Here is a 57671-nt window from a genome sequence, read left to right as displayed (position 1 = left end):
AGTTACATGGCTCATCAAGGGCGGCCGGTTGAGGGACATCTGGGCAAAGAACGGGGATTGTTCCTGATCGAGGCTGAACGCCGGGATGAGAAATTCCCGATCTATGAGGACATTAATGGCACACACATTATGAGCTCAGAGGATATATGTATCCTCGAAGATCTTCATCTGTTGATGGAGGCGGGTGTACACAGTTTCAAAATTGAAGGTATGTTAAAATCACTCACCTACAATGAAGCTGTTGTACGTGCATATCGGACAGCGATTGACAGTTATATAGCCGATGCTGATGCATATGCGTTCTCTGAAGAGTGGCTCGCTGAGGTGCGGAAGTTACAGGATCCTGAACGTGAATTGTCTTTTGGATTTTTCTATAAAGAACAAGTGTATTAATAGACGAGGTGAACAGAATGGAAACAGTGGCGGTACAGCGGAAGTTCTCGGGGAAACGTAACCGTCTGGACAAACCGGAGCTGCTAGCTCCGGCGGGTAATCTGGAAAAACTGAAATTTGCAATCCATTACGGTGCAGATGCCGTATATATCGGTGGACAAGCCTATGGACTGCGTTCCAACGCGGATAACTTCAGCTTTGAAGAGATGCGTGAAGGTGTGGAGTTTGCCAAAAAGTATGGAGCCAAAGTGTTCGTAGCGACGAACATCTATGCACATAATGAGGATGTTGAGGGTATCGAAACGTACCTGCAAAACCTCTATAATGCGGGAATCTCTGCAATCATCGTAGCTGATCCGGCTATTATTGAAGTAGCGCTTCGTGCTGTGCCAGGCCTTGAGGTACATCTAAGTACTCAACAATCCACACTCAACTGGCAAGCCGTGAAGTTCTGGAAAGATGAAGGACTTCCACGTGTTGTTCTTGGACGTGAGACCAGCTTTGAAGAGATTGAAGAGATCAAGGCCAATGTGGATATCGAAATTGAAGCCTTTATTCACGGGGCGATGTGTTCCTCGTATTCCGGACGTTGTGTTCTCTCCAACCATTTTACGGATCGGGACTCCAACCGGGGCGGCTGTTGCCAGTCTTGCCGCTGGAAGTATGATCTGTTCGAGGATGCGAGAGAAGATACGGTGTGGGTCAGCGAAGAGGACATGCAGATGAAGGCCCCTGCGCCATTCAAACTAGGTGAGAACCAGCTTCCCCTGTTCGAGGAACAGGATAATTCATTCTCCATGGGATCAAAGGATCTGTGCATGATTGGCCATATTCCCGAGTTGATTGATGTGGGTGTGGACAGTTTCAAGATCGAAGGACGTATGAAATCGATCCACTACGTGGCAACCGTGGTTAACGTATACCGTCAAGCCATTGACGCCTATATGGCAGACCCGGAAAATTATGTTCTGAAACCTGAATGGGTTGAAGAAATGAACAAAGCGGCGAATCGCCCGCTGAATACCGGATTTTTCTATGATACACCAGACCATGAAGATCATATCTATGAACCGGAAGAAAAGGCTGTACCTTTTGATTTCGCTGGATTGGTCATGGGGTATGATGCTGAAACAGGAATGGCAACCATTCAACAGCGCAATCATTTCAAACCAGGACAGGAAATTGAATTTTTCGGCCCGGGAGGTCACTTTTTCAAACAGGTCGTCGGTGAAATACAGGATGAAGAAGGCAATGTTCTAGATGCTGCTCGTCACCCGTTGCAACTGATTAAAATGAAGGTAGATCAACCGGTTTCGTACTTCGATATGATGAGAAAAAAGAAGTAGGCTCAAATACCTACAATGTGTCAATATTGTATTATGATTTAACAAAATAGTGTTATGAAATTTACATGGGGACCTCCGTTTATCGGCAGATGGGGGTCTTTTTTTTATAGAAAAATAGGAATAAAGTTGTAAAATATTTCTGGGAAGTGAAAGGGGAACGAAGAAAGCTGTCGAATACTACATATTTATAGGGGAGAGAAAGAAAAATCTAACAAGTAAATTACTGGCAGGTGAATGGGATTGGTTCAAAAGAAGCAGGAAGACAGTGGGGAGCAAGTGACAAAAGCCGAGCAGGTTAATCCTGAGAAGGTTCAGAAAGTGAAGAAAGAAAAAGTAGTTAAAAGCAAAACGACAGGTAATGGCAAAAGATTGTTTAAGATTGACCGCAGCAAGCTCAAGCTGGGCTGGATCAAGACTGATTGGGTGAAGAAACAATTTAAAAACCGGGATTGGAAAAACCTTGGAGGGTCTTCTTTCCAACAGATTAAGAAGGCAAATCCGGTTAAATCCGTAGGGGTTAAACTGTTTTTAATCTTTTTTGCGGGAATTATGATTTTTGTAGTAAGTTTAGGTCTATTATCCTATTCGAAGGCCAAAGGTACGATAGAGAAAAATGCCTCGCGTGCCAATCAGGAGACCATTGATCAGACCAAACAAAAAATGGACATTATTTTGGAGAGATTTGTGGATACATCCACACAGATTTTCTTTGATCCGGAAATGCAGTCCTTGCTACAAAAAATGTCAGATACGAATTTGACTGCGTATGATACATTCGTGAACTCAAGTTCCATCAACAAGCAACTGTCCAATGTTGCATTTACAAATAAATCTATGGAAGCGATTTATTTGGTACCTACGGACGATACAAAGTCCATTATGGGTACCGGCAGCAACAGTTCATCCATGGGCAGCATTCGCCAGGAAGCATGGTACAGTGAGTTAATTGAGGCGGGCGGTTATCGCTGGCTTCCAACAGAGGTCAAAGAAGATGGCTCAACGCCAACGTTTAAAATTGCACGTTCCATGAAAAACTTGCAGGGGACGACTCAGTCGTATGTTCTGGTTATTGAACTGAAACTGGAAGTTTTGGAGGAACAATTGAAATCGCTTGATCTGGGGCCAGGAGCTATTCTTCAACTAATTGCTCCGGATAATAAAGTGGTTGCATCCTCCATCTCGGATCGTACAGGACAAGAAACAGAGCTTGCATTTGTCAAAGAGTTGACCGAACCAGCAGGTAGTACGAATACGGAGTATTCGGTAGATGGCAAATCTACGGAAATGCTGGCTGTATACAGTACGATGGATACAGCCAATTGGAAACTGGTTGGTATGATACCTACCTCTGTTTTGGTTCAGGACGCAAAAGGCATTCTGACTCTGACCCTGTGGATGGCGCTGATTGATGCGGGGATTGCAGTATTGATCGGGATCTGGATGGTGCGTATGATCGCTCGTCCACTTGGCAAATTGAAAGACCTGATGCAGGAAGGTGCAAAAGGTAATCTTAAAGTTCGTACACCATATAGCTCCCAGGATGAAATTGGTCAGCTCTCGACCGCCTTCAATCTGATGATGGAGCAGATCACTAAGCTGGTTGAACAAACCAATCGTTCTGCGCAGGAAGTATTGGATACGGCCTCTGAGCTGAGCAGTGCATCCAAGAAAACGGCTGTGTCTGCTTCGGAGATTGCCGTAGCGACAGAAGAGATCGCGGGCGGTGCAGGCAGTTTGGCAACTGAAGCGGAACGTGGCAATGAATTAACTGATAATATCTCTCGTCAGATGCAGAGTGTAATCGCTGCTAATGAACAGATGGGTGATTCTGCTCGTCATGTAGAGAAGTCCAGTCAGACAGGAACACAACATCTGAATCAGTTGATGACCAAAACCCAGAAGACAGAAGAAATGATTGGTGCACTGGTGAATAAGGTTGATTCGTTGAAAGAGAGTACGTCTTCTGTTCTGAAAGTGCTTGAAGTGCTGCAAAACATAACGAAACAGACAAATATCCTTTCCCTGAATGCAACCATTGAAGCAGCACGTGCCGGTGCAGCCGGACGCGGATTCATGGTGGTTGCTGATGAGGTTCGTCAGCTCGCGGCTCAATCCAGACAATCCATTGAGATGGTTGGAGAGATTACAGACAAAATCATGACTGAAATGAATGAGACCGTGGATGCTTTGTCGGCAGCCTATCCGTTATTCAAAGAACAGATGGATGCGGTTAAAGACACCAACGTCATCTTTGCTTCCGTACAGGAACAGATGGGTGCCTTTGTGGAACGTCTGGGCATGGTGACAGGTTCTATTGGAGATTTGAACAAATCTCAAGGTACGTTGTCTGAAGCCATGAGCAATGTCAGCGCTGTAGCTGAAGAATCTTCTGCAACGTCCCAAGAAGTAGCTTCCTTGAGCAGTGAACAGCAAAATATCAGTAACCAGCTGGTCAATCTGTCTGGCAAACTGGAGAATGTTTCTACTGAACTGAAAGAAACTTTGTCACGCTTTACGGTGTAACAAGCCAAGGTTGAAATGAGGAGAACCTGTCCCGCACATGGGACAGGTTTTCTTTTTGTTTACCGGATAATTCCAAGCCATATCAGCAATAATATGTCAAAACGACAAAAGGTGAGATTGGGATGCATCTCCTTGCGAAACGGCGAATCTATATAACTTGTATTCTTCTAACTCTTGTCTTTGGATTGCTTATATTACGATTGGGATGGGTTCAGATCGTTCAGGTGAATCAGACGATGCCTGGATTTCACCGAACGGTACGTGAAATGTCTGTATTGCAGCGTGAACGCGGGGTGATACTTGACCCGGGGCGGGGACAATTTACGGATTACAAGGGTGAGGCGTTGACCGGTAAGCTGCAATGGGGACTGGTTCTTTTTCCAAAGGCAAGTCCATTAGAGAAATTACGCAAGGATGGGGCATTAGAAGGCTCCGAGATGATAAAGTTGGCAGCTATATTACATACCGATCCGGATCAATTGAAGAAGGAATGGAATCAGGAAAGTATACCTCATTTTTGGACAGCAGGTACACATCAGCCTGTTCATTTGACCGCTGCTCAGGTGGAGCGCCTACGTAGTTTGCACCTGCAAGGAGCGGGCATCTATCCGATGATGACAAGGTACCTTCAGGGGCATACAGGAATGCAGTGGATGGGTTATCTGGCTGAACAGCCTGAGTCCTCCAAAGTTCTAACAGGGCATCAGGATGAAATAAAACAGCCATTTGCCATGAAATCAGGGGCAGCTGGACTGGAAAGGACATTTGAACCGCTGTTAAGGGGAATTGGCCCTACGCTTGTATCACGCATGGTCTCGGGTGGTGGGGAGATTATCCCTGGTATTCAGCCGCACGTCATTGCACCAGCCAATAGCCATTATCCTTTACGTGTGGAAACCACTGTGGATGCTGAGTTACAGCGTGGGTTGGAGGAGTTGACGCAAGAATCTGGATTACAAGAAGGGGCCATTGTTGTGTTAGATGCCGCTAACGCAGATGTTCGCGCCATGATCTCCCGTCCTTTCTATCAGCCACAACATGTGGACCCTAAAGAATCGGCCTGGGGGAATCGTGCAGTACAGGGAGCCGTACCGGGTTCCATTTTCAAAATTGTCACTGCGGCTGCTGCTTTGGAGTATCATGCGGTTTCTAACGGAGAAGAATTCCATTGTGGTGGTGAGTACGGAAGATATGGGTTGTCTTGCTGGAAGGAGCATGGTCATGGAGACTTGAATCTGGAGCAAGGATTCGCTGAGTCTTGCAACATCGTATTCGCAGAAACGGCGCGCAGGCTGAGTATGGAACAACTGGAGAACACGGCTGATCGTCTGGGACTCGCGCGTCCGATTGGCTGGGAAGGGAAGCAGATGGCAGGAATGCCTGTGTTACGACACTTTGATCATGAGGATCACGGGCGTGTGAGAACAGAGGCTGTTTCTTCTGCTGATGAAGGTGCAAAAATACAGACAGCAATTGGTCAGCGAGATGTCTTGGTCACACCGCTGCAAGCTGCCAATCTGATCGTTACACTGTTACATGATGGAAAGGTTAGTGCCCCACGTCTCGTTAAGCGCATCCGATATGCGGATGGTGGCACCATGCTGGAAATGCCCTTGCATGATTCACCTTCAGCATCAGGACAGATTGCTCCCGCAACAGCGCATAAACTGTTATCCTGGATGAATAAGGTAGTTCGTGAGGGAACAGGAAAATCCCTGCAGCGTGCGCGGTGGCATGTTGCAGGGAAGTCAGGTACAGCTCAGGTACAGAAACATGGAGAGAAGCGCAACAATCAATGGTTCATTGGTTATGGACCGGTAGAACAACCCCAATATGCTGTAGCTGTTCTTGTTCAAAATGTCTCTCCTGACAGCCAACATCAGGCGACGGCTCTCTTCAGGAAGGTGATGGACTATTTGGCGGAGTCCTCATGATCCTTCGCAGGAATGGGACGGTGTACAGTAGACTCGGCAGAATTCGCTGAGGCCTTACTAACGGGTGGGTCCATGACCAATGGAGAGGATTCAAATTCATCTTTTGGCAGGTGAATCCACTTTTGCAAGTATCCTTGTTGTAACAGTTCTTTCAGAAGGATCAGAAGCACTGGAGATAACACTACACCAGCCAGGCCAAAGATCGAAAGGGAGATCAGCATAAACGAAAGCATCAAGTACGCCGAAGATACACCAATCGAGTTACCCGATATTTTTGGTTCCAGCAACTGCCGTGTCAGCATCGTTACTGCCAGAATCACAATCAGGCCAATCGCCAGGCTACTATTGCCAATAATGAATAAGTAGACGATCCATGGAATAAATACAACAGGAACGCCAAGCAAGGGTACCAGATCAAAAACCGCACAGACTGCTGCAATGGTAAAGGCATTAGAGGTTCCCAAAATCAACAAACCTGCATAAATCAATACAAACGTAATGAGCATCATGATCATCTGTGCCTTCAGATACGAGCGGATTGTCTTGAACACGTGATTACGCATGAATTCAATAGCTAACTTTAATGTTTTGGGCGTTTTCGCACGGGCGAACTTGCGCCAGGACTCAATCTCGATACTGAGGAAAAATGCCAGAATAATCGCAATTCCGAAGTTCGTAATAAACGAAGAGAATGAACTGAGGAAACCTACGACGAATTGCGCTCCGCTAGTTACCCATTTGGACAGGAACCCGGTCAGTGTTGCAAAATAATCATTCGCTTTTTCCATAACTCCATCAGGGAGAGCGTCTGACTTGTCCTGAATGAATAACACCAGATTGGTGAATTCACGTTGTATCATTTCAATGTATACGGGGAAATTATCTTGAAGATTGGAAATTTGTGAAATGATAATCAAGCCTACCCCAAAAAAGGCAGCGACAATTAATGCAAGAAACAACAAGACGGAGATGGCGGCTCCAAGTGTCTTGGGCAATCCTTTGCGATGTAAAAATTTGGCCAGCGGTTCAATCATCCAATACACAATGAATGATAGAAAGACCGGTGCAGCCACATGGTATAATTGACTGAAACCGTACATGATCACATACACGGTTAATACGAGCAATGCGATGTCAAAGACAGTTCGCCCGTATTTTTTGTAAAGCGGTAGCATGGACATGGCTCCTTTGATGGCAATAATTAGATTGTATTTATTGTACACGATAGCTATCTTTTTGGGAAAACAGGATTCAAGAAAAGTCTGAACTATGATAAAATTAAAGGCGGTTTATTTTAGATAGTGCCATAGTGCACCGTAATTCAGCAGGAGAAGTGGGGAGCTTGCAACATGACAACGATACTTCATAGTATTTTACTGTGGTTATTGTATCTTTCATCTTTTTACGCCTTTATTCCAAGTTTGATCAGTAGGCTTTTTGGTTTTCGTGTATTTCGACGGGGAAGAAGTGATACACAATTTGCATTAACGTTTGACGATGGACCAGATCCACATTATACGCCAAGACTGCTCGATCTGCTTCGTCAGCATCAAGCAAAAGCCACATTTTTTGTCGTTGGAGAACATGCAGCGAGTCATCCTGAACTCATACAGCGCATACATGAGGAAGGTCATCTTATTGGCATTCATAATTATATTCACAAGACGAACTGGCTCATGCGGCCACGTACCGTTCGAGATCAGATTCAGCGAACAGGTCAGATTATTCATGAAGTAACCGGCGTGAAGACTTGTTATTATCGTCCACCGTGGGGGATTATGAATTTGTTTGATTTTTTCAGCAAGAAAGAACGAAAAATTGTACTGTGGTCCTCCATGTTTGAAGACTGGAGAAGCCGAGTAGGTGCCCAGAGATTGACTGAACGGATGCTTAAGGAACTGAGAGGCGGAGAGGTCATGCTGCTGCATGATCGAGGAACGACCCTTGGTGCTGATGCACACGCGCCGGAGCAGATGCTTCAGGCGCTGGAAGTCGTATTACAGGAAGCTGAACGGCTAGGCCTGCAAAGCGTACGCGTTGATACGTTGATGGGAGGTATCATAGTGAGCGAATCTCAGAACAAAACGCAATTACAGACACCATTGAAGCTATGGAAACGAATCGTTGTTGCCTTATGGTTGGGCTGGGAGAAGTTGTTCCACTGGGTATACCATCTACGGACGGCTTCGCCAGAGGACCCAATGCTGCACTTCAGATCACGTGTATATCACGGAGCACGGGTGGAGATGAATGATGGCCATGTCATTCAAAATGGAGATCCGGTGATAGAACTACATTTTGACAATCAGAAGTTGTTTGAACTTGGAGTGACGTCACGTTCCAGTATGCATTTGGCTATTCGCATGATTCGGACCATGGAACAGCAATTGCCGGATTTGGCACGCATGGTGGCACTCGAACCTGAGTTACGCTCTGCCAAGGCCCTATACGGTGTGAGTATGATTAACAGAGGCCCAGAAAAATTCGGATTTACCATACAAGAATTGCCTCCTGGACCGTTCAGTGCTGCATCCAAAGTATACTTGAAGCTGCTGTTAAGTGTAATCCACCCGGCAGGAACCAAACGTTTGAAACAGCGTACTGAACAACTGGTACCCAAGATGATTGCCATGCCGCTGGATCTATTATTGGAACGTTACGGTCAACATACGATGCAGGTAGCAGCAACGGTAGAAGAATCCAGAGATGAATCGTTGTTAATTGAACAAGATATACTGCCAGAGCGGAACTAAACGGACTGATCACACCAACCAGCAAAAGAAAAGGGTTGCCCTTCGCCAGATTTGGCAGAAGAGCAACCCTTTATTTATTAGTGAATTAGATACTCAGTACGCCACCGTTGCTTGCATTGGTAACCAGTTTGGAATAACGAGCCAGGTAACCGGTTTTTACTTTCGGTTCAAAGCCTTTCCAACCTGCGCGACGACGTTCAAACTCTTCGTCACTGATGTGCAATTCGATGATACGGTTGTTCAGATCCAGCTCGATGATGTCTCCTTCTTCAACAAAGGCGATTGGACCACCCTCAGCTGCTTCCGGAGAGATATGTCCGATACTGATTCCGCGGGATGCGCCAGAGAAGCGTCCATCGGTGATCAGACCAACTTTGGCACCCAATCCCATACCTACGATCTGGGAAGTAGGAGCCAGCATCTCAGGCATACCTGGTCCGCCTTTTGGTCCTTCATAACGGATAACAACAACATGTCCTTCTTTTACTTTGCCGTTAGCAATACCTTCGAGCGCTTGCTCCTGGGAGTCAAAGCAGATGGCAGGACCTTTGTGGTATCCGCCAACCGAAGCATCAACTGCACCAACTTTGATGATAGCGCCTTGTGGTGCAAGGTTACCAAACAATACAGCCAGGCCGCCTTTTTCGGAATGCGGGTTATCCAGGTGGTGAATGACATTTGTATCCTGAATTTCTTTTCCTTCAACGTTCTCACGGATTGTTTTACCTGTTACTGTAATGCAGTCACCGTGAATTGCGCCTGGTTTCTTGAGCAATTCGTTCAGCACTGCGCTTACTCCGCCTGCATTATGAACGTCTTCGATGTGAAGATCGGAAGCAGGTGCAAGTTTCGCCAGATGCGGAACGCGGTTCGCTACTTCATTAATACGTTCGATTGGATACTCGATACCTGCTTCATGAGCCAGTGCCAACGTGTGCAGTACTGTATTCGTAGATCCACCCATCGCCATATCCAGTGCAAACGCATTATCGATCGCTTCTACAGTTACGATATCACGTGGTTTCAAGTCCATTTTGATGAGTTCCATCAATTGGGTAGCGGATTGTTTAACAAACTCACGACGCTCAGGAGCAACGGCAAGGATGGTTCCGTTACCTGGCATAGCCAGTCCCATCGCTTCTGCCAGACAGTTCATGGAGTTTGCCGTAAACATACCGGAACATGATCCACATGTTGGACAGCCGAACTGTTCAAGTTCAAGCAAGCTCTTATCATCGATTTTACCTGCTTGGTAAGCACCTACACCTTCAAATACGGAAGTCAGGGAAAGAGCTTTACCATTGCTGTCACGACCAGCTTTCATTGGTCCACCACTTACGAACAGGGTAGGGATGTTTACGCGAAGCGCACCCATCATCATGCCTGGTGTAATTTTGTCACAGTTCGGGATACATACCATGCCGTCGAACCAGTGTGCAGATACAACGGTTTCCACGGAATCCGCGATAATGTCACGGCTTGGCAGCGAGTAACGCATACCAATGTGTCCCATGGCAATACCATCATCTACTCCGATGGTGTTGAATTCGAATGGAACGCCACCGGCTTCACGAATAGCATCCTTTACAATTTTACCGAATTCCTGAAGGTGGACGTGGCCGGGCACGATATCGATGTATGAGTTACATACGGCAATAAACGGCTTGCCGAAATCCTCTTCTTTAACGCCCGCTGCGCGGAGCAAACTCCGGTGTGGTGCACGGTCAAAACCTTTTTTGATCATATCGGAACGCATCTTCTTGGCTGACATGGTGTATTCCCCCCAAATATATAATATTGAGCAACATGAATGGAAAAGTAAATGGCAGTGCATCTGTCGTTTAATTTCATCCGTACTCTAAAAAAAAGGACCGGCATGCCGGTGTCGAGCTCCCCGTAGTTTGTGAAATTCTTTGCTGCTTTAAACCCGTGAACACCCGGTTTTTCTATTGAGTCTATCACAACCGTCGTCATATTTCTACAAACAATAGAAAGAAGCCTCAAACCATTTTCATGGAATTAGACTTCTTGATTTGCGGGAAAGCTATGATCATGTTTCGATGTGGCGAGCGGAATTCATTAGTTGCTTCCGCCTTTGCGTCCAATCTCACGATAGAATTCCTTATTATGAGTTTCGGAGGTTGCTTCTCCGCCCTTGCGACCAATCTGCTTGTAAAAGTCAGTATCATGGGCATCTGAAGTCGCTTCGCCACCCTTTTTTCCAATCATCTGGTAGAAGCTTCGATCATGGTTCTTGGAAGTCGCTTTGCCACCTAATCTGCCAGCTTCCTCACGGCTCATCTTGTGTTCTGACGTCGGTTGACGTGCCATTACAAATCACTCCTTACAACGATAAGTTGTTTTTTGTAGCGCGTATCCCTAATTTACCACCTTATTTCCAGCCTGAAACAATTCACTAGGATAGAATCGATGGTGAAGAGATCCGTCAGAGCATTAGGCCGACCGTTTAAACACTTCATGTCGATTGAAAGAAAATCGGGATATATTCGGTTCAATTACGGGTTTGAACGTGTGACGTACAGCCGGCAGAGCCAGTGTGACTGCAAAGAGTACGGCAATGACCAGTATGACTGGAATATACGCCGAGCTTCCCATATAACTGTAGACTCCGGACCAGATCGCGAGACGAACGAGAAACCCATGCAGCAGGAACACATAGAGTGTGCGTCGTCCAAGGTCCGTCAGTCTGGAAGTCAAGGAAGGTACCCAAGCCAAGAACAGTGCTGCCGATGCGATTTCCAGCAAGTAGACACCCACCCGGAAGATACCGGCATACCATTCGTGGTGACCCAGTTCGGCGTACGTCATGCTGCCGAGTAACCATCCGGATGAAATGTTCAAACCACCATACCCGATCCATACCAACAGTGCAGCAGAGAGGATGGCTGCGGTTTTTCGCCCCCAACCGGATAATAAACGTGAACGGATGGTTGCTCCATAGTCATAACCGATGACAAAAAACGGCAGAAATACAAACGTACGGCTGAAGCTGAGCCAGAACCCGTCGATGGGCAAATACCCGGCAATTACACCGAGCGCAATTGATCCAATCAGCCGATATATCGGTTTCCAGGAAATCGTCAGACGAAGCAACAGTCGCCAACAGAAATGACTCGCGAGAAACCATAACAGCAAGTAAGGTGCAAAGAAGGATAGCCGCATATGGGGTGTGTGGAATACGGTAAAGTCCATCAATGCGTATAAGGACTGAAACAGTACATACTGTAGTGCAATCTGCTTCAGAACGTTTCGTCCAGATGCACCTTGGAGTGAGTGTGTCGCAAAATACCCGGTTACCCATACAAAGAGTGGCATGTGAAACGTATATATCCACAGGAACAGAGCTTCCGCTCCTGCAAAACGTGTAATGAGTGGTTCAAGTGCATTACCAGCTAGGACACAGACGATAAGCATAAAGCGCAGATTGTAAAAGAAAGATTCCTGATCATCCCGGATCAGTGTCTTATTTTTCATGGTGTAGCCCCCTTATAGACCCTGTTTGCAAGGTCATTTGCATCTGTAATAAGGGTAATATGGATGTTCGTTATCTATTGTGATTTAATTCACATTAGTAAGCGTTATCTTTTATCAAAGCTGTGACAACAAAATGAACGCAACGGGATTGACAACGGTTGCATAGAGGATGACAATAGAAAAAGAAGATGAGGGAATGTAACTATAAGGAGGGAAGAAATCATGTCAACGAGTCCCTATCCAAGCCCGGAAATTATTACGTTTGGGGAGAGTATGGGTTTGCTGACTGCCAAGGATACAAGAGGGCTGGAATATGCAGCCACACTGGACAAGTCTTTCGGGGGTGCTGAGAGCAATCTGGCTATTGGTGTATCCCGCCTGGGGCATACCAGTGGTTGGTTTGGACGCTTGGGCAATGATCCGATGGGCAGTATGATTCTGAAAGCCATTCGCGGTGAAGGCGTAGATGTATCCCGAGTACGTTTAAGTGATCACGAGCCCACTGGTTTGATGATTCGTGAGAACGCTTCCGGGAAAGCTTCGGTGCATTATTATAGGAAGCTATCTGCTGCAAGTGCGATCACACCTGATGATCTGGATCCCGACTATATTGCCGGGGCGAAGATATTGCACGTTACGGGGATAACGGCAGCGATAAGCCCGTCCGGACTTGCTACGGTAGAAGCTGCCATACATATTGCCAAACAGGCAGGGGTGAAAGTAAGCTTTGATCCAAATCTGCGTCTCAAACTATGGTCTGCGGATGAGGCCCGTCCGGTTATACTGCGTTTAGCTGAACTGGCGGACTACTTTTTACCGGGTCTGGACGAGATGAAACTTCTATATAACGAAGAAAATGATCAAAAAGTACTTGAGCGTTTATCTGCCATGAATGCTGTGTGCATCGTGAAGGGTGGCCCTGATTTGACCTATGTATTGGCGAATGGTACCCTAACGGAAGTTCCGTACTTTAAGGCGGATTATGTTCTGGATACGGTAGGAGCAGGAGATGGTTTCTGTGCGGGATTTTTATCGGGTTTATTAAAAGGATACTCCCCGCAGGAAGCAACCCGTCTCGGCAATTTGACCGGCTCCATGGTTATACAGGCTGTTGGCGATTGGGAGGCGCTCCCGACGTGGGGGCAGGTCGAGGCCAAGCTGAACAACGTTGCCCATGTTGAGCGCTAGTCGCTCTAAATCATATATGGCTCATCTTCGTTCTTAAATGTAAGGCTTGTATACACAACCACCACATTGACAAGGGAGAGAATGAAATGAAGAAGCTTCAGCTGTTGCAAAAGATTACGGACAATGGGGTTGTGGCAGTTCTGCGTGCAGATTCTGCGGATCAAGTCATTGCCATGGCCGAGCAAGCGATTGCGGGTGGCATTAAAGTTATCGAGATTACGATGACAGTACCCAGTGCCCTCAAAGCCATTGAAAAATTAAGCCGTGTATACCATTGGAACACACAAGATCCAGAGAAATTCGCGATTATTGGTGCGGGAACGGTGCTTGAACCACAAACGGCAAGAGCGGCCATCATGTCGGGTGCCGAGTTTGTAGTCGGACCTTCCCTGAACCCGGATACCGTGCAGATCTGCAACCTGTATCGAATTCCAATTCTGCCTGGTGTGATGACGATTGCTGATGTTCAACGCGCATTGGAACTTGGCGTGGACATTGTGAAGTTGTTCCCGGGTAATCTGTATGATCCTTCGATTATCAAAACGATGAAGGGCCCTATGCCGCAGGCGAATTTTATGCCAACTGGCGGGGTATCCTTGTCTAATCTGGGGGATTGGATCAAGGGTGGAGCAGTGGCTGTAGGGATCGGTTCCGACTTGACATCGGAAGCTGTGAAGACGGGTGACCTGAGTCATGTCCGTCGCAAAGCGGAACAATATATGGATGCTTACCGCAAGGCCAAGGCTGAATAATATTTTTCAATTCGTAGAAGGGGAGCCTGATAAACAAAGGCTCCCAATTCTGTGAGCCGCGGCACCTGCGGAAGTGAAGAAAGGTGATTAACGTTGAGAAATCGGTATAATACAGGGCGCAAGAAGAGGGGCATCGGGAAATTCCTGCTCGTACTTCTGGCGCTCATTGTCATTGGATGTGGATTTGTTGCGTGGAAATTATTCACACCATACGGTCCACAGGAAACAGCCCAAACGGCTATGGAAACAGCCAATCCGGTGACGGTGAGTGAACAAGAGAACTGGATTGATTTTGTGCCAGACAAACCGACGGGGAAAAGTGTACTTTTCTATCCTGGTGGACTGGTAAAACCGGAAAGTTATGCACCACTTGCGCATGAGCTGGCTGCTGCGGGTCATCACACGATTATTGCCAAGATGCCAGTTAACCTGGCAGTGCTTAAGCCAAACTTGGCAGATGAGATTCTGGCCGCATATCCAGAAGAACAATTCGTTATGGGTGGACACTCTCTCGGCGGGTCCATGGCTGCACGTTATGTAGCCGCACATCCTGATGCACTTCACGGGATCTTCTTCTTGGCATCTTACCCGGATGAAAAAGGAAGCGTAAAGTCACTTGGAATACCTGCTTTATCTATTCTGGGTACTAAAGATGAGGTCGTGAATGCTACGAAGTATCAGAGTGGACGGATGTATCTTCCAGAAGACACGGTATATTACACCATTGAAGGTGGTAACCACGCCCAGTTCGGTGATTATGGTCATCAAAAAGGAGATGGCGAGCCGGAAGTGAGTGGGGAAGAACAGCTGAATCAGACGGTCAAGACTGTACTCGCTTGGTTAAGTACCATGAAGTAGGTTTTGATTATTCTGCATTAAGGGTTGAATGCATTTATAGCATAACTTAATGGAGGTGATATGGATGACCATGCTTCAAGTGAATGGAGTGCAGATCCCATGTAAAGGGATCCTGTTCGATAAAGATGGAACACTGCTGGAATTCCTTCAGCTATGGGGGCCGTGGGCAGAGACGTTGCTGAGTCAGTTACAAGCACGTATGAATGAGCTTGGAGCTTCATTTACGGTTGAACGGGAGCACGTCTTAGGCACCATTCATAATGCAGAAGGTCACATTGTCGGCTATGATCCGCAAGGTCCACTTGCCATTGCGACTGTGGATGAGTGCACGGGATTGCTTGCCGGGCAACTATATGCAGCAGGCATACCATGGAATGAAGCGATCACAACGATACGCCAATTTTCAAGTGTAGCCATGAGATCGGTAAGAGAGCGCAAATCGGCTGAACCGATGCCAGGATTACTTGCTTTCTTACAAAGTTGCAGGGCAGCAGACATACCTCTGGCAGTCGTCACTTCAGACAGTACAGCGGCAGCAGAAACACATCTGGGTTGGATGGGGATACGTTCCTTTTTCACCTCCATTGTGGGCTGTGATCGGGTGACCCAGGGCAAACCGGATGGAGAAGCAGCACTCTTGGCTTGCCGTGAATTACATATCGATCCTGCGGAGGCCGTTGTAATTGGAGACAGCAATGGGGATATGCAGATGGGGCGGCACGCAGAGGTATCCTATACCCTGGGTTACTGTCCGCAGTTAGATCAAGGATCTCACCTGGTTGATGCCCATGCCATTATTCGTCATTATAATGAGATAAGCGTTATTTTATAAGTCACCCTGGTCAGATTGAACGATATAAAAGGAGGAGAGAGGATGAACGCAACAGAACAACTGGCTGCCTGGATTCAGGAGAGCTCCCGGATTGTTTTTTTCGGAGGGGCCGGGACTTCAACGGAAAGCGGGATTCCCGACTTCCGCTCGGCTGCGGGTCTGTATCAGACGGAGCAGCATTCGCCTTATCCACCGGAAGAGTTATTAAGCCGACATTTTTTTGATCAACATGCCGATATTTTTTATGATTTTTATCGTGGCAAAATGCTTCATCCAGATGCGGAACCGAATGGGTGTCATCGACTATTGGCCCGTCTGGAGCAGGAAGGAAAACTTCAGGCAGTGATCACGCAAAATATCGACGGACTACATCAGAAGGCAGGCAGCAGCAATGTTTTTGAACTTCACGGTTCAATTCATCGTAATGCCTGCATGGATTGCAAGCGGTATTATACGCTAAATGATATTATACAGTCCAAAGATACCGTGCCTCGCTGTACCACATGTGGTGGTGTGATCAAACCGGATGTGGTGCTGTACGAAGAGGAGCTGGATCAGACGACATTGTATCGTTCCATTGATGCACTGTCTTCTGCAGATCTGTTACTCGTGGGAGGCACGTCACTGACGGTATATCCGGCGGCCCAGTTAATTACGTATTTTCAGGGAAAACATACCGTTCTGCTCAACGCTACACCTACCGCTTACGACCGCAGGGCTGATTTGCTGATTACAGAGCCGATTGGCGAGGTAATGAATATTGTGGACCAGCTTCTTGGTTGAACGTATGTACTGAATAACCGCATTCTCCGGTATAGACCGGGTACAAGAGGCGGAACCTGGGGAAAGAAGGGATTCATAATGGTCTACGTAGCAAGCGATACTCGCTATGAAACGATGAAATATAACCGCGTTGGACGTTCAGGTTTGAAACTGCCAGCGATTTCACTGGGGCTGTGGCATAATTTTGGCGGTATCAATAACGCTGAGAATGGTCGTAATATGATTACCCGATCATTTGATCTGGGTATTACACATTTTGATCTTGCCAACAACTATGGCCCACCGGCAGGTTCGGCAGAGCAGTTATTTGGACAGGTACTGGCCCAGGATCTGAAACCTTATCGTGATGAACTGGTGATCTCCACCAAAGCGGGGTATTATATGTGGCCCGGACCGTATGGCGAGTGGGGTTCACGCAAAAATCTGGTATCCAGTCTGAATCAGAGCTTGAAGCGTATGGGCCTGGATTATGTGGATATTTTCTATTCACATCGTTATGATCCCGAAACACCTTTGGAAGAAACGATGATGGCACTGGATCATATTGTTCGCTCGGGCAAAGCCCTTTATGTGGGGATATCCAACTATCCCGCAGAGCAGACAAGACAGGCTGCCGAAATTCTGAAAGGTCTGGGTACGCCTCTGTTAATCCATCAACCGAAATACTCGCTGCTGGACCGCTGGATTGAAGATGGTTTGCAGGACGTGCTGGATGAGTATGGAACAGGCAGTATTGCATTCTGTCCATTGGCACAAGGTGTGCTCACGAACAAATACTTGAATGGTATCCCGGAAGACTCACGTGCCAAAGGACCGTCGGTATTCCTGAATGAAAACAACATCTCTCCAGAGACGCTCCGCAAAGTGCGTGCGCTGAACCAGATTGCAGCAGCCCGTGGTCAGAGTTTGGCCCAATTTTCACTCTCATGGGTGCTGCGTAATGGCAGGGTAACTTCCGCGCTTATTGGCGCAAGTCGTCCTTCCCAGATTGAAGAGAATGTGGCTGCACTCAGCCAATTGGATTTCTCTACAGAGGAATTGGAACGGATTGAATCCATCCTGTCTCCAGAGCCTGATGACAAATAAATAAAGTGTAAAAGGTGCATCTTAGCCATAATGGCGGAATGCACCTTTTTTTGTCGTACGTGTTCCGTCCGTTGTGTTGCTCACCGTTTGATTTGTTGAGCATTCTGCTGTAACCCCTGATGTAGTGGACGGGACAGTATTTTCTCTCGATACAAGCTAGGCGCTTCACCGTGAAATCGTTTGAACTGTTTGGAGAAATATAGTGCGTCTGGCAGTCCAACCGATGCAGATACCTGTTCGATGGACAGATCCGGGCGTTCTCTCAGGAGTTGGCGCGACTTGTCGATCCGTAGTTTTAGCAGATAGGTGACTGGGGAAAGTCCAGTTTCCTGTTTGAAAATACGGGATAAATACGCGCGGTTGTATCCAAGACTCGCAGACATTTGTTCAATGGAGACAGGGTAGGCATATTGGGTAGACATATATTGAATCATCTGTTTCACCGTACGTCGGATGGAGGATTCACCGGGAATTAAGGTTTGACCCTGCGAAAGGTGATTCTGTGCTTCAGCTAGAATCATATATAACGTACCCAGTGATGTGAAATGGGAGCTTTCTTTGCGCTCGGCAAAAGCATCCTGCATCACGGATAGCCAATCGGATATTCCACAGGATGGTCCAGCATGAAAAACGGACTTCTCCGGGCGGAACCCGGCTTCCTCGGTATGTTGGGCAGCCTGGCTGCCTGTGAAGGCAATCCAGCGATATTGCCATGGGTTGCGGGCGTGAGACTGGTAACTTACCAGTTGCCCGGGATGAATGAGGAAACAATCACCTGCGGATAACTCGTAGGTGTGCAGTTCGGTACGGAACGTACCCGCCCCTTTTTCTACATAATGCAGCAGATAATAATCAAACAATTTAGGCCCGAGGGCGTGACCCGGAAGGGTCTGGCTTGCTCCGGCAAACAGGACATGCAGTGCGCCTTGTTCATAATAGACCGGATTGGAGGCAACCGAATAACTGAGTGCTCCGCTTTTACCGGAAGGTGATTCCTGTATTTTTTCGTTAGAAGATGCAAGGGATTCTTTCTTGGGGTTGGATTGATCTGACATGGTCGTTTCCTTCTTTCCGGGATGCTCCGATCATTATACGCCTTAAGGTCACATTTATCCATATGAAACACACATGGTTGCATTACAAGAGGCACCGCTTTCTTATATAATAACATTAAGAAAACCACAACAACGAGGCGAGGTGCACCAGCAGTGAACGTAACTGAATTGAAACAAAAGTTTATTGAGAAGTACGGAGAGAGTGGAGCGGACATCCGTGTATTTCATGCCCCTGGGCGTGTGAATCTGATCGGTGAGCACATTGATTATAACGGTGGATACGTGCTTCCGGCAGCACTTGAATTCGGAACAACATTGATCATTCGTGAGCGTGAGGACAACAAGTTGCAATTGGCTTCCACGAACATGTCTTATGAAGGGGGACTAGACACTTCCTCCATAGGTAAGGAAAAAACCGGAGAATGGACCGACTATCCTGTTGGTGTCATGGTTGAATTGCAGGGCAAAGGCGTGAATGTAACAAAAGGGTATGACTTCCTGTATCACGGGGAGATTCCGAATGGGGCAGGACTTTCATCGTCTGCATCACTGGAGGTGCTCACCGGATTTGCGATTCAGTCTCTGGAGGGCGTAGCGGATATTGATACGGTTCAACTGGCGCTTTTGTCCCAGAAAGCGGAAAATGAGTTCGTAGGTGTCAACTGTGGAATCATGGATCAGTTCGCTGTCGCAAACGGTGCACAAGATCACGCGATCCTGCTGATGTGTGACACACTGGAATACGAAAAGGTTCCTTTCCGTACAGGTGCCTACAAACTGGTCATCGGTAACACAAACAAACGCCGCGGGCTGGTGGATTCGGCTTACAATGAACGTCGCTCCCAATGCGAGCAGGCACTTGCCATCTTGAAGGAACAGCTGCCTGCACTGAATTATCTGGCTCAATTGACGCCAGAGCAGTTCGTAACACTACAGGATCAGATCAAGGATGAGAAAGTAAGGCAGCGTGCGCAGCATGTCGTGGAAGAGAACGCACGTGTTCTCGCATCAGTCGAAGCATTGCAGGGTAACGATCTGGAAACCTTCGGCAAGCTGATGAACGCTTCTCATGAATCACTTCGTGACTTGTACGAAGTAAGCTGTGATGAGCTGGATGTTATGGTTGAAGAAGCTCAGCGGATTCCAGGCACGCTTGGTGCCCGGATGACTGGCGCAGGATTTGGCGGTTGTACCGTATCACTTGTGCATGAAGATGATGTCGAGCGTTTTGTAAGTGAAGTGGGCGCTGCATATGAAGCGCGTACCCGTCTCAAAGGTGATTTCTATGTATGCGGTGTAGGTGACGGTGTTAAAGAATTGAAGGAGGCGAAGTAAAATGGCAATTTTGGTGACAGGTGGAGCAGGGTATATTGGTTCTCATACGGTAGCAGCATTGTTGGAACGTGGAGAAGAGGTTGTTGTACTGGATAACTTGCAGACAGGGCATCGTGAAGCGTTGCTCGGCGGTAAGTTGTATGAAGGGGATCTGCGTGACAAAGAAATTCTGGCGAAGCTGTTCGCTGAGAATTCAATCGATGCAGTCATTCACTTTGCAGCCAACTCACTCGTAGGCGAGAGTATGAAAGACCCGGTTAAATATTATGACAACAACGTGTTTGGTACACTCTGTCTGTTGGAAGCGATGAATGCAGCGAACGTACGCCGCATCGTCTTCTCCTCTACAGCAGCTACCTACGGTGAGCCTGAGAAAGTGCCAATCGAAGAGAGCGATCGTACAGAACCAACCAACGTATACGGTGAAACAAAGCTGATGATGGAACGCATGATGTCATGGTTCGATAAAGTTCAGGATATCAAATACGTTTCCCTGCGTTACTTCAATGCAGCTGGTGCACATGACAGCGGTAAAATTGGTGAAGATCACCAACCAGAGAGTCACTTGATTCCACTTGTACTGCAAACAGCATTGAAACAACGCCCGCACATCGCCGTGTTTGGTGACGACTATGCAACAGAAGATGGCACATGTATCCGTGACTATATCCACGTGAGCGACTTGGCTGATGCACATCTGCGTGCAGTAGATTATCTTCGTAAAGGTGAGAACAGTAATGTGTTCAATCTTGGTAACGGTACAGGATTCTCAGTGAAACAAGTGATCGAAACAGCCAAAAAAGTGACTGGCCTGGATATCCCGGTTGTACAGGAGCCACGTCGTGCAGGTGATCCGGCTGTGCTGGTAGCTTCATCTGCAAAAGCAAGATCTGTCCTGGGTTGGAATCCAAAATGGACCAATCTGGAAGATGTCATTCAAAGCGCTTGGAGCTGGCACCAATCACGTCCTGACGGCTACGGAAAAAACTAGGAGGCGAACACCTTATGTCACAGACTCATATTGCAGCAGGTGCCACAGAGCGGACACCGGAGCAGCAGGAAGCACTGCATGCCATTGAACGTCTGGTTGCATTTGCCTTGCAGAAACAATTAATCGAGGAAGCGGATTGGGATTACAGCCGCAACCTCTTGCTGGAACAATTCGGATTCTCAGAGCCTTATGCCGGAGCGTTGGACACGACAGTGCCCGATGGCCCACAGGCGATGCTGGATACGTTGATCGATTATGGATTCACTATTGGACTCATTCCTGAAAATAGCGATACATTCCGTGATTTGCTGGATGCCAAAATCATGGGCCATTTGATGGCACGCCCATCTGAAGTGGTACGCACATTCCGCCACACGGAGCAGACGGAAGGCATTGAGGCGGCCACATCTCAATTCTATGACTTGTCGATTAACTCCAACTACATTCGGATGGATCGGATCTCGAAGAACGTCTACTGGACACAGGACACGGCCTATGGAGACATGGAGATTACTATCAACCTGTCAAAACCGGAGAAAAGTCCAAAGGAAATTGCCATGGCGAAATTGCTTCCGCCTCCGGTATATCCAAAATGCCAACTGTGTCGTGAAAATGTAGGTTACGCTGGTCGGGTGAATCACCCGGCCCGCCAGAATCTGAGAGTTATTCCGTTGGAGCTTAACAACGAGCCTTGGTTGTTCCAATACTCGCCGTATGTGTACTATAACGAGCACTGCATCATTTTCCATCATGATCATGTGCCGATGAAATTAACCAAAGATACACTGCGCAGACTGCTTGCCTTTGTCGGGGAGTACCCACACTACTTTATCGGATCTAACGCGGATCTGCCGATTGTAGGTGGGTCGATTCTGACACATGACCATTTCCAGGGTGGACGTCATACATTCGCTATTCAAAATGCACAGCCAGAGGCGGTCTTCCGCCATGCGGATGCACCTGGACTTACATTGAGTCTTGTGAAATGGCCAATGTCTGTGATGCGTCTGGCTTCACACGATCCTGCAGAGTTGCTAGAAGCGGGTAACGCCGTATATGAAGCGTGGAAGGTCTACAGTGATTCTGCTGTGGATATCGAAGCATTCAGTGAAGTAGACGGGGAACAAGTACCACACAATACGGTAACACCAATCGTTCGTCGTAGTGCAGACGGTGGGTATGAGATGGATCTCGTCTTGCGTAACAACCGCACAAATGATGTGCATCCAGAAGGCATTTTCCATCCGCACCGTGAAATGCACCATCTGAAGAAAGAAAACATTGGTCTGATCGAAGTGATGGGGCTTGCCATCCTGCCAGGTCGTTTGAAAGAAGAACTGGACAGTATCGCGGATATCCTCGCTGGAGATGCCAAACTCGCTGAATCCGCCAAAGCTTCTGATCATGTGTTGAACAAACACCTGGGCTGGGCGGAAGAATTGATTGAACGGTTTGGTCCTAACCTGGACAAAGAACAAGCCGTTGCCATTGTACAACAGGAAGTTGGCTTGAAATTCGCCGAGATTCTGGAACATGCAGGGGTCTACAAATATGATGAAGCAGGACGTCAAGCTTTCCGTCGTTTTGTAAGCAGCATGGGATACACTGAATAGACATGTATAACGATGAACACCAGCCCATAATACAAGGGCTGGTGTTTTTTTGAATATGATTTTTAACGGAGTTGTGAGCCAGTCGTTTGTTCTGTTGGAATTGAACGATAGATCAGGGCAGCTAACTCTGCTCGGGTTAGGGAGTCATCCGGCCTGAACTGTCCGTGATATCCAACAACCATTCGAGTCTGGGCCAGTGTGGCTATGTAGTCGTGAGCCCAGTGGGAGGAGGGGACATCCTCAAAATAACTCGTTTGGATCAGCGGCAGGTCCAGCGCGAGCACCAGAATTTTTGCTGCCTCGGCCCGTGTAAGTACCGCATCCGGATGGAAGAAATCATTTAAGCCGTTTGAAATATGGAATCCATCAATAAGGCCGACCTCCTGTAGTCGAGATATAGCATCAAAGTAGGGATGTGTGGGCTCTACATCTTCAAAGGGAGCAGCCTTTCGGATTATGGGTAGCTCAAACGCTCCGTTGATTATACCAGCCATGTGTTTACGCAAGATTGGCTGATTAGGCCTGAATGTGGCATCGGGATATCCCGTTATCAGACCACGTGCAGCGATACTTTCAATCATCAAGCGTGCCCAATGGGTTGAAATATCACTGAATACAACTGGGGTCAATGATGTTATTGGCACTTTAGGTTCAGGTTCAACTTTAAGTTTAGGTTCGGTTTTAAATTCCGTTTCTGTATCAGGTTCCTGGGGAGATGTGGAAGTAGGAGAACTGCTGGTCCAGAAAGAAGAAAAACTGCCACCATGGTTTTTAGAGCTAGCAGTCTTTACCCATTTGGCATATAGCGTTATGTCCCGACTTACGGTATCTCGGTCAAAATTCCAGGGAAGAGATAATGCCGAATCTATGTACCATCCATCAAATGAAAACCCGCTTTTGCTGGGCTGAGTGGGAGGTGCTATTGCTTGATTATTCCTAGTAATAGTAGAGGAAACGGGGCTTCCGCCTTGAGAATCAAAAGAGACGGTCAAAGCGGAAATGGGATCTTCCTTATTCGTATATTTGGACGCAGTTGTCACTGAACTCGTCCACTTGGCGTACAGTGTGATGTCCCCAGTCACGGTATCTCTGGCAAAATCCCAGGGAAGGGAGTATACCGAATCTATGTACCAGCCTTCAAACAAAAACTCGTCCTTGGTAGGCTGAGTGGGAGTAACAATGGTTTGCCCATAAGTGGCTTGAGTGACTGCAACCGGGCTCCCTCCAATGGAGTCAAAGGAGACGACCACATTCAGTTTTTGAAAGGGAATGTTATCCCAGTAAGCGAAATCTTGAGCCTCTGAAGGATCAAAACCCGTAATAATAAGGGATGAGTTACCATCAAACGCTAAGAAACCAATTGACAAGACACTAGCTGGAATGAAGACAGTCGCCAACCGATTGTCCGCAAATGCCATCGCCCCGATAGAGGAGACACTATCCGGAATGACAACAGAAGTCAGTTGATTGTCCATAAATGTAGCATGTCCAATGGAAGAGACACGATTTGGAATAACAATGGAAGTCAGCTGGTTAGATGCAAAAGCCCAGTTCCCAATAGTTGAGACATTCTCTGGGATAACGACAGTAGTCAGTTTATTGTTTGTAAATGCACTATTTCCGATCGACATAACAGTCTCGGGAATAACGACAGAGGCCAGTTGGTTGTTAGTGAATGTGGAGTTCCCAATCGTGGATACACTGTCCGGAATGACGACAGAGGTCAGCCGGTTGTATGCAAATGCCAAGTCTCCAATAGTCGTGACAGTCTCTGGAATGACGATAGAAGTCAGTTGATTTATTTCAAATGCCCTTTCTCCAATAGTGGAGACGGTATGCGGAATAACTACAGAAGTCAAATGATCGCTGTAAAATGCTTTTTCACCAATAGAAGTAACTGGTTGACCGCCAATGGTTTCGGGAATAATGACATCTTTCGAAGTGCCCACATAGTCGTTTATTGTGATTCCATGAGCATTAGCGCTCGTTATGAAGTCTTTTTCTTTATTCGGCTCAGCATACATAACCATCTGTCCCCAGGGTGCGAGGAACATTAGCAGAGCAAAGACGAAGATGCTTGCTTTTTTCAATCCAATAACCTCCTTATATTTATATTAAGAATTTTGAAGTTCTTTTGGTTACAGTACAACTGTTAGATGAGATTAACAATACTGAATCTCCAATAGGTGACCCGAGGGGACATGGGGGCCCGGTATTTGAATGACGGCACTCATACTCGTTCTCAGAAATGGAAGATGTCAGTTCCCGCATGTATAATGGTGGAAAGCCATTGAAAACATAACTCAATGAAGAAACGGGGACGAATAATTGGAAAAGAAGGCATTGAATATTCCGTTGATTACAGATGCTGAGGAACTGCAAGGCATGGTGGGTGAACCGCATGAACATGTGCGTAACAAGGCAATTTCATTTGTGGATTCACATGTTCAGAACTTTATATCCATGTCACCATTATTTTTCCTCTCCACCTCCGATCGTGATGGAAAAAGTGATGTGTCACCTCGGGGTGATGGAGCAGGATTTGTGAAAGTCTATGATACATATCGGCTCGTTTATCCCGAACGCCCAGGCAATCGGCGGATAGACTCGTTGTTGAACATGTTGTCGAACCCTGGTATTGGTATGCTCTTTTTGATTCCGGGTATGAATGAAGTGCTGCGTATTAATGGCACAGCATCCATTACTAAGGATGAGGAATTCATCGCCAGTATGGGCTGGAGTGGTAAAACCATAGGTGCGGCTGTTATTGTAGATGTGGAAGAGTGTTTTATCCATTGTCCGCGGGCATTCAAACAGGCTGGATTATGGGACACAGAAACATGGGTGGATGCTGAGAATTTGCCTTCATCAAGCGAGATGTTTCGAGCTCATTTGGAGATTAACGGGTTGTTATAAAGTGAGTGACTATCGATTTGTTTTTCTATAAACAGGGTACTATAATTGGAGTTGCACAAAAATACTAAACTCCATTGGAGGCGACAATAGATATGAGATCTTTCCAATTCTATAATCCAACCCGGCTGATTTTCGGCAAAGGACAACTGGAAGCATTAAAGACAGAAGTGCCGAAATACGGTAAACGGGTTCTGCTTGTATATGGTGGCGGCAGTATCAAACGCAGTGGTCTGTACGATCAAGTGATCGGTTTGCTTAAGGAAGCTGGAGCAGAAGTGACTGAACTGGCAGGTGTGGAACCTAACCCACGTCTTTCTACGGTGCATAAAGGGGTAGACCTCTGTAAAACAAATAACATCGACCTGATCCTCGCTGTAGGTGGCGGCAGTGTACTGGACTGCTCCAAAGCTATCGCTGTAGGTGCCAAATATGATGGCGATATGTGGGATTTTGCTCAGCGCAAAGCCGTGGCACAGGACGCTCTTCCACTCGGTACCGTATTGACCATGGCGGCAACTGGTTCGGAAATGAACTCCGGTTCGGTTATTACGAATCAGGATACACAAGAAAAATTGGGCTGGGGTAGCGCATACTCATTCCCTGCATTCTCTATCCTGGATCCAGTGAATACATACACTGTTCCACTGGACCAAACGGTATACGGCATGGTGGATATGATGTCCCACGTATTGGAGCATTACTTCCATCTGGATGCCAATACACCGGTTCAACTCGGTTTCTGTGAGACGATTCTGCGTACTGTCATGGAAGCAGCGCCTCGTCTGGTTGAAGACCTGGAGAACTATGAACTGCGCGAAACGGTTTTGTATTGCGGAACAATGGCACTGAATGGCGTGCTGAATATGGGTCTCGCAGGAGATTGGGCAACACATAATATTGAACATGCGGTATCCGCAGTGTATGATATCCCACACGGCGGTGGACTTGCAATCTTGTTCCCACACTGGATGAAACATAACCTGGATGTCAATGTGGACCGTTTCAAACGCCTGGCGATCAATGTATTTGAAGTGAATCCAGAAGGCAAGTCTGACAGACAGATTGCCGAAGAAGGTATCGATGCGCTCAGCAAATTCTGGACATCCATTGGTGCCCCTAACCGTTTGGCTGATTACGATATCGATGATAGCCAGATCGACGTAATGGCAGACAAAGCGATGCTGTTTGGACCATTCGGTAATTTCAAGAAACTGCAACGGGAAGATGTTGTATCCATCTACAAGGCTTCTCTGTAATTCTATAATCACTGCAAAGTGAAAGGACACATCAAGTTGTCCAATAACCGCAAGTCTCCTTCATGGGGGCTTGCGGTTTTTTCATGTATTCGGGCTGTACACGTGAATGATGGAGGAACATGAAGCAAGGAGAACAGAATGTCGTGATAATACCCATTATCGGGTTCAGAATACATTTGAGGAAAGATTTTGAAACATTTTGAAGTTAGTTACGTATTTATTTACATGTGGAATGCCCAGTTAGGATGAATTTGCGGCAGAGAGAGGAGGAACAGGGGATGGAGACAATTTATTGGGGGTGTCTGATCGGAGGAGCAATATTTGCGGTTGTCAGCCTTGTGCTGGGTGACTTGATTGACGGCTTGCTGGACGGAGCCTTCGAAATGCCAGGTCTTGATTTTTTCAAACCCGTTGTGTTAGCTGGTTCCATTACAACCTTCGGTGGGGCAGGCATTATGCTGACACGTTATAGTTCATTAAGTGCGATGTCGGGTCTAATATTATCCCTGCTTATAGGTATTGCTGCAGCCATGCTGGTATTCTTCGCATATATCAAACCGATGCGTAACAGCGATGTCTCGATTGCATTTTCAATGAAAGAGTTATCTGGGAAAATTGGGGAAATTACCATTCCGGTGCCGGAAAAAGGTTTTGGCGAAGTGATGATTCGTTTTGCTTCCGGCAGTACGATTCAAACGGCATCCAGCTTTGAACACCTCCCCATTGCGGCGGGAGCACGTGTAGTTGTGGTGGATGTTGTAGATGGTGTACTGCGTGTGTCGGAATGGGATGAAAATGTACTTAAAGATTTATAAAGTATTCTTATCACCTAAGTAGTTTAAGCACTCATCATGAATGAATAAGGGGAGAGATGTGGAATGGATAATTTGAATTTGAATTGGGATGTATTGCTGATTCCTATAGTTGTAGTCGGTGTCATTCTAATTTTAGGTTTGGCTTTCTGGGCGAGATACAAAACGGTTGGACCGGATGAGGCGATGATCGTTACGGGATCATTCTTGGGTAGCAAAAATATCTCCGATGATGATTCTGGCCGAAAAATTAAGATTGTTCGTGGTGGCGGTGCATTTATCCTGCCGATATTCCAGCAATCCGAGTTTATCTCCTTATTATCCCACAAGCTGGATGTCTCCACACCTGAAGTGTACACGGAGCAAGGGGTTCCGGTTATTGCTGACGGTGTAGCTATTATCAAGGTTGGAGGCGCTGTAGAAGACGTTGCTACGGCAGCTGAGCAATTCATTGGTAAACCTGTAGAAGCGCTGAGAAGCGAAGCACAGGAGGTACTGGAGGGGCATTTGCGGGCCATCCTCGGTACAATGACGGTGGAAGAAGTATATCGGAACCGGGATCGGTTTGCGCAAGAGGTTCAAGGCGTAGCAGCTAGAGATCTGAAGAAAATGGGCCTTCAAATTGTTTCATTTACCATCAAGGATGTGCGTGACAAACAGGGTTACCTGGATGCTCTCGGTAAACCGAGAATTGCGGCAGTGAAGCGGGATGCAGAGATAGCTGAAGCGGAAGCGATGCGTGATGCACGTATTCAGAAGGCCAATGCGGAAGAGCAGGGTCAAAAAGCAGAGTTGCTGCGTGATACCAATATCGCTGAGGCAGCCAAAGAGAAAGAACTGAAAGTAGCCACGTTTAAGCGGGATCAGGATACAGCCAAAGCGGAAGCCGACCAGGCGTACCATATCCATGAAGCTCGTGCGAGACAGACCGTGGTGGAAGAAGAAATGAAGGTTGAACTCGTTCGTAAAGAACGTGAGATTGACCTCCAGGAAAAAGAAATCGTCGTACGTGAGAAGCAATACGATGCCGAAGTGAAGAAAAAGGCAGAAGCGGATCGTTATGCGGTAGAGCAGGCTGCCGAAGCGGATAAAGCCAAAAGAATGCGTGAAGCCGATGCAGTACAGTATTCCATCGAAACACATGCCAAAGCAACAGCTGAGCAGAAGCGACTTGAAGGTCAGGCCATGGCGGATGCGGAACTTGCCAAAGGTACAGCAGATGCAGAAGTTATTCGTTTGCGTGGTCTTGCAGAAGCAGAAGCAAAAGAAAAACTGGCCGAAGCGTTCCAGAAGTTTGGCGAAGCAGCTGTACTCGATATCATTGTCAAAATGCTGCCTGAACTGGCTGGCAAAATTGCAGAGCCAATTGCATCCATTGATAAACTGACGGTGGTAGATACAGGTAAAGGTGAAGGTGCAGCACGAGTGAGTAACTATGTTACTGAACTTATGGCGACCGCTCCAGAGATGCTCAAAAGTGTATCCGGCATCGATGTAGAGCAGCTGATTAAAGGCCTTACGAAGTCTAAAACACCTGCGCCAGTTAACATTCAACAGAGCGAGGCTGTTACAACTCCTTCTATAATCGACAAGATTGTGGAAAGAGCTGGAGTTGACGAGTAAGAAGCACTTCCAATCTTGCATGGTTGCTCTATTGACCTTAAGGCGAATTTTTGTTACTTTTTAAGCGAGACGTCCGGCGCGGTTTGCCCGCTCCGGGTGTCTTTTCGTTCGTAACAGGGTGTGACTTAATCACACCTAAGATGGTGTGAAAAAGAGGTGCAAACAATGAGCAGCTTGCATGTAGATAAAGCGCTAAATAATAATGTAATCATTGCACAGCATCCAGAACACGGGGAAGTCGTTGTTATTGGTAAAGGCATTGGCTTTAACCGAAAACCGAGTGATCACATTCCATTGATGGCTGTGGAGAAAATGTTCATTTTGAAAAACCAGCAGGAGCAAGAGCAGTACAAACAGCTTCTTCCACAGGTGGATGAAGCACTGATCGAGATTATTAACGAAGTTATTACGTATATTGCAGAGCGTACGGACGTTCCTCTGAATGAACATATCCATATTGCATTAACCGATCACATTTCTTTCGCGTTAAAACGCAAGGAGCAGGGCATTATCATACAAAATCCATTTTTATATGAAACCCGCGAGATTTACCCTGAAGAATATCGAATGGGAGAATACGCTGTTCGTCTGATCAAAGAGAAAATGGGTGTAGATCTGGGGATGGACGAGATTGGTTTTGTTGCCCTCCATATCTATAGCGCAATGACCAATCAAAATATATCCCAGGTACGTGAGCATTCACAATTGATCACTGATTTGGTGAACCTGGTGTCTGATCAACTCGATTATTCGTTTGAAACGGAATCGCTGGATTACTCTCGTTTGCTGACTCATCTTCGGTTCGCCCTTGAGCGTGTTCGGCGTGGAGACAAAGTGGAGGAGCTTCATAAGTTGGATTCCCTGCTTAAGTTGGAGTATCCCGAAATGTACTCGCTTGCATGGAAACTGACCAAAGTGATGGAGAAAAGACTGAAACTGCCGGTTTATCCTGCGGAGGTAGGTTATCTGACCATTCATCTGCAAAGACTGAATCAGCGGAAGGAAGAAGAGAATAAGTGAGGTCATTCCAGTGATGGAATGTGGAATTTATTTTTTTGGTGTAAAGGCTTGCAATAGATTAGAACTGGTGCTACAATGGTTTCCGTAATCAAGCAACTGAATAAACATAAGCGACGTGTTACTGACTCGATCAGGCATGAGTTAATTAAAGTGTGATTGTTCTTTCCTTGTACAGGGTATGCTATACCCCAAGGTTGGCACAGTTTACTTTGTTAATTCATGCCTTTTTTGTGTTCCCTTGCTTGCATCACAACATATAAATTAGACGAAAGGGAGAAACGACGCGATGTTCAAAAAGCTTTTTGGTGTATTGCAAAGAGTAGGTAAAGCTCTCATGCTGCCTGTAGCCATTCTACCTGCGGCAGGTTTGCTGCTCGGAATTGGTAACATGCTGGTTAATCCAGATTTCTTGCAATATGTAACGGCGCTCGACACCCCTTGGGTGAACTCGATCGCAACAATTATGATGAACGCAGGTCAGATCGTATTTGATAATCTGGCATTGCTGTTCGCCGTCGGCGTAGCTGTCGGATTGGCTGGTGGCGAAGGCGTTGCAGGTCTTGCAGCGATCATCGGTTACCTGGTCATGAATGTTACATTAGGATCTGCAGTAGGTGTTACTCCGGCAATGATCGGTGAAGTACCGGGTTATGCCAGCATCTTGGGTATCCCAACATTAAGTACAGGCGTGTTCGGAGGTATTATCATAGGTATTGCCGCCGCGCTGTGTTACAATCGATTTTTCAAAATCGAACTGCCGTCTTACCTCGGTTTCTTTGCAGGTAAACGATTTGTACCGATTATCACATCGGTAGTATCCCTTGTAATCGGGTTGCTTCTTGTGATTATCTGGCCTCCGATTCAAAATGGACTGAATGCTGTATCTCACTTCATGGTAGATACAAGTCCGACCTTGTCGGCATTCATCTTCGGAGTTGTGGAACGGTCATTGATTCCGTTCGGTTTGCATCACATTTTCTACTCCCCATTCTGGTTTGAGTTTGGTGAGTATGTGAATAAAGCCGGAGATGTTATTCGTGGGGATCAGAAGATTTTCTTCAGCCAGTTACGTGATGGCGTTGCTCTCACAGCAGGAACATTCCAAGTTGGTAAATTCCCGTTCATGATGTTCGGTTTGCCAGCAGCGGCACTTGCGATGTACCATGAAGCAAGACCGGAGCACAAAAAATATGTTGCAGGGATCATGGGTTCAGCTGCGCTAACCTCGTTCCTGACAGGGATTACAGAGCCACTTGAGTTCTCGTTCCTGTTTGTGGCACCAATCCTGTTTGCAGTACACTGTATCTTTGCAGGTTTGTCTTTCATGACCATGCAAATTCTGGGTGTAAAGATCGGTATGACCTTCTCCGGTGGGTTCATTGACTTCCTGATCTTCGGGATTATTCCGAACCGTACACCTTGGTGGGACGTTATTATTGTCGGATTGGTTCTTGCGGTGATCTATTACTTCGGTTTCCGGTTTATCATTCGCAAATTCAATCTCAAAACACCAGGACGAGAGGATGCAACGCCTGAAACCGAATCTGGCGGAGGCTCTGGTTCAACGGATGACCTGCCACATAACATTCTCGAAGCTTTCGGTGGCAAGGAAAATATCAAACATCTGGACGCTTGTATTACTCGTTTGCGGATTGAAGTTAATGAGAAATCCAATGTGAAAAAAGATCGTTTGAAACAATTGGGTGCATCTGGTGTACTTGAAGTGGGTAATAATGTTCAAGCCATCTTCGGAACACGTTCCGACACGATCAAATCTCAGATGCAGGATATTATTGCAGGACGAACTCCAGCACCAACGCCAGCAGCTGCCAAACCAACTCCTGAAGAGGAGAAGGCACAAGGTGAGCAGGGAGAGCGCATCGTTGCTGAGGATATCGTCATGCCAGTCAATGGTGAATTGCTGGACATTACAAACGTACCTGATCCGGTCTTTGCTGAGAAAATGACAGGTGATGGATTCGCAATTTTGCCACATGATGGTACGATAACTTCTCCTGTCTATGGTAAAGTGTTTAATGTATTTCCAAGCAAACATGCCGTGGGCATCATGTCCGATGGTGGCAAGGAAGTGCTTGTTCATATAGGTGTTAATACGGTGAAGCTGAAAGGTCAAGGCTTTAACGTACTGGTACAGGAAGGTGATCTGGTATCGGCAGGTCAGCCGATTATGGAAGTGGATCTGGAGTATGTCAAAGCAAACGCTCCTTCGATCATTTCACCAGTTATTTTCACTAACCTGCCAGAGGGCTCCACAGTAACTCTGAAGAAGAGTGGAGTGCTGAAAGTTGGCGAACAGCCAATCATTGAGATAAAATAAGAAGTGTTACGACGATGGCAAGCAAGTGTAAATATATGCAATGCCTAAACCAAACTACTGAAAGTGAGATGATTGTAATGCAACAAACATTCAGAATTACAGACGAAGATGGTATCCACGCACGTCCGGCGACAGCCCTGGTTAATACAGCAAACAAATTCAAAGGTGCAGAATCCTTTGCAGAAGCTAACGGTAAAAAAGTAACTTTGAAATCCATTCTGGGTGTTCTTTCCCTGGGATTGGAACAAGGCGACACTATCAGCATCATCGTTGAAGGCGAAGGCGAAGCTGAAGCTCTTCAAGCTTTGACTGACGTTATGGTTAACGAAGGGTTGGGCGAAATTAATGCTTAATGTCTCCGGGATCGCGGCTTCGGCGGGTATTGCTATCGCCAAGGCGTTTATCTTGGAGCATCCTGATTACTCTGTAGAAAAACGCCAAATTAACGACGTTGACGCAGAGATCGCGAAACTCGACTCAGCTCTGGGTAAATCCCAGGCTGAGCTTGAGGCGATCAAAGAGCGTACTTTACAAGAGCTTGGCGAGAAAAAAGCAGAGATTTTTGCTTCGCATTTGCTCATTTTGAATGACCCGGAACTGATTGATCCGGTTAAAGCTAGAATTGCGGATGACATGATCAATGCAGAATTTGCTTTGAACGAAACGGCATCACAATTTATCTCCATGTTCGAGAACATGAAGAGTGCATACCTGCAGGAACGTGCAGCAGATATGCGTGACGTTACCAAACGTGTGCTAAATCACTTGCTTGGTATCGACTTCATGAGTCCAGCTGAGATCAATGAAGAAGTGATCGTGCTTGCGGAGGATCTAACACCTTCCGACACGGCTCAATTGAACCGCCAATTTGTTAAAGGTTTTGCAACTAACATTGGTGGACGTACTTCTCACTCGGCGATTATGGCTCGCTCTCTTGAAATTCCGGCTGTTGTTGGAACCAAGGACATCTTGGCTCAAGCGAAACAAGGCGATATGATTATTGTTGACGGTCTGGATGGTCACGTATTGGTTAACCCTACTGATGAAGTTATTGCTGAATACCGTGCCAAACAGGAACAGTATGATGCACAACGTGCAGAGTGGAGAAAACTTCGTGATGAGCCAACGGTAACGGTGGATAACGTTCATGTTGAACTTGCAGCCAACATCGGTACACCAAATGATGTAACGGGTGTTCTGGAAAACGGCGGCGAGGCTGTAGGCCTGTACCGTACCGAGTTCTTGTACATGGGCAGAGACAAGCTCCCTTCCGAAGACATTCAGTATAATGCTTACAAAGCGGTACTGGAAAAAATGGAAGGTAAACCTGTCGTTGTTCGTACACTCGACATCGGTGGAGACAAAGAGCTTCCATATCTGGATCTGCCAAAAGAAATGAATCCATTCCTCGGCTTCCGCGCAGTTCGTCTGTGTCTGGACCGTCTGGATATCTTCCGTACACAATTGCGTGCATTGCTGCGTGCAAGCGTACATGGAAACCTGCGTGTCATGTTCCCAATGATCGCAACACTCGGTGAATTCCGTGAAGCAAAAGCTGTCTTGCTCGAAGAGAAAGAGAAGCTGGTTGCTGAAGGTATTGCTGTTTCTGACAGCATTCAACTCGGAATCATGGTCGAAATTCCTTCGACTGCAGTTCTGGCGGATCAGTTTGCCAAAGAAGTGGATTTCTTCAGTATCGGAACGAACGATCTGATTCAATACACGATGGCTGCTGACCGTATGAACGAACGAGTGGCTTATCTGTACCAGCCTTACAACCCAGCCATTTTGCGTTTGGTTAAAATGGTTATCGATGCAGCGCATCGTGAAGGCAAATGGGTTGGCATGTGTGGTGAGATGGCAGGAGACGAAACAGCAATTCCATTGTTGCTTGGTCTTGGATTGGATGAGTTCAGCATGAGCGCAACCTCCATCCTGCCAGCTCGTAGTCAGATCACTAAGCTGTCCCGTGCGGATATGCAGGAACTGGCTGCTAAAGCTCTGGATATGCAAACGGCTGAACAAGTCGTTGAATTGGTTCAAAGCATTCAAGCGTAATTTTGCCGGGGTTTCCTCCGGATTTGAGGTTTTTTCTTTTTCCGATAATGAGCTGCATTGATGCAGCGATTTTGCCGGTATCCGCGAATCATTGTGGATATCGGCTTTTTTTGTTATAAATGTTGAGAAATACTCTAACAGGATGATGGCGAGCTGTAAGAGTGGCATCTTTAAAGGGGAAGGCAACACAAAAAGCTCTTGCTGATTGGAACATCAGCAAGAGCCTTCGTTATAACAATGATTTGATTAACTGCACGCGCAGTTCAGTACAGGTTTGCGGGCGGCGGTAGTCTCATCGAGTCGAGTAACCGGTGTGCCATAAGGTGCGTTCAGGACTAATTCTGGTGTCTCTTCCGCTTCTTTGGCAATCCGTATCATCGTATCAATGAACCCATCCAGCGTTTCTTTACTTTCGGTTTCTGTCGGCTCGATCATGATGCATTCTTCGACGTTGAGCGGGAAGTACACCGTTGGTGGATGATATCCAAAATCAAGCAATCGTTTGGCAACGTCAAGTGTACGCACACCATATTGCTTCAAACCCCGACCAGACATGACGAATTCATGTTTACATACGCCTGGATATGGAATCTCGTAGTAAGGGGCGAGACGGGCCATCATATAGTTGGCATTCAGTACCGCACATTCAGAGACACGGCGCAAACCTTCCGGTCCATAAGTGCGAATGTAGGCATAGGCACGTACCAAAATACCGAAGTTGCCGTAGTAGGCTTTCACCCGGCCAATGGATTGATCTCCTTCACAATCGAATGCATACATACCGTCATCATTTTTAATTACCATTGGCTTAGGCAGGAACGGAATCAGGCGATTCTTCACACCAACTGGTCCGGCGCCAGGTCCACCACCGCCATGAGGTGTACTCATCGTTTTGTGCAGGTTCAGATGCACCACGTCAAAGCCCATATCACCCGGACGGGTAATGCCCATAATGGCATTCGAGTTGGCTCCATCGTAATACAACAAGCCACCAGCCTGGTGTACGATGGATGCAATCTCCTGAATGTCTTTCTCGAACAAACCAAGTGTATTCGGGTTTGTCAGCATCAATGCTGCCGTATCCGAACCAACAGCTGCACGGAGCGCGTCCAGATCGACCAGTCCATCTGCGCGGGATGGAATCGTCACAGTTTGAAATCCTGCAACGGTAGCACTTGCCGGGTTGGTCCCGTGAGAAGAATCGGGCACGATGACTTTGGTACGTTGTTCGCCACGAGCTTCGTGGTAGGCACGAATCATCATAAGTCCAGTCCATTCTCCATGGGCACCAGCGGCGGGTTGCAAGGTCACAGCGTCCATACCTGTCAGACCTGCAAGGTCGTTTTGCAACGTATATAACAGTTCAAGAGCACCTTGAATGCTGGATTCATGCTGGTACGGATGGATTTTGGCAAAACCGTTATAACGGGCAACATCCTCATTGATCTTCGGATTATATTTCATTGTACAAGAGCCCAGTGGGTAGAATCCGTTATCTACACCGAAGTTGCGACGGGATAGCGCAGTATAGTGTCGAATAACATCTACCTCGAACACTTCCGGCAGTGCCGCTGCTTCCGAACGGAGCATTTCCCGGGGAATCAACGTATCCGCAGCCTGACGAGGAACGTCACATTCTGGCAAGGAATAAGCGACACGTCCCGGGCTGCTGAGTTCAAAGATCAATGCTTGCTCCGGTGCAGGGGATAAGGTCTGTGCGTTGAATTTTTCTGTCACAGATTGAGCCGAAGTGGAGACAGAGGTACCTGTTTCCGATTGTCCTTGTACCGATGTTGTCGTTGTCGTCGTTGTCGTTTCCTGAGTCACAGCGATCCCTCCAATGCTCGTGCGAATTCGTCAATCTCTTCCTTACTGCGTCGTTCGGTAACAGCAATCAGCATATGTCCGGCAAGCTCCGGGTAATCACGTCCGAGTTCGTAACCACCAATAAAGCCCGCATCCAGCAATTTCAACTGAAGGGCATCCACGTCGGTTCCTTCAGGAAGCTTAATAACAAACTCATTAAATGTTGGTGCATTAAAAGTAAGGCTAACTCCAGGAATCGCAGTTAATGTATTGAGGGTGTAATGACTCTTTTGCAAATTCAGATCCGCGACATCGATCATGCCCTGTTTACCCATGATGGACATATACACAGATGCGCTGAGTGCAAGCAAAGCCTGGTTGGAACAGATATTGGATGTCGCCTTTTCGCGGCGGATGTGCTGTTCACGTGCTTGCAGTGTCAGTACAAAACCACGCTTGCCGTTGCGATCCGTTGTTTGGCCTACAATTCGGCCAGGAATTCGGCGCATATGAGGCTGGGATACGGCGAAATATCCGCATGTTGGGCCGCCGAGTGAAGCGGCGATGCCGAGGGGCTGCGCATCACCTACAACGATGTCGGCACCCAGCTTGCCTGGGGCTTCCAGCAGACCCAGCGATAGCGGGTTTGCACTTACAACGAGCAGGCCCTTGTGCGCATGCACGAGGTCGGCAGCCTGCTTCACATTTTCCACAGCACCAAAGAAGTTCGGACTCTGGATCATGACAGCAGCGGTATCGTCCGATATGGCGGCTTGCAGGGCATCCCAATCAGTGACGCCATCTTTATAACCAATCTCGACAATCTCCAGACGGAGTCCGTGCGCATACGCCTGCAATACCTGACGGGCTTCCGGATGAACGGTACGGGATACGATGAGCTGTTTGCGACGAGTTGCCGCTGCGGCCAGGTTTCCTGCTTCGGCAAAGGCAGTTGCGCCATCATACATACTGGCATTCGCTACAGCCATACCGGTTAATTCACAGATGTAGGATTGAAATTCGAAAATGGCCTGTAGTTCACCTTGGCTGATCTCAGGCTGATAAGGTGTGTAGGCAGTGTAAAACTCGGAACGGGAAATGACATGATTGATGACGGAAGGAACATGATGATCATATATGCCAGCGCCGAGGAAGCTGGCGTGTGTTTCGAAATTGGCGTTGGCGCCGGCTTGTTTGGACATGTGACGTGTCAGCGCATATTCATCAAGTTTGGAGGATACGGGCAGCTCGCCCTGATAACGAATCTCTTTTGGAATGTCCTGAAACAGATCCTCCAGCGTATCCACACCGATGGTTGCGAGCATGGCGCTCTGATCTTGTTCAGTCATGGGAATGTAACGGTGCTTGCTCATGCTTGATCAGCTCCTTGAGTAGGTGTCTTCGACGTACGTGTCCGTTTATGAAAAGGGGTCTTCACGACCTCGGCTTTTAGTTTCTTGCCGCGGATCTCAATCTCAAGCGGGGTTCCCAGCGCAGCGTATTTGCTGTCGATGAGGGCAAGCCCCAGATTACGCTTCAATGTAGGTGATTGCGTGCCTGTTGTCACTTCACCAATCTGTACGCCTTCGGCGTAAATCGGATAGTGGGGGCGGGGAATACCGCGCTCCAACACTTCGATGCCGACCAGTTTGCGGGCGGGCCCGTCAGTTTTTTGCTGTAACAAGGCTTCGTGTCCGATAAAAGGTCCGGCATTCAGCTTCACAAACATGCCAACACCAGCCTCAAGCGGAGAGATAGTTGCCGACAATTCCTGTCCATACAGAGGGAGCTTTGCTTCAAAGCGCAGTGTATCCCGAGCACCGAGGCCTGTCGGTACAAGTCCGTGACCTTCACCGGCTTGCATTAACCCATTCCAGACCACAGCGGCCTGATCTGCAGGAACATATAGCTCAAAGCCATCTTCACCGGTATAACCGGTACGGGACAACAGTAATTTTACTCCACATACTTCAGCATCCTGCACAAAACGAAACGGTTCAATCGAGCTTACATCCGTATCTGTAACTTTCCCGATAATGTCTACAGCCAGTGGACCTTGCAAGGCGAGTAGCGCCGTCTGCTCCGAATCATTGGTCATGCTTACGCCGGGGATCAAGTGCTCTTGCAGCCACGCCCAATCCTTGTCGATGTTGGAGGCGTTAACCACAAGCATATAATGCTGATCTTCCAGCTTATACACGAGCAGATCATCCACCACACCGCCATCTGGATAACACATCAGGGTGTACTGGGCTTGACCGGGAACCAGCGTGGTCACATCATTAGTCATCATTTGTTGCAAAAAAACTTCAGCCTGCTCACCCTGTACAGTGAATTCGCCCATATGGGATACATCAAACAGTCCAGCACGCTCGCGTACCGCTTCATGTTCTTTCTGGATTCCGCTAAATTGTACGGGAAGCTCCCAGCCTCCAAAATCAATGCACCGTACGCCTTCATATTGCTGATATAGTGGGAAGAGTGGTGTTCTAAGCAAATCAGACATCAAATCACCTCGTCATGGGCCGTCAGCCGGCCGGATATACAATCGTGGATCAATGAACCAGGGTATTTTTAAATTTTCAGCTAGATATTTTCATCACATAAGTATGGTAAGGCAGCTATGGCAGCGCCATTCTACATCCTGTTTTTCGTTTTTTGGGAAAAAGGAAAAGGACAGGCCAAAGAATCGGCATGCCAAGTAGCACGCTGTATTCTAAGGCTCTGTCCCTTGTACCTGAGAGTTACCCCGCTGCGTTGCGCAGCAGGTTTCCCCTTGGGTGATCATAACGCCCGCACAGGGCGAATAGATGCTCTCCAGAGTTGCGTCCCGTAAAAGTCCTTTTGCCTGAGAGATTCACCCCCGCTTATCGGTGGTTTACTCCTTCGGCGTTACCTCATGTACATCCCGAATCGGGTGTCACGGGTAATCTCTCCCTTTACATTCATCCGCGGGTATAACATAGTCCAATAAACACATTTACTCCTCTCATTAAAACGTGAATCCACTACTGATGTCAAGAACGATATCATAGATAATGATTTAAAACCGAATATTTAATTTAGTTTTTAACTTATTGTTCGTGTATTTAAAAAGACTACGCTTACTATTCTAATATTCACCAGTATATGAAGAAAGAGTGTAATCCGGTTACAGAATTTAGAGGTATTCAGCAAATAAATTGTGAGGTATCTTGACATTTGATTCAAAAATGTCATACGCTATGTTCTGGGAAAAAGGTTAAGGTCAAAGAACGCATGCACTCATTTAATGAAAAGCGAGGCGGATATCGATGAGCGAATTAAAAAGTGATTTCCTGTACAGTGAAGAGCACGAATGGGTGCAAACCGTAGGGGAGGATACTGTACGTATTGGCATTACCGAGTTCGCGCAGCATCAGCTGGGTGACATTGTGTTTGTGGAATTGCCTGACCTTGAAACCAATGTAAAAGCAGAGGACAGCATTGGAACGATCGAATCGGTCAAAACGGTGTCGGACTTGTTCTCTCCCGTCACTGGTTCAATCATTGCGGTGAATGATTCGTTGCAGGACTCCCCTGAACTTGTGAACAGCTCTCCTTACGAGGAAGGCTGGATGATTGAGATCCGTGTTGAGGGAGATCTGACAGCAGCATTGTCTACATTGATGAATGCAGACGCGTATCGGAAACATACGGAAGAATAGTATCAACGAACTTGTACTTATTAACATATATTTTATAATTAAATGATATGAGCTTCATATTGTTTCGACCTGTGTGAGCCGGATGCTTGCACAGGTTTTTTGTGCTTTCCAAGAATGGTTTTGAATGTGGAATGAAGCAGATTGTGGATGTAAATCACCTGATTGGACCAAGCTATAGTTTAGAAAATGATTCTGGAAATGACAAAAGTCATAGGCAAGAAAATCCTTGTGTACCAATGGGTTCAGCCATTATGCATCAAGTAAAACGATTACATAACCTAATGTTGTCATCATTGTTCATGACGAAAGTACGCTTTCATTTCATTGAACAGGAGAGCATTCTCGCTTAGGATTACAGCAGGGGAGAAATGATACCCCTTTCATAAATCATAATCACTTGATCCAAGGAGGATAATACAATGAGTAATTTGGACCAATCGTCCAATTCCAAAGGTGGGCTACGGGTAGGTGTTCAGCGTTTTGGCCGATTCCTGAGTGGTATGGTCATGCCGAATATGGGAGCGTTCATCGCCTGGGGATTAATTACAGCTCTGTTCATTCCAACAGGCTGGTTCCCTAACGAGACGCTTGCGCAGCTAGTCGATCCGATGATCAAATATTTGCTGCCACTGTTAATTGGTTACACCGGGGGTACGATGGTGCATGGTCAGCGTGGTGGTGTCGTGGGTGCCATTATGACCATCGGGGTCATCGTGGGTAGTGATATTCCGATGTTCCTCGGTGCCATGATTGCCGGACCACTGGCAGCATGGATCATTAAAAAGTTTGATAAATCCATTGAAGGTAAAGTTAAAGCCGGATTTGAAATGCTTGTTAACAACTTCTCAGCCGGTATTATTGGTGGGATATTGGGGATTTTTGCGCTACTGGGCATCGGGCCTGCTGTAGAAGCGATTAGCAAAGTATTATCTGCCGGTGTACAGGGCTTAATGAATCTTGGTTTGCTGCCGCTGGTCAACCTAATCATTGAACCAGGTAAAGTATTGTTCCTGAACAATGCAATCAACCACGGGATTCTTACACCAATTGCAACAGATCAAGCGAGAGAATTAGGAAAATCCGTATTATACATGCTTGAATCAAACCCGGGTCCGGGACTTGGTATCTTACTTGCTTACTGTTTCTTCGGACGCGGAATGGCCAAATCTTCTGCACCGGGTGCCGTAATCATTCATTTCTTCGGGGGAATTCATGAGATCTACTTCCCTTACATTCTGATGAGACCGATTCTGATTCTTGCCGCAATTGCGGGTGGCGTCGCAGGTACATTAACATTCATGCTCACCGGAGCAGGACTTGTTTCAGCACCATCACCGGGTAGTATTATCGCGTATTTCTTCTTAACACCAAAAGGTGGATACCTGCCGATGTTCGCAGGGGTGCTTGTAGCAGCCGTCGTTTCTTTCCTGGTTGCAGCAGTGTTGCTGAAAACGGGTAAACAAAAGGACGAAGATCTGGAGTCCGCATCCAGTCGGATGAAAGACATGAAGAGTCAAGGAACCCTGCCAAACGCTGGTATTACGGCTAATCAACGTGAAGCAGACAGAGCCGCAGATATGGCTTCTTCTACCGTCAAAACAGACGTGAAGAAAATTGTCTTCTCCTGTGATGCAGGCATGGGGTCAAGTGCCATGGGTGCTTCCATTCTACGCAAGAAGATGAAGGCAGAGGGGATTGACGTTACGGTGACAAATACGGCTATCAGTGATATCCCGCCGGATGCAGACGTGGTGATCACACAACAAGTATTGACCGATCGTGCCCGCTCCGTTGCGCCGAACGCAGAACATATATCCATCGACAACTTCCTAAAAAGCCCGGAATACGATGCGCTCGTTGAACGTCTGAAGTAATTGCACGCATTTGTTTTCCCTGAGCCGGAGGCTGAGATATGAGTATTACCAAAAGACAACGTGAAATCGTGGAGTTCCTGCTGGAGCATCCACATGAAGTCACTGCCGGCGAAATCGCCGTTGAAGTAAAGGTCAGTACCCGAACGGTTCACCGGGAGCTGCAAATGATTGAACAATGGCTTGAACCTTTGGGCATGAGGCTGGAAAAAAAATCAGGAACCGGTATCCGAATCGATGCCAGTTCCGATGATCTGGCTGTATTGCGCCAGCAACTAGAGGGTAAAGAATATGTAGAGTTTACGCCAGAAGAGCGTAAGCTCTTCATGCTTTGCATCCTGCTGGATGAACCGGAGCCTGTAAAGTTACTCGCCTTGGCTTCGGATCTGAAAGTGACCGTATCCACCGTAACCACTGATCTGGACGATCTGGAGTCACGAATTCGTCAGGCGGGACTAAAGCTGGTTCGCAGACGAGGATATGGCGTCAAGATTAACGGAAGTGAGACGATTCATCGCACAGCCATAGCTGCACTTGCTCTCGAATTTTTGGATGAGTCGGACCTATTCGGAAGACAGCCAGAACAGGGAGGCTCCATCGTAAACCAAAAATTGTTGGATATGATTGGACACGGTGATGTGCTTACGGTCGAAAATGCATTATGGCAACCAGACATCGAATGGCTGGAGAACATCCCGGAACGCCAATACATGAAGTTGCTGATTCAATTATCCGTAGCGGTTGTACGTATTCGTAAAGGCTTTGGTATTGGCCGTATACCTCCCCTGGAGAACAAGGGAGATGAAGTCGCAGAGCAGGATGAGATGAAGGTTCCACCTTGTATGGCTTCCCGCTTGTGTGGTGTGTTATCGACCCAGCTGGGGCTGACATTCTCCCAAGATGAGCAAGCTTATTTTCACAGACTATTAGTTGAGACAGAGCAGCGAATTCACTCTTCGCGGCTGTTGCCAATAGATGACTTGATTTTACTGGACAGGGTACATTCACTGATTGATCAGATGCAGGCGAGAACGCATTACGCCTTTCATGAGGATCGTTTGCTTCGTGAAGGTCTGCTTGGTCATATGCAACCTGTAATGGAGCGGATTGAAGGGCAACAGATAATTCGTAATCCGCTACTGCAGCAGATTCGCAAGGATTATGATTCCCTCTTCGAAGAGGTCAAACAATCCGTGCATCAAGCTTGGCCAGGCACAGAAGTTCCGGATGAAGAAATTGGTTTCCTGGTCATGCATTTTGGCGCTTCCATCGAGAGGTTACGTGCACTGAAACGTGAGATCAGGGCAATCATCGTGTGTACAAGCGGAATCGGCTCATCACGTATGCTCTCCAGCCGACTGTCCAAGGAGATTCCCGAGATTCGGATCATGGACAGCGTGTCCTGGTATGAAGCTGCCCGGATGCCTACAGATCAATATGATCTGGTGTTATCCACTGTTGATCTGCCGATGGATGAGCATCAGTATTACAAAGTGAGTCCACTGCTTACGGCAGAAGAGAGCGAACGTCTGCGTCATTTTATCCGAACAACAACATTACAACGACAGCATAATAAGCCCCGTGAAGCCGAGGTTCAGACGACAAGTCGTTACTCGGACCCGGATGGAATGGAAGCTATTTTAGTTGAAATCGTCCGAATTATTGGCAAGTTTCAGGTGTATCCGTTGGATAACCAAGATATCGGTTTCTATAAAACCGTATATGCGATGTGCAACGTACTCCATGGATCTGGTGTGTTGAAGGAACCGGGGGAGATCGCAAAACGGTTGGAGGCACGTGAAGCAGTGGGGAGTCAGAAGATTCCCGGTACAAGACTTGCGCTGTTTCATACACGCAGTGAGGGAATTTACAGGCCGTCTATTAGCTTGTTTCAGCTCACTGAGCCACTCCTCTGTACGCCGGATGATCCGGCAGGAGTTACCCATGTCCTCTTGATGCTCGGTCCCAGAGAATTATCCAAGGAAAGCCTGGAGGTTCTCAGTGAGATCAGCGCACTGTTATTACAGGAGGAAATGATTACATTGCTGGAAAAAGGAATCAGGGATGAACTCATTCATTACCTGTCCCAGGAACTTGTTGGATTTTATCGCAGTAAAACCGAAATTGGAGGTCAACCATTATGAGTATGTTAACAACAGATAAAGTCATCATGAATGCGACGGCTCAGGACAAATACGAAGCGATTCGCATGGCAGGGCAGATTCTGAAGGATGCGGGACATATTACCGCTGATTACATTGAGAAGATGATTGAGCGTGAAGAGATTGTCTCGACCTATGTAGGGAACGGCTTGGCTATTCCGCACGGTACAAAGGAATCCAAAGCTTTCATTTTATCGACAGGTATCTCTGTCATTCAGTATCCACAGGGTGTTGATTTTGGCGAAGAAAAAGCCTATATGGTCATTGGTATCGCGGCTCAAGGCGGGGAACATATGGAGATCTTGACTAGCATCGCGGTGATCTGTGCTGAGGATGAGAATATGGAGGCTCTGCGTCTGGCGAAAACAGCCGAAGAAGTTATAACTATTCTGGAAAGTGAAATGGAGCTATGAAGGCCCTACACTTTGGCGCAGGTAACATTGGACGCGGGTTTATCGGCTTGATCCTCTCCCGTGCAGGGTATGAGGTTGTTTTCTCCGACGTGAATCAGACCTTGGTAACGGCTCTCCAGCAACGGGGGCAGTATACGGTGGAACTGGCCAACGAGAGCAAGGATCAGGAGACCGTTACAGGTGTAAATGCAATCGATGGAACCCAGCTGGAGACGGTTGCCCAAAACGTGGTGGAAGCTGATCTGATTACAACCGCGGTGGGCGTAGGCGTGCTGAAACATATTGCACCAGGTATTGCAAAGGGACTTGAGAAAAGACTGAATTCCGGTCCGGCACAAAACCCGCTTCACATTATCGCTTGCGAGAACGCCATTGGAGCAAGTACACAATTGAAAGAGCATGTATATTCTCTACTCGATGAAAAGGTACGTTCCCTTGCAGATCAGTACATTTATTTTCCCGACTCGGCCGTAGACCGGATTGTACCTATTCAGCATCATGAAGATCCTCTGCATGTACAGGTGGAGCCTTTTTACGAGTGGGTGGTGGATCGTTCCCAGATGGCTCCAGCATTCAAACCGATTGAGGGCATTGTATATGTCGATGATCTGGAGCCGTATATCGAACGGAAGCTGTTCACTGTTAATACAGGACACTGCGTTGCAGCATATATAGGTAATGTGCACGGGTATGACACGATTCAGAAGGCTATTGCTGATGAAAAGGTGAAATCGATTGTCTACGGTGCTTTGCAGGAAACTGGAAAAGTTCTAGTGAAGCGTTTTGCATTCAACCCGGAAGAACATGAGCAGTATATTGTCAAAATATTGGGACGATTCGTAAACCCGTATCTTACTGATGAGGTTACTCGTGTTGGTCGTTCCCCGTTGCGCAAGTTGTCTCCGAATGATCGTCTGGTTCGCCCGGCCCTTCAGGCATATGCGGATGGAACTGATACGACTTATCTGGCTATGGGTATGGCAGCAGCCTGCAAGTTCGATGTCTCCGATGATCCGGAAGCAGTTGAACTGCAGAACATGATCCGCCAGAAGGGGATTACAGCTGCGCTCCACCATTATACGTCCATGGATGAGCATCATCCGGTGCTTGAACAGGCTGTTGCCCAGTATAACCAAATGTAAGAACAGTGGTAGCAAGCTAACAGTATTGATGAGGCATAATGAAGAAGAGCCATACAGTTATTAACTGTGTGGCTCTTCTTTTGGTTGGCGTTTATCGGCATAGTCGTCCAAACAGCGTTGACATATGCAGGATTTTCGGCGCTGCTCTGGCGGAATGCGGTCAAACACACCCTCGGGGAAAGTAGCCCGGTTACACCAGCATTCCGAATGAGGATGTCCTGCGGCATAGGAACAGCGATTAGCTTCCCCGCATAATGGGCAGACAAGAACATCGATATGGATGTGCTCTTGATCGTCTTGTTCTGCAGACATACAGTTTTTCCCTCCCTGTGGAATAGCTACGAGCTGAAGTTGAACATACTGGTCCCAGTATAACAGAAATACGCCGGTGATTATGGATTTCACTCTGTATATATGACTTCCAGTTCACCACATCTGTTTCTCTCATCGGCTATTCTTCAGGCGGTAATTCGATCTGTAGGCCTTCCACATGTTTGCGTCCCATCAACTTACGTTTCTTTCGATTTTCCTTTGTTTCTAGCATAATGTCCAAGTCATAATCGTCACCCGGATAAAGCTCATCGGCAGATATATGCAGGGTCAGGCGTTTCTTATGGATTTTTACTTTGCGTCCACGTAACATGACCCCGATATTTCCACGGCTATCCTCGACATCACAGACGATGCCCGACTGATTAAGATAGGCCGCATACACCCGATCTCCTTTGCGAAAAGTTTTGGCAGGAGTAGGAGAATCCGACTCTCTGGTTGTTGTCTTTTTGTGGAGACCTAATGAATCTTTTGGTTGCTTCCACTTATCCCACTTGGATAACTCTGCTGGGCTGACTGATTCTGCAACGGAACGATCAGGCGTCAGGGCCGGAGTTTCCAAAGGAGGTGACGTGAACACGAATGTACGATCTCTTGAAATACTTTGATCTGACAGGGACTTGGATCGCTCGATAATTCGCTGTGGCATGCCTAGCTTCAATGCGATGGAATAGGCGTAACTTTCACCAGCTTCTCCGATACGCAATCGATACAGCGGCTGGAGAGAAACGGTGTCAAATTCCATACGGGCATTTTCGAATCCTGGCGTGGCAGCTGCAAAATGTTTGATTTCACCAAAATGTGTTGTCGCCACAACGGTTGCTCCGCGGCTGTGAAGTTCCTCCAGCATGGCGATGGACAGTCCAACACCTTCACCGGGATCTGTGCCGGAAGCCATCTCATCAATGAGCACCAGAGTCGACGTATTGGCCTGTTCCAGTATGCCAATCATATTGCGAATATGTGCAGAGAATGTACTGAGCGCTTGTTCCATACTCTGTCCGTCACCAATATCAACCGCTACCTCGTTATAAACGGCCATCTCGCCACCTTCTTCCACCGGAATAAGCAAACCGGATTGCATCATCAGGGTTAGCAAACCTAGCGTTTTGAGTGCGACCGTTTTACCCCCGGTATTCGGGCCAGTAATAATGAGCGACGAATACGTTCTGCCGATGGCAAAATCAAGTGGAACCATGGAAGAACCCATGAATGGATGACGTGCACGTTGAAGGCTGATTTGGCCTTGTGTATTGACTCGAACGGTACGCCCATCCATGGTGGCCGCATATTTGGCTTTGGCAAACAGGAAGTCCATTACACCTACCGTTTCGGTGTTCAGAGCGATTTCACGGTTATACGATTCGGTCAGAGAGGTTAAATCACCGAGAATTCTCATCTCCTCTCGGGACTCCTCCGCTTGTAGAGCGGCCAATTCCATCTGTAAACTTACTAATTCAACAGGTTCGATATATACGGTTTGCCCGCTCCCGGATTCATCCAGTACACTGCCTTTCACCTGTTTACGGAACTCTTTCTTAATGGGCAGGACCGTTCTTCCTCCCCGTTGGCTGATGACATGTTCCTGCATAATGGAGCGATGTTTACTCACCAGAGAATCAAGCTTTCGTTTCATGCGCTCCTCATTCACCGTCATTTTTTTACGAATTCGAATCAATTCTTTGCTTGCCTGATCCTGAATGCGTCCACTATGGATGCAGCGCTCGATCTCACTCAGCAAAGGTTCGATCAGAATCATGGATGCTGCATAACGACTGACAGTGGGAGCGGCCCCGGATTTGCCCTCCATGTATTTCATAAGTTGTGCACAGCTTCGCAGGAACTGAGCGAGATGACTGAAGTCGCGTTCACTGAATAGATAACCGGTGCCAAGCAGAGCCATAATGGTTTCCATTCCGTCGAGTGAAGGGAGGGGGATGCTGGCCCCGAAGCGAATCAACGCAGCAGCTTCTGCTGTTTCTTCCAGGCGAATCTCGATCAGGTGAGCATCTACCATCGGTTTTAGTTCTCTGGCATAACGTTTGCCCAGATAAGACAGGGCGCAGTCTGCAACGTTTTTTTGAATTTGTGGATAGCCCAAACTGTTTAATGTGTTCTCATTCATGCGTAATCTCTCCTTGAATTTGAATTGGGATTTCAGTTGACGCGCTGAAACATATTCCTGGAAAACGCAAAAAGGGCGGAGAATGAACAAACGTCATTCTCCGCCCTAAACGTATGGGAAAGCAAAGTCCACTACAGGTCTATATTAAAAAATCCGCGCTGAACTCAGCGCGGAAATAGACCCGGACAATTACAATCCCGGAGGCGATTTATGATATCCGCTGTTCTTAACTAAGTACAGGGATCTGGCGCATCATGAAATACACGTATGCCATACGGGCACAAGCGCAATGAAAGGCCAAACTCCTGAATATTAAACTTGGTTAGTTAAGAACATTCACCGACATTAAAAATCTCTCCTTTGATTGAGGAATATGCAACCAATATAAACTGGAAATTGGTTTGAAGTCAACCTTTAGAATAAATGAGTGGACTTGAATAAGAATGGGTTTTAAAATAACAATAGTAAATTAATCCAATGAAAGCGATTTATTTTAATAAACATACGTATAAAGGAGGATGCTCTTCTTGCCGAAGTATTTACTGCGTTTGCTCTGTTTTACCCTGATCCTCGGAGCCCTTCCGGTCATTGTTATTGGTTCGGTCTCGTATACGATTGCATCACGTGACATTGAACAGAAAGTGCGTGAGAGCAATCTTCAGATATTGCATCAGACCCAAATGAGGGTGGAACAAGTTCTGCGCAGCCTGCAATTATCATCCATCCAGTATGTTAATTCGCCCTTGGTACTACAAGCGATGAAGAAACCACTAGACAGCAGCGAATTCCAAGAGATTCGTGATCTGACCTCAGGTTTTAACAACTTGCAAGCGGTTACGAACATTGACCAAGCCTATCTGGTCAATCTGGATGAAGATTGGGTCGTTTCGATGCGTTCTTTTGGCAAATTGGATGATTTCAGCATTCGAGACCGAATTGGCTCCTACCTAAGTTATACCAACAGCCTGTTCTGGGTCACTCAGAATGCCAGTTCAGCCAAAGAAAGTGTACCTGTGTCAGCAGGTATGGGTGAACTAACACCCGAACAGGCACCTGCTCTTATATCATCGGATAATGTGGTCAGTATGGTATTCAAAATCCCGATGATACCAACCAATGTGAAACCAAAGGGATTTCTTGTAATTGATATCGCCGATACGGAACTGAGTACCTACTTGAGCCGAAATACGAATTCTGGAGATATGTACGTTCTGGATCGGGAGCAGAAGTATTTTCTGAACGATATGCAGCAAGGCGGGAAATATGACGGGCTGAATAAGGAAATTCAGGAAATGGTGCAAACGACGGGCCAGCCAGAGGGTTTCTTCAGTGCGGAGGTGGAAGGTAATCAAGTGGCGGTTAGCTATAGGCAATCTCCGCTCAATGGCTGGTTATACGTGTCCGTTGTATCTCTTGGACAGATTACGGCCCAGTCACAGAAAATTGCATTGGTTACCGGTATCGCTACACTGGTCATGTTATGTGTAACGGGATTGTTCGCCATATACGGCAGTCGGCGGATGTACTCACCGATCTCCAGACTGCTGCAATTTACGAAGGGGTTGGATTCCCCAGTTGCTCCGTCAGGACGCCGACAGGATGAATTTATCTATATTGAGGAGCAATTGTCAACCTTGTTCAGCTCGGAGAAAACGATGCGTGAGCAGATGAAGGGGCAGCATGTGCATCTCCAGGAGTTTTTTATGACCAAACTGCTCACAGGCAAAATCTCGGAAGAGGATTTCAGATATCAGGGAGAATTGTACGATTTCCCGACAGGGTGGGCAAATCTTGGCGTACTCATGCTCCAGATCGATACCTTGGAAGGAACCCGATATGAGGAACAGGATCGCGATCTGCTGCTGTTTGCTGTCAACAATATGGTAGGTGAGCTCCTTCCTTCGGCAGTTCGGTTCACCCCGGTCATGCTGGATGATGCTCAGGTCACCGTACTTGCCTCCGAACTGACGGATGAGGTGAAACTGAAGGAATGGATGCATACTCAGGCAGACTGGATTCGCGAACGTGTCGTGACCTACCTGAATCTGCCCGTAAGTATTGGCATCAGTCGTTCTTACGCTTGTATCGGAGATACGCCAAGAGCGGTTCAAGAGAGCCGCGAGGCTCTGCAGGGCCGGGTCAGTCTGGGCAGCCGTATTATTTTGCATTACGAGGATATTCAGCCACGTGGTCAGATGGAGGCCGCGTTGTATACCCAGTTACGTATGATCGAGGATCAGCTCGCGTCTGCGCTCAAGCAAGGAGATGAAGAGAAGACGGACACCTACTTTAAGCAATATTTGGGACTGCTTGCAGACAAAAAGCTTCATTTCAGTGAATACCCCGTCATTATGGTTCAGTTATTGTCTCGTGTATATCAGCTTGTGCAGGAGCAAGGCGGGGATGTAGCCGAAGTACTGGGTGAAAAAGCATCCATGTCACATTTGCTGAAGTTGTCCACATTGGACGAAATGACCAATTGGTTCCGCAAGCGGCTGTTCCTGCCCGTCATTCGTTTCTGGCGAGAGCAGGAAGAATCCCAATACATGAATATTGCGAGACGTATGATTCGTTTGATCGAGGAACGTTATGATCGTGAATTGTCGCTGGAAGCCTGTGCCGCTGAGCTTAATTTTCACCCTGTTTACCTAAGTCGGGTATTCAAGAAGGAAGCTGGAGTCAATTTTACGGAATATCTCGCAGAGTATCGTATGGAAAAAGCAAAGACATGGCTGCAAACAACAAATCTTAAAATATCGGAGATTGCCGAGAAATTAAACTATACCAACCCAACCGCATTTATCCGTACATTTCGCAAAATCACAGGAACCACCCCCGGCAAGTACCGGGAGCAGCAGCGATAAAACAAACCTGCTCTGCCCGCCATGGCAGGCAGGCTTTTTTATGTTTGGATGAAGGAAGAAGACCACTTTTCTCTATGAAGTTAAGACAGGAATATAGAGGTTGAAAGCAGTTCATTGCGCCTTTGAACTCTGTGATATAAATGAGCTAAACCCTTGCTACATAAGGAAAAACAAAAGGCTAAAACGAGACGATAGCCAGTCATTCGTTTATCCTCCACAATGAAGACATGAATTCAGGAAGTGATATTTTGTAATCGTTTCCAATGTGGGGAGGAAGACAATATGAAAGCCGAAACGGCGGCTCGAACACGGCCCGCTACCCGCAGTGACAAAAACCTGCTGTGGAGGGACATTATCAAAAACCGGTGGCTGTATATCATGTTAATACCGGGTGTGCTTTACTTTGTTATTTTCAAATACATACCCATGTATGGCATCACGATGGCTTTTCAGGATTACACGCCTTACAAGGGCATCTTGGGGAGTGACTGGGTAGGGTTCAAACATTTCCAGCGTTTCTTCGGAGAACCGCAGTTCTGGACATTATTTCGAAATACGTTTTTACTTGCCATTTATAACATTGTGTTCTTTTTCCCACTGCCGATTGTACTGGCACTCATGATGAATGAAGTTCGCCGTGAACGGTTCAAACGATTTGTACAAACGCTCGTCTATGTTCCACACTTTGTTTCCTGGGTTGTTGTTGTCGGTGTGTTCTACATGCTGTTCACAACTGAGGGTGGTGCAATTAATGAATTGCTCTATAACCTGACAGGACAAAAAGTGGCGTTCCTGCTTGAACCTGGTTGGTTCCGAACGATGATTGTCGGACAATCCATCTGGAAAGAAGTTGGTTGGGGCACAATTATCTTCCTGGCGGCACTTTCCGGTGTTGATACACAGCTCTATGAAGCAGCACGGATTGATGGTGCCAATCGCTGGCGCCAAACCTGGCACATTACGCTGCCGGCCATTCGCAGTACCATCGTCATTTTGCTCATTTTGCGTCTGGGCAATTTCCTGGATACAGGCTTTGAACAGATCTTCCTGATGCTGACTCCGACAAACCGGGATGTGGGCGAGGTATTTGATACCTACGTGTACACAAAGGGTCTTACACAGGCACAGTACAGTTATAGTGCGGCTGTCGGGTTGTTCAAATCGGTTGTCGGGCTGGCGCTTGTCCTTGGTGCCAATACGATGGCCAAAAAATTCGGGGAGGAAGGCGTCTACTAACCTTTGGGTGCAGACGTTCTTCACCAGACAGGAGTGAACATTGATGCAACAGGATAAAACGTGGGGCAACCGGATCTTTGATTTTCTCAATCACGGCTTGCTGCTGTTGATTGGAATTGTGACGGTCATCCCGTTCATTTATATTTTGGCCGTCTCATTTACCAGTCCGCATGAAGTGGCTAAGGGAGGATTCATTCTTTTTCCAAAAGAGTTCTCTCTGGCTGCGTACCGTTACATTTTCTCTACAGATACCTTGATTCGCAGTCTGGGTGTATCGGTCTATATTACGGTGATCGGTACCTTCATTAACCTGCTGTTTACGTCACTTATGGCGTATCCGCTCTCCAGAAGATATTTGCGTGGACGCCAGCCCATTTTGCTCGGTGTATTGTTCACGATGCTCTTCAGTGGCGGGATGATTCCAACATACTTTGTCGTGAAATCCTTGCACCTGACGGATACGTTGTGGTCACTGATGTTACCTACTGCTATTAGTGCATTTAACTTGATTGTACTGAAAAACTTCTTCCAAGCCATTCCCGATGAACTGGAGGATGCAGCCAAAATTGATGGATGTAACGATGTCAGCGTATTGTTCCGGATTGTACTGCCGTTGTCCATGCCAGCCATGGCGACATTTTCACTCTTTTACGCGGTGGCCCACTGGAACAGTTTCTTCAGCGCTGTTATCTATATCAACGATAGTGAGAAGTGGCCTGTTCAAGTTTGGCTGCGTGAGATTGTCATTCTGGCACAGAGCCGAATCGGAGACACGAGTATCGAAGAGACCGAGATCCAGCCGCTTACCATTCGCATGGCGGTTATCGTATTCTCCACAATCCCGATTATGCTGGTATATCCATTCCTGCAAAAGCACTTTGCAAAAGGCGTGATGCTGGGTTCGGTGAAAGGTTGAGTCGTCACATGGTTCAAAGTCAGTTCAGTATGACTGCATAAAAAAAGGGAGGTTTTCATGTTATGAAAGCAACAAAAAAGAAAGCCGTAGCTGTCTTAAGCACACTGGCACTGGTGACAGGTTTGCTGGCAGGATGCGGATCAGACGAGGGTCAGGCTGCCGAGGGCGGCGTACAAAATGTGTCCATAGCCATTGCACAGGTGGGTGATGTGCCAAGCAAAGGCAATGAAGTTCAGCAAAAGATTGAAGCGTATACCAATACCAAACTGGATATCCAGTGGATTCCGGCTTCGGCCTACAATGACAAAATTAACGTGATGATCGCTTCAAGCGATATGCCGAAAATTGTGAAAGTACAATATAACCCAACGGTGACCAGCGCAATGCGTAATGACGTGTTCTGGGAAGTGGGACCTTTGCTGAAAGACTACAAAAATCTGTCGGCACAGAACGAGCGTTTTTTTGACAACATCAAGGTAGAGGGCAAAATTTATGGGGTTCCTGTGTTCTCCGATATTGCGCGGGCTACAGTGATCTATCGCAAGGACTGGTTCGAGAAACTGAATCTGAAGGTGCCAACCACACCGGATGAATGGTATGAAACGATTAAAACGCTGGCTACCTCGGATCCGGATGGAGATGGTCAGGATAATACGTTTGGACTGATGCTTTTCAAAAAATATAATGAGGATCAATATTCCTTCACAACGCGCCTTGGCGTAAGTTTTGGTGCACCTAACAAGTGGAAGGTCGAAGATGATGGCAGCTTCACGCCGGAATTCATGACACCGGAATATATGCAGGTGCTGGATCTGCTGAAACGTTTGTACGATGAGAAACTTCTGAACCAGGACTTTGCCGTATTCGACTCTACGGAAGCGGAGAAAAAGTATGATTCCGGTGTTGTTGGTATCCGTGTTGGTGTTGCGCAGAACGGAAAAAGTCAGCAAGAGCGTTTGTCCAAAAACAATCCGGATGGTGTGGTAGACATCGCTGGTTTGCTTGGAGCGAACGGAGATCGTGTTGCAGGACAGACGGGTAACTCCGGAATACTGGCATTCCCTAAATCAACGGTGAAATCGGAAGAAGAACTCAAGAACCTGCTCTCCTTCCTGGATAAACTGATGGACCCTGAGATGGCGACCCTGTTGATGCGTGGTATGGAAGACAAACATTACACCAAAGTGGGCGAAGATCAGGTGGAGATGAGTGACTTCGATGCATTCCAGCGTGAAGTGAAGCCTTACCGTGACAACCTTCCTTATGTCGAAGGCTATAACGTACCGAAATTGAAGGATACCGAACTGGGTGAAAAAGGTACGGCACTTGCCAAGGAACTGGCGGAGCACGCTGTGCCAAACCCTGCACTGACGTTATATTCTCCAACGTATGGTGACCGCGGGGCGGATCTGGATCAGGTGATTGCCGATGCACAAACCAAATACATTATGGGCAAGATCGATCGAAGTGGCTGGGAAAAGGAAATCGAGAATTGGGGCAATGCGGGTGGAAACAAGATTCGTGAGGAATATGCCGAAGATTATAAAAAACAGGCTCAATAAAGAGCCGGAAGCGGAGGCTTGATCATGAAGGAAACACTGCAACTCACATCGGTGCGCATGGCACAGCAATTCATGGAAAGTTATCGCAACCATGAGCTGTACGCCACTTGGCATTACGAGAACGGCTGCTTTTTGAAAGCACTGGAGGAGCTGTATACACATACGGGGGAGCAAAAGTATTTTGACTACATCCGTGAGTTGATGGATCATTTTGTTCAGGAAGATGGCTCCATTCGCTCCTATACGGTTGAGGAATATAACCTGGATCAGATCAATCAGGGAAAATCACTGTTCCTACTACATGAGAAAACGGGTGAAGAAAAATATCGCAAAGCTGCGGAGCTGCTTATGACTCAGCTTAAGGGACAGCCACATACGAGTGAAGGCGGGTTCTGGCACAAAAAGATTTACCCTTTCCAGATGTGGCTGGATGGATTGTACATGGCTACTCCGTATCTGACCCAGTTTGGCGCAGTGACGGGTGAAGAGAAGTGGTTTGACAAGGCGGCTCTGCAGCTCTTGCTGGTGGAGCAACGTACACGTGATCCGCGTAGTGGTCTCTTGTACCATGCCTGGGATGAGAGCAAAGAGCAGCGCTGGAGTTCGGGTGAGACGGGATGTTCACCACATGTCTGGAGTCGGGCGATGGGCTGGTATGTGATGGCGGTTGTGGATACATTGGATCATCTGCCGGTAGATCATCCGCAGCGCGGACAGATTGTGGGTATCTTCGAACGGGTAGCAAACGCACTAGTGCATGTACAGGATCAGCAGACCGGACTATGGCCACATTTGTTGGATCAACCGGGACGTGAGCGGAACTATCTGGAGGCTTCCGGGACCTCAATGTTTGTCTATGCATTGGCCAAAGGTGTGCGTAAAGGATATCTAAGTGGCAAGTTCAAAGCGATTGCAGAAAAAGGGTATCAGGGTCTGCTACAGCATCTGCTGCAAACGGACCGTGAAGGCGTGCTGTCCTTGACGCAGTGTAATGGCGGAGCCGGTCTTGGAGGAAGCCCGTATCGTGACGGGTCCTATGAGTATTATGTGACCGAGTCCATTCGGATCAATGATCCGAAGTCGGTCGCTCCGTTCATTTTGGCAGGAGTGGAGATTGAACTTTACAAGTCCAACTAACATGTACATGAGAACGGAGAGGGCAGAAATAATCTGAGGAAGCGAAGCGTTCGCCTTTATCCCCGGATTTTCCCCTTTATAAAAGGGAATCAAAAAATCTGGGGATAACAGCGATCTGAAGGTTGTTCTGTCATCGGAGTGGTCTGTGTACATAACCTTATCCAAAAGGAGAGATGGTTCATGAGTCCAAAAGGTCCAATGTCCCGTTTAGGCGGAATCGTTGTAATTGGTGCTATGTCCGCTGGATTGCTTGCAGGTTGCGGGGGAGAAAAAGCACCTGCTGCAGGGGAAGGTAAACTTCCCATTTCCATCTCTTTAATGCAGGTAGGTGATATACCGGCCAAGGAGAACGGGATTGAAAAGAAGATTGAGGAATATACAAATACGGATGTCAATGTACAGTGGATTCCGCAGTCTGCTTTTGATGATAAGGTGAATGTTATGGTTGCTTCAGGTGAGATGCCTACCATTATGCGTGTGAATTATGTACCGACAACATTTAATGCCGCCAAAACGGGACTGTTCTGGGAACTGGGGCCTTACTTGAAGGATTATAAGAATCTTTCTGCCCAATCCGAAGCTTATTTTAACAATATCAAAATTGAAGGCAAGGTCTACGGTATTCCGAACTTCCGGGATATTGGACGGACTGCGATCGTATATCGCAAGGACTGGTTTGATACATTGAAGCTGGATATACCAAAAACGCTGGATGACTGGTATGAAGTGATGCGCTCCATTCGCAAGGATGACCCTGACGGAAATGGTAAGGAAGATACGTACGGTGCACTGCTCTTCAAAAAGTATAATGAGGGTGTCTCTTCCCCACTGACGCGGATTGCTGTAAGTATTGGCGGTGTTAACAAATGGGGAGTGGATGATGCTGGGAAACTGACCCCGGAGTTCTTGACTACCGAATATGTGGATACAATGAAACTCTTCAAGCGACTGTTCAGCGAGGGACTGATTAATAGTGATTTCCCTGCTCTGGACCCTTCTGATGCGGACAAAAAAATGGATTCCGGCCTAGTTGGCATGAAGCTTAACGGTGTGGCCCAGAACGGGAAGTCCTCCCAGCAGCGGCTTACGCCTAATGCTCCGGATGGAGAGATTGATGTGGCTCCGTTCCAGGGAACCGACGGAATTCGAATCGCCGGGGAGCCGGGAAACTACGGAATGCTGGTCATCCCGAAGGCATCCGTTACGGATGAGGAGCAATTGAAACAGGTTCTTACCTTCCTAGACCAGTTGATGGATGAGGAATTAAGCGCGTTACAACTCCGTGGATTGCTCGATGTGCACTACAGCAAGACTGCTGATGGGAAAACCGAACTTAAGGATTTTGACGCTTATCAGCGTGAAGTGAAGCCATATCGGGATAATTTGTTAAGTATTGAAGGTTATAATGTACCTGAACTCGTCGATGTTCCCATTGGTATGAAAGGTACAAAGATGGCGCGT

The 57671-nt window shown here is 47.1% G+C and carries 43 protein-coding genes, 1 pseudogene and 2 riboswitches (2 of these 46 running past the window's edge); of the genes and pseudogenes, 33 read left to right on the top strand and 11 right to left on the bottom strand.

What is annotated here, in order from left to right:
• The 4 genes from CXK86_RS21700 to CXK86_RS21685 form a co-directional block, all read left to right on the top strand.
• On the top strand, positions 1-393 hold the end of the coding sequence (locus CXK86_RS21700; RefSeq protein WP_076252945.1) for a peptidase U32 family protein. The gene continues 537 nt to the left of window position 1, outside the view; 393 of the gene's 930 nt are visible here — the last part of the coding sequence; its start codon lies beyond the left edge, outside the window; it ends in the stop codon at positions 391-393.
• A gap of 17 nt (positions 394-410) precedes the next feature.
• Positions 411-1739: a peptidase U32 family protein gene (locus CXK86_RS21695; protein ID WP_100529071.1), complete on the top strand. Its 1329-nt coding sequence runs from the start codon at positions 411-413 to the stop codon at positions 1737-1739.
• A 234-nt stretch (positions 1740-1973) separates the two neighbouring features.
• Positions 1974-4262, top strand: a complete 2289-nt coding sequence (locus CXK86_RS21690; RefSeq protein WP_257468015.1) for a methyl-accepting chemotaxis protein — start codon at positions 1974-1976, stop codon at positions 4260-4262.
• 122 nt (positions 4263-4384) lie between these two features.
• Positions 4385-6196 (top strand): peptidoglycan D,D-transpeptidase FtsI family protein, encoded by a 1812-nt coding sequence (locus CXK86_RS21685; protein ID WP_180361847.1) that lies wholly within the window; start codon positions 4385-4387, stop codon positions 6194-6196.
• Here CXK86_RS21685 and CXK86_RS21680 read toward each other — a convergent pair.
• On the bottom strand, positions 6175-7371 hold the full coding sequence (locus tag CXK86_RS21680) for an AI-2E family transporter (protein WP_047844061.1): 1197 nt from the start codon (positions 7369-7371) through the stop codon (positions 6175-6177). The genes CXK86_RS21685 and CXK86_RS21680 overlap by 22 nt on opposite strands.
• A gap of 174 nt (positions 7372-7545) precedes the next feature.
• Between CXK86_RS21680 and CXK86_RS21675 the strand changes: the two genes are divergently transcribed.
• Positions 7546-8949: a polysaccharide deacetylase family protein gene (locus CXK86_RS21675; protein ID WP_101314551.1), complete on the top strand. Its 1404-nt coding sequence runs from the start codon at positions 7546-7548 to the stop codon at positions 8947-8949.
• An 85-nt stretch (positions 8950-9034) separates the two neighbouring features.
• Here CXK86_RS21675 and ilvD read toward each other — a convergent pair whose 3' ends face one another.
• From ilvD to CXK86_RS21660, 3 genes and pseudogenes are all read right to left on the bottom strand, one after another.
• A complete protein-coding gene (ilvD, locus tag CXK86_RS21670; RefSeq protein ID WP_036616973.1) occupies positions 9035-10720 on the bottom strand; it encodes a dihydroxy-acid dehydratase in 1686 nt (561 codons plus the stop codon).
• A 317-nt stretch (positions 10721-11037) separates the two neighbouring features.
• Positions 11038-11280: pseudogene (locus CXK86_RS21665) on the bottom strand (KGG domain-containing protein); the annotation flags it as partial.
• Between the two features lie 123 nt (positions 11281-11403).
• Complete coding sequence (locus CXK86_RS21660) at positions 11404-12444, bottom strand: acyltransferase family protein (RefSeq protein WP_101314550.1); 1041 nt, start codon at positions 12442-12444, stop codon at positions 11404-11406.
• 222 nt (positions 12445-12666) lie between these two features.
• Between CXK86_RS21660 and CXK86_RS21655 the strand changes: the two genes are divergently transcribed.
• The 6 genes from CXK86_RS21655 to mgrA all read left to right on the top strand — a co-directional run bounded on the left by CXK86_RS21655 (position 12667) and on the right by mgrA (position 17943).
• On the top strand, positions 12667-13632 hold the full coding sequence (locus CXK86_RS21655; RefSeq protein WP_101314549.1) for a sugar kinase: 966 nt from the start codon (positions 12667-12669) through the stop codon (positions 13630-13632).
• An 86-nt stretch (positions 13633-13718) separates the two neighbouring features.
• Positions 13719-14384, top strand: coding sequence for a bifunctional 2-keto-4-hydroxyglutarate aldolase/2-keto-3-deoxy-6-phosphogluconate aldolase (locus CXK86_RS21650; RefSeq protein ID WP_017686833.1), 666 nt, complete (start codon positions 13719-13721; stop codon positions 14382-14384).
• Between the two features lie 93 nt (positions 14385-14477).
• Positions 14478-15242 (top strand): alpha/beta fold hydrolase, encoded by a 765-nt coding sequence (locus CXK86_RS21645; RefSeq protein WP_101314548.1) that lies wholly within the window; start codon positions 14478-14480, stop codon positions 15240-15242.
• Positions 15243-15306: 64 nt separating this feature from the next.
• Positions 15307-16074 (top strand): HAD family hydrolase, encoded by a 768-nt coding sequence (locus CXK86_RS21640; RefSeq protein ID WP_101314547.1) that lies wholly within the window; start codon positions 15307-15309, stop codon positions 16072-16074.
• A gap of 42 nt (positions 16075-16116) precedes the next feature.
• A complete protein-coding gene (locus CXK86_RS21635; RefSeq protein WP_101314546.1) occupies positions 16117-16857 on the top strand; it encodes an NAD-dependent protein deacylase in 741 nt (246 codons plus the stop codon).
• Between the two features lie 78 nt (positions 16858-16935).
• Positions 16936-17943, top strand: a complete 1008-nt coding sequence (gene mgrA, locus CXK86_RS21630) for an L-glyceraldehyde 3-phosphate reductase (protein WP_036616991.1) — start codon at positions 16936-16938, stop codon at positions 17941-17943.
• 80 nt (positions 17944-18023) lie between these two features.
• Here the strand turns inward: mgrA and CXK86_RS21625 are convergent, their stop codons facing one another.
• Positions 18024-18998: an AraC family transcriptional regulator gene (locus CXK86_RS21625; protein WP_257468013.1), complete on the bottom strand. Its 975-nt coding sequence runs from the start codon at positions 18996-18998 to the stop codon at positions 18024-18026.
• A 153-nt stretch (positions 18999-19151) separates the two neighbouring features.
• Here CXK86_RS21625 and CXK86_RS21620 point away from each other — a divergent pair, with 153 nt between their 5' ends.
• From CXK86_RS21620 to CXK86_RS21610, 3 genes are read left to right on the top strand one after another with little or no spacing between them, the layout of a single operon-like run.
• Positions 19152-20333: a galactokinase gene (locus CXK86_RS21620; protein ID WP_101314545.1), complete on the top strand. Its 1182-nt coding sequence runs from the start codon at positions 19152-19154 to the stop codon at positions 20331-20333.
• A gap of 1 nt (position 20334) precedes the next feature.
• Positions 20335-21324 carry a UDP-glucose 4-epimerase GalE gene (gene galE, locus CXK86_RS21615; RefSeq protein ID WP_017686840.1) on the top strand — a complete coding sequence of 330 codons (990 nt, stop codon included), beginning with the start codon at positions 20335-20337 and terminating at the stop codon, positions 21322-21324.
• A 14-nt stretch (positions 21325-21338) separates the two neighbouring features.
• On the top strand, positions 21339-22937 hold the full coding sequence (locus CXK86_RS21610) for a UDP-glucose--hexose-1-phosphate uridylyltransferase (protein WP_076252931.1): 1599 nt from the start codon (positions 21339-21341) through the stop codon (positions 22935-22937).
• Positions 22938-22999: 62 nt separating this feature from the next.
• Here the strand turns inward: CXK86_RS21610 and CXK86_RS21605 are convergent, their stop codons facing one another.
• Positions 23000-24961 carry a leucine-rich repeat protein gene (locus CXK86_RS21605; protein WP_180361846.1) on the bottom strand — a complete coding sequence of 654 codons (1962 nt, stop codon included), beginning with the start codon at positions 24959-24961 and terminating at the stop codon, positions 23000-23002.
• A 304-nt stretch (positions 24962-25265) separates the two neighbouring features.
• On the opposite strand from CXK86_RS21605, the gene CXK86_RS21600 reads away from it, so the two are divergent.
• From CXK86_RS21600 to ptsP, 8 genes are all read left to right on the top strand, one after another.
• Positions 25266-25853 carry an MSMEG_1061 family FMN-dependent PPOX-type flavoprotein gene (locus CXK86_RS21600; protein ID WP_256720106.1) on the top strand — a complete coding sequence of 196 codons (588 nt, stop codon included), beginning with the start codon at positions 25266-25268 and terminating at the stop codon, positions 25851-25853.
• A gap of 92 nt (positions 25854-25945) precedes the next feature.
• A complete protein-coding gene (locus CXK86_RS21595; protein ID WP_076252929.1) occupies positions 25946-27109 on the top strand; it encodes an iron-containing alcohol dehydrogenase in 1164 nt (387 codons plus the stop codon).
• Positions 27110-27387: 278 nt separating this feature from the next.
• Positions 27388-27924, top strand: a complete 537-nt coding sequence (locus CXK86_RS21590; protein ID WP_017686844.1) for an NfeD family membrane protein — start codon at positions 27388-27390, stop codon at positions 27922-27924.
• Between the two features lie 63 nt (positions 27925-27987).
• Positions 27988-29544: a flotillin lipid rafts scaffold protein FloT gene (locus CXK86_RS21585; protein ID WP_076252928.1), complete on the top strand. Its 1557-nt coding sequence runs from the start codon at positions 27988-27990 to the stop codon at positions 29542-29544.
• A 165-nt stretch (positions 29545-29709) separates the two neighbouring features.
• Positions 29710-30564: a glucose PTS transporter transcription antiterminator GlcT gene (glcT, locus tag CXK86_RS21580; RefSeq protein WP_047844046.1), complete on the top strand. Its 855-nt coding sequence runs from the start codon at positions 29710-29712 to the stop codon at positions 30562-30564.
• Positions 30565-30850: 286 nt separating this feature from the next.
• A complete protein-coding gene (ptsG, locus tag CXK86_RS21575) occupies positions 30851-32902 on the top strand; it encodes a glucose-specific PTS transporter subunit IIBC (protein ID WP_036617007.1) in 2052 nt (683 codons plus the stop codon).
• Between the two features lie 77 nt (positions 32903-32979).
• Complete coding sequence (locus CXK86_RS21570; RefSeq protein ID WP_036617010.1) at positions 32980-33255, top strand: HPr family phosphocarrier protein; 276 nt, start codon at positions 32980-32982, stop codon at positions 33253-33255.
• Positions 33248-34960: a phosphoenolpyruvate--protein phosphotransferase gene (ptsP, locus tag CXK86_RS21565; RefSeq protein WP_047844045.1), complete on the top strand. Its 1713-nt coding sequence runs from the start codon at positions 33248-33250 to the stop codon at positions 34958-34960. Before CXK86_RS21570 ends, ptsP begins: the two co-directional genes overlap by 8 nt.
• A gap of 246 nt (positions 34961-35206) precedes the next feature.
• On the opposite strand, the gene gcvPB is transcribed toward ptsP, so the two are convergent.
• From gcvPB to gcvT, 3 genes are all read right to left on the bottom strand, one after another.
• Positions 35207-36697 carry an aminomethyl-transferring glycine dehydrogenase subunit GcvPB gene (gene gcvPB / locus CXK86_RS21560; RefSeq protein ID WP_076252999.1) on the bottom strand — a complete coding sequence of 497 codons (1491 nt, stop codon included), beginning with the start codon at positions 36695-36697 and terminating at the stop codon, positions 35207-35209.
• An 86-nt stretch (positions 36698-36783) separates the two neighbouring features.
• Positions 36784-38139, bottom strand: coding sequence for an aminomethyl-transferring glycine dehydrogenase subunit GcvPA (gcvPA, locus tag CXK86_RS21555; protein ID WP_076252927.1), 1356 nt, complete (start codon positions 38137-38139; stop codon positions 36784-36786).
• Positions 38136-39272, bottom strand: a complete 1137-nt coding sequence (gene gcvT / locus CXK86_RS21550) for a glycine cleavage system aminomethyltransferase GcvT (protein ID WP_036617019.1) — start codon at positions 39270-39272, stop codon at positions 38136-38138. Before gcvT ends, gcvPA begins: the two co-directional genes overlap by 4 nt.
• A 216-nt stretch (positions 39273-39488) precedes the next feature.
• Positions 39489-39589, bottom strand: a riboswitch (glycine riboswitch).
• A 3-nt stretch (positions 39590-39592) separates the two neighbouring features.
• A riboswitch (glycine riboswitch) is annotated at positions 39593-39715 on the bottom strand.
• A gap of 344 nt (positions 39716-40059) precedes the next feature.
• On the opposite strand from gcvT, the gene gcvH reads away from it, so the two are divergent.
• The 5 genes from gcvH (at position 40060) to CXK86_RS21525 (ending at position 46040) form a co-directional block, all read left to right on the top strand.
• On the top strand, positions 40060-40452 hold the full coding sequence (gene gcvH / locus CXK86_RS21545) for a glycine cleavage system protein GcvH (RefSeq protein WP_047844042.1): 393 nt from the start codon (positions 40060-40062) through the stop codon (positions 40450-40452).
• 419 nt (positions 40453-40871) lie between these two features.
• Positions 40872-42326, top strand: a complete 1455-nt coding sequence (locus CXK86_RS21540; RefSeq protein ID WP_076319876.1) for a PTS mannitol transporter subunit IIBC — start codon at positions 40872-40874, stop codon at positions 42324-42326.
• 38 nt (positions 42327-42364) lie between these two features.
• On the top strand, positions 42365-44467 hold the full coding sequence (locus tag CXK86_RS21535) for a BglG family transcription antiterminator (RefSeq protein WP_101314544.1): 2103 nt from the start codon (positions 42365-42367) through the stop codon (positions 44465-44467).
• Entirely contained in the window at positions 44464-44898 is a 435-nt protein-coding gene (locus CXK86_RS21530) for a PTS mannitol transporter subunit IIA (protein WP_101314543.1), read from the top strand. The genes CXK86_RS21535 and CXK86_RS21530 overlap by 4 nt, the downstream gene beginning before the upstream one ends.
• Positions 44895-46040 (top strand): mannitol-1-phosphate 5-dehydrogenase, encoded by a 1146-nt coding sequence (locus CXK86_RS21525; protein WP_101314542.1) that lies wholly within the window; start codon positions 44895-44897, stop codon positions 46038-46040. The genes CXK86_RS21530 and CXK86_RS21525 overlap by 4 nt, the downstream gene beginning before the upstream one ends.
• 60 nt (positions 46041-46100) lie before the next feature.
• On the opposite strand, the gene CXK86_RS21520 is transcribed toward CXK86_RS21525, so the two are convergent.
• Positions 46101-46445 (bottom strand): cysteine-rich CWC family protein, encoded by a 345-nt coding sequence (locus CXK86_RS21520; RefSeq protein ID WP_144029826.1) that lies wholly within the window; start codon positions 46443-46445, stop codon positions 46101-46103.
• Positions 46446-46491: 46 nt separating this feature from the next.
• Positions 46492-48495, bottom strand: a complete 2004-nt coding sequence (locus CXK86_RS21515) for an endonuclease MutS2 (RefSeq protein ID WP_101314541.1) — start codon at positions 48493-48495, stop codon at positions 46492-46494.
• Positions 48496-49022: 527 nt separating this feature from the next.
• Between CXK86_RS21515 and CXK86_RS21510 the strand changes: the two genes are divergently transcribed.
• The 6 genes from CXK86_RS21510 to CXK86_RS21485 form a co-directional block, all read left to right on the top strand.
• Complete coding sequence (locus CXK86_RS21510) at positions 49023-51359, top strand: AraC family transcriptional regulator (protein WP_179087918.1); 2337 nt, start codon at positions 49023-49025, stop codon at positions 51357-51359.
• 282 nt (positions 51360-51641) lie between these two features.
• Complete coding sequence (locus CXK86_RS21505; protein ID WP_076212382.1) at positions 51642-52595, top strand: ABC transporter permease; 954 nt, start codon at positions 51642-51644, stop codon at positions 52593-52595.
• 43 nt (positions 52596-52638) lie between these two features.
• Complete coding sequence (locus CXK86_RS21500; protein WP_036617041.1) at positions 52639-53511, top strand: carbohydrate ABC transporter permease; 873 nt, start codon at positions 52639-52641, stop codon at positions 53509-53511.
• A 62-nt stretch (positions 53512-53573) separates the two neighbouring features.
• Positions 53574-55073: an extracellular solute-binding protein gene (locus CXK86_RS21495; RefSeq protein WP_076252921.1), complete on the top strand. Its 1500-nt coding sequence runs from the start codon at positions 53574-53576 to the stop codon at positions 55071-55073.
• 24 nt (positions 55074-55097) lie between these two features.
• A complete protein-coding gene (locus CXK86_RS21490; protein WP_076252920.1) occupies positions 55098-56210 on the top strand; it encodes a glycoside hydrolase family 88/105 protein in 1113 nt (370 codons plus the stop codon).
• Positions 56211-56390: 180 nt separating this feature from the next.
• Positions 56391-57671, top strand: the 5' portion of a protein-coding gene (locus CXK86_RS21485) for an extracellular solute-binding protein (RefSeq protein ID WP_083684726.1). Its footprint extends 231 nt past the window's final position; 1281 of the gene's 1512 nt are visible here — the first part of the coding sequence; the start codon lies at positions 56391-56393; the stop codon falls past the right edge of the window.

This window comes from Paenibacillus sp. BGI2013, assembly GCF_002843485.1.
GTDB lineage: Bacteria > Bacillota > Bacilli > Paenibacillales > Paenibacillaceae > Paenibacillus > Paenibacillus amylolyticus.
Note: the sequence above shows the minus strand (reverse complement) of the source record. Positions and strands in the feature narration are given on the sequence as shown.

Bases quoted from the DNA above. Each gene is read 5' to 3' on its own strand.
- CXK86_RS21570 (WP_036617010.1), top strand. From the start codon at position 32,980: ATGCAACAAACATTCAGAATTACAGACGAAGATGGTATCCACGCACGT.
- CXK86_RS21495 (WP_076252921.1), top strand. From the start codon at position 53,574: ATGAAAGCAACAAAAAAGAAAGCCGTAGCTGTCTTAAGCACACTGGCA.
- CXK86_RS21655 (WP_101314549.1), top strand. From the start codon at position 12,667: ATGTCAACGAGTCCCTATCCAAGCCCGGAAATTATTACGTTTGGGGAG.
- CXK86_RS21625 (WP_257468013.1), bottom strand. From the start codon at position 18,998: ATGTCAGATCAATCCAACCCCAAGAAAGAATCCCTTGCATCTTCTAAC.
- CXK86_RS21590 (WP_017686844.1), top strand. From the start codon at position 27,388: ATGGAGACAATTTATTGGGGGTGTCTGATCGGAGGAGCAATATTTGCG.
- CXK86_RS21675 (WP_101314551.1), top strand. From the start codon at position 7,546: ATGACAACGATACTTCATAGTATTTTACTGTGGTTATTGTATCTTTCA.
- CXK86_RS21515 (WP_101314541.1), bottom strand. From the start codon at position 48,495: ATGAATGAGAACACATTAAACAGTTTGGGCTATCCACAAATTCAAAAA.
- CXK86_RS21660 (WP_101314550.1), bottom strand. From the start codon at position 12,444: ATGAAAAATAAGACACTGATCCGGGATGATCAGGAATCTTTCTTTTAC.
- ptsP (WP_047844045.1), top strand. From the start codon at position 33,248: ATGCTTAATGTCTCCGGGATCGCGGCTTCGGCGGGTATTGCTATCGCC.
- CXK86_RS21690 (WP_257468015.1), top strand. From the start codon at position 1,974: ATGGGATTGGTTCAAAAGAAGCAGGAAGACAGTGGGGAGCAAGTGACA.
- CXK86_RS21685 (WP_180361847.1), top strand. From the start codon at position 4,385: ATGCATCTCCTTGCGAAACGGCGAATCTATATAACTTGTATTCTTCTA.
- CXK86_RS21540 (WP_076319876.1), top strand. From the start codon at position 40,872: ATGAGTAATTTGGACCAATCGTCCAATTCCAAAGGTGGGCTACGGGTA.
- CXK86_RS21610 (WP_076252931.1), top strand. From the start codon at position 21,339: ATGTCACAGACTCATATTGCAGCAGGTGCCACAGAGCGGACACCGGAG.
- CXK86_RS21585 (WP_076252928.1), top strand. From the start codon at position 27,988: ATGGATAATTTGAATTTGAATTGGGATGTATTGCTGATTCCTATAGTT.
- ilvD (WP_036616973.1), bottom strand. From the start codon at position 10,720: ATGTCAGCCAAGAAGATGCGTTCCGATATGATCAAAAAAGGTTTTGAC.
- CXK86_RS21525 (WP_101314542.1), top strand. From the start codon at position 44,895: ATGAAGGCCCTACACTTTGGCGCAGGTAACATTGGACGCGGGTTTATC.
- CXK86_RS21595 (WP_076252929.1), top strand. From the start codon at position 25,946: ATGAGATCTTTCCAATTCTATAATCCAACCCGGCTGATTTTCGGCAAA.
- galE (WP_017686840.1), top strand. From the start codon at position 20,335: ATGGCAATTTTGGTGACAGGTGGAGCAGGGTATATTGGTTCTCATACG.
- CXK86_RS21635 (WP_101314546.1), top strand. From the start codon at position 16,117: ATGAACGCAACAGAACAACTGGCTGCCTGGATTCAGGAGAGCTCCCGG.
- CXK86_RS21505 (WP_076212382.1), top strand. From the start codon at position 51,642: ATGAAAGCCGAAACGGCGGCTCGAACACGGCCCGCTACCCGCAGTGAC.
- CXK86_RS21695 (WP_100529071.1), top strand. From the start codon at position 411: ATGGAAACAGTGGCGGTACAGCGGAAGTTCTCGGGGAAACGTAACCGT.
- gcvT (WP_036617019.1), bottom strand. From the start codon at position 39,272: ATGTCTGATTTGCTTAGAACACCACTCTTCCCACTATATCAGCAATAT.
- CXK86_RS21605 (WP_180361846.1), bottom strand. From the start codon at position 24,961: ATGTATGCTGAGCCGAATAAAGAAAAAGACTTCATAACGAGCGCTAAT.
- CXK86_RS21530 (WP_101314543.1), top strand. From the start codon at position 44,464: ATGAGTATGTTAACAACAGATAAAGTCATCATGAATGCGACGGCTCAG.
- CXK86_RS21650 (WP_017686833.1), top strand. From the start codon at position 13,719: ATGAAGAAGCTTCAGCTGTTGCAAAAGATTACGGACAATGGGGTTGTG.
- gcvPA (WP_076252927.1), bottom strand. From the start codon at position 38,139: ATGAGCAAGCACCGTTACATTCCCATGACTGAACAAGATCAGAGCGCC.
- CXK86_RS21535 (WP_101314544.1), top strand. From the start codon at position 42,365: ATGAGTATTACCAAAAGACAACGTGAAATCGTGGAGTTCCTGCTGGAG.
- CXK86_RS21500 (WP_036617041.1), top strand. From the start codon at position 52,639: ATGCAACAGGATAAAACGTGGGGCAACCGGATCTTTGATTTTCTCAAT.
- CXK86_RS21490 (WP_076252920.1), top strand. From the start codon at position 55,098: ATGAAGGAAACACTGCAACTCACATCGGTGCGCATGGCACAGCAATTC.
- CXK86_RS21680 (WP_047844061.1), bottom strand. From the start codon at position 7,371: ATGCTACCGCTTTACAAAAAATACGGGCGAACTGTCTTTGACATCGCA.
- CXK86_RS21640 (WP_101314547.1), top strand. From the start codon at position 15,307: ATGACCATGCTTCAAGTGAATGGAGTGCAGATCCCATGTAAAGGGATC.
- gcvH (WP_047844042.1), top strand. From the start codon at position 40,060: ATGAGCGAATTAAAAAGTGATTTCCTGTACAGTGAAGAGCACGAATGG.
- ptsG (WP_036617007.1), top strand. From the start codon at position 30,851: ATGTTCAAAAAGCTTTTTGGTGTATTGCAAAGAGTAGGTAAAGCTCTC.
- mgrA (WP_036616991.1), top strand. From the start codon at position 16,936: ATGGTCTACGTAGCAAGCGATACTCGCTATGAAACGATGAAATATAAC.
- glcT (WP_047844046.1), top strand. From the start codon at position 29,710: ATGAGCAGCTTGCATGTAGATAAAGCGCTAAATAATAATGTAATCATT.